Annotated in this window: 52 protein-coding genes and 1 pseudogene (2 of these 53 cut by a window edge); 30 read left to right on the top strand and 23 right to left on the bottom strand. The window is 69.7% G+C overall.

The window, feature by feature from the left end; genetic code table 11:
* Nucleotides 1-648 carry the 5' portion of a TetR/AcrR family transcriptional regulator gene (locus L3Q67_RS20035; RefSeq protein ID WP_499190927.1) on the bottom strand. The gene continues 48 nt to the left of window position 1, outside the view, so the window shows 648 of its 696 coding nt (coding positions 1-648); its start codon is at nucleotides 646-648; the stop codon falls past the left edge of the window.
* A 74-nt stretch (nucleotides 649-722) separates the two neighbouring features.
* Here L3Q67_RS20035 and L3Q67_RS20040 point away from each other — a divergent pair, with 74 nt between their 5' ends.
* On the top strand, nucleotides 723-1,376 hold the full coding sequence (locus L3Q67_RS20040; protein ID WP_499190928.1) for an NAD(P)-dependent oxidoreductase: 654 nt from the start codon (nucleotides 723-725) through the stop codon (nucleotides 1,374-1,376).
* On the opposite strand, the gene L3Q67_RS20045 is transcribed toward L3Q67_RS20040, so the two are convergent.
* Nucleotides 1,354-2,577: a multidrug effflux MFS transporter gene (locus L3Q67_RS20045; RefSeq protein ID WP_499190929.1), complete on the bottom strand. Its 1,224-nt coding sequence runs from the start codon at nucleotides 2,575-2,577 to the stop codon at nucleotides 1,354-1,356. The two genes, L3Q67_RS20040 and L3Q67_RS20045, sit on opposite strands and share 23 nt — an antisense overlap.
* Nucleotides 2,578-2,707: 130 nt before the next feature.
* Between L3Q67_RS20045 and L3Q67_RS20050 the strand changes: the two genes are divergently transcribed.
* The 3 genes from L3Q67_RS20050 to L3Q67_RS20060 all read left to right on the top strand — a co-directional run bounded on the left by L3Q67_RS20050 (nucleotide 2,708) and on the right by L3Q67_RS20060 (nucleotide 5,462).
* Nucleotides 2,708-3,040 carry a hypothetical protein gene (locus L3Q67_RS20050; RefSeq protein WP_499190930.1) on the top strand — a complete coding sequence of 111 codons (333 nt, stop codon included), beginning with the start codon at nucleotides 2,708-2,710 and terminating at the stop codon, nucleotides 3,038-3,040.
* Nucleotides 3,041-3,123: 83 nt separating this feature from the next.
* On the top strand, nucleotides 3,124-4,305 hold the full coding sequence (locus L3Q67_RS20055; RefSeq protein WP_499190931.1) for a cation:proton antiporter: 1,182 nt from the start codon (nucleotides 3,124-3,126) through the stop codon (nucleotides 4,303-4,305).
* The gene (locus L3Q67_RS20060; RefSeq protein ID WP_499190932.1) at nucleotides 4,302-5,462 is read left to right on the top strand and encodes a lactate 2-monooxygenase; all 1,161 of its coding nucleotides are present in this window, start codon (nucleotides 4,302-4,304) and stop codon (nucleotides 5,460-5,462) included. Before L3Q67_RS20055 ends, L3Q67_RS20060 begins: the two co-directional genes overlap by 4 nt.
* Here L3Q67_RS20060 and L3Q67_RS20065 read toward each other — a convergent pair.
* A complete protein-coding gene (locus L3Q67_RS20065) occupies nucleotides 5,409-6,065 on the bottom strand; it encodes a hypothetical protein (RefSeq protein ID WP_499190933.1) in 657 nt (218 codons plus the stop codon). The genes L3Q67_RS20060 and L3Q67_RS20065 overlap by 54 nt on opposite strands.
* Nucleotides 6,066-6,210: 145 nt before the next feature.
* On the opposite strand from L3Q67_RS20065, the gene hrpA reads away from it, so the two are divergent.
* Nucleotides 6,211-10,059: an ATP-dependent RNA helicase gene (gene hrpA / locus L3Q67_RS20070; RefSeq protein ID WP_499191592.1), complete on the top strand. Its 3,849-nt coding sequence runs from the start codon at nucleotides 6,211-6,213 to the stop codon at nucleotides 10,057-10,059.
* Nucleotides 10,060-10,370: 311 nt separating this feature from the next.
* Here hrpA and L3Q67_RS20075 read toward each other — a convergent pair whose 3' ends face one another.
* The gene (locus tag L3Q67_RS20075) at nucleotides 10,371-12,062 is read right to left on the bottom strand and encodes a bifunctional 3'-5' exonuclease/DNA polymerase (RefSeq protein ID WP_499190934.1); all 1,692 of its coding nucleotides are present in this window, start codon (nucleotides 12,060-12,062) and stop codon (nucleotides 10,371-10,373) included.
* Nucleotides 12,063-12,194: 132 nt separating this feature from the next.
* Between L3Q67_RS20075 and L3Q67_RS20080 the strand changes: the two genes are divergently transcribed.
* Nucleotides 12,195-13,817, top strand: coding sequence for an acyl-CoA synthetase (locus L3Q67_RS20080; RefSeq protein WP_499190935.1), 1,623 nt, complete (start codon nucleotides 12,195-12,197; stop codon nucleotides 13,815-13,817).
* A 25-nt stretch (nucleotides 13,818-13,842) separates the two neighbouring features.
* Here the strand turns inward: L3Q67_RS20080 and L3Q67_RS20085 are convergent, their stop codons facing one another.
* A complete protein-coding gene (locus L3Q67_RS20085; RefSeq protein ID WP_499190936.1) occupies nucleotides 13,843-14,733 on the bottom strand; it encodes a hypothetical protein in 891 nt (296 codons plus the stop codon).
* Nucleotides 14,734-14,963: 230 nt separating this feature from the next.
* Here L3Q67_RS20085 and L3Q67_RS20090 point away from each other — a divergent pair, with 230 nt between their 5' ends.
* The 4 genes from L3Q67_RS20090 to L3Q67_RS20105 all read left to right on the top strand — a co-directional run bounded on the left by L3Q67_RS20090 (nucleotide 14,964) and on the right by L3Q67_RS20105 (nucleotide 18,593).
* Nucleotides 14,964-16,175, top strand: coding sequence for a S8 family peptidase (locus tag L3Q67_RS20090; protein WP_499190937.1), 1,212 nt, complete (start codon nucleotides 14,964-14,966; stop codon nucleotides 16,173-16,175).
* 76 nt (nucleotides 16,176-16,251) lie between these two features.
* Nucleotides 16,252-17,004 carry an SDR family oxidoreductase gene (locus L3Q67_RS20095; protein ID WP_499190938.1) on the top strand — a complete coding sequence of 251 codons (753 nt, stop codon included), beginning with the start codon at nucleotides 16,252-16,254 and terminating at the stop codon, nucleotides 17,002-17,004.
* Complete coding sequence (locus tag L3Q67_RS20100; protein WP_499190939.1) at nucleotides 17,004-17,666, top strand: histidine phosphatase family protein; 663 nt, start codon at nucleotides 17,004-17,006, stop codon at nucleotides 17,664-17,666. The genes L3Q67_RS20095 and L3Q67_RS20100 overlap by 1 nt, the downstream gene beginning before the upstream one ends.
* A gap of 9 nt (nucleotides 17,667-17,675) precedes the next feature.
* A complete protein-coding gene (locus L3Q67_RS20105; RefSeq protein WP_499190940.1) occupies nucleotides 17,676-18,593 on the top strand; it encodes an SMP-30/gluconolactonase/LRE family protein in 918 nt (305 codons plus the stop codon).
* Nucleotides 18,594-18,676: 83 nt separating this feature from the next.
* Here L3Q67_RS20105 and L3Q67_RS20110 read toward each other — a convergent pair whose 3' ends face one another.
* From L3Q67_RS20110 to L3Q67_RS20125, 4 genes are all read right to left on the bottom strand, one after another.
* The gene (locus L3Q67_RS20110; protein WP_499190941.1) at nucleotides 18,677-19,486 is read right to left on the bottom strand and encodes a sugar phosphate isomerase/epimerase family protein; all 810 of its coding nucleotides are present in this window, start codon (nucleotides 19,484-19,486) and stop codon (nucleotides 18,677-18,679) included.
* Entirely contained in the window at nucleotides 19,486-20,643 is a 1,158-nt protein-coding gene (locus L3Q67_RS20115; RefSeq protein WP_499190942.1) for a dihydrodipicolinate synthase family protein, read from the bottom strand. Before L3Q67_RS20115 ends, L3Q67_RS20110 begins: the two co-directional genes overlap by 1 nt.
* A 72-nt stretch (nucleotides 20,644-20,715) precedes the next feature.
* Nucleotides 20,716-21,855 carry a mandelate racemase/muconate lactonizing enzyme family protein gene (locus tag L3Q67_RS20120; protein ID WP_499190943.1) on the bottom strand — a complete coding sequence of 380 codons (1,140 nt, stop codon included), beginning with the start codon at nucleotides 21,853-21,855 and terminating at the stop codon, nucleotides 20,716-20,718.
* Between the two features lie 8 nt (nucleotides 21,856-21,863).
* Nucleotides 21,864-22,937 (bottom strand): LacI family DNA-binding transcriptional regulator, encoded by a 1,074-nt coding sequence (locus tag L3Q67_RS20125; protein WP_499190944.1) that lies wholly within the window; start codon nucleotides 22,935-22,937, stop codon nucleotides 21,864-21,866.
* Nucleotides 22,938-23,064: 127 nt separating this feature from the next.
* Here L3Q67_RS20125 and L3Q67_RS20130 point away from each other — a divergent pair, with 127 nt between their 5' ends.
* The 7 genes from L3Q67_RS20130 (at nucleotide 23,065) to L3Q67_RS20160 (ending at nucleotide 32,606) form a co-directional block, all read left to right on the top strand.
* Complete coding sequence (locus tag L3Q67_RS20130; protein ID WP_395904964.1) at nucleotides 23,065-23,943, top strand: ABC transporter permease; 879 nt, start codon at nucleotides 23,065-23,067, stop codon at nucleotides 23,941-23,943.
* Nucleotides 23,944-23,960: 17 nt separating this feature from the next.
* Complete coding sequence (locus L3Q67_RS20135; protein ID WP_499190945.1) at nucleotides 23,961-24,980, top strand: ABC transporter substrate-binding protein; 1,020 nt, start codon at nucleotides 23,961-23,963, stop codon at nucleotides 24,978-24,980.
* An 8-nt stretch (nucleotides 24,981-24,988) separates the two neighbouring features.
* On the top strand, nucleotides 24,989-25,801 hold the full coding sequence (locus L3Q67_RS20140) for an ABC transporter ATP-binding protein (protein ID WP_395904967.1): 813 nt from the start codon (nucleotides 24,989-24,991) through the stop codon (nucleotides 25,799-25,801).
* 31 nt (nucleotides 25,802-25,832) lie between these two features.
* Entirely contained in the window at nucleotides 25,833-26,993 is a 1,161-nt protein-coding gene (locus L3Q67_RS20145; protein ID WP_282770652.1) for a Gfo/Idh/MocA family protein, read from the top strand.
* Nucleotides 26,994-27,143: 150 nt separating this feature from the next.
* A complete protein-coding gene (locus L3Q67_RS20150; RefSeq protein WP_499190946.1) occupies nucleotides 27,144-28,142 on the top strand; it encodes a hypothetical protein in 999 nt (332 codons plus the stop codon).
* A 118-nt stretch (nucleotides 28,143-28,260) separates the two neighbouring features.
* Complete coding sequence (locus L3Q67_RS20155; RefSeq protein ID WP_499190947.1) at nucleotides 28,261-31,722, top strand: ThuA domain-containing protein; 3,462 nt, start codon at nucleotides 28,261-28,263, stop codon at nucleotides 31,720-31,722.
* Nucleotides 31,723-31,751: 29 nt separating this feature from the next.
* Nucleotides 31,752-32,606: a sugar phosphate isomerase/epimerase family protein gene (locus tag L3Q67_RS20160; RefSeq protein WP_499190948.1), complete on the top strand. Its 855-nt coding sequence runs from the start codon at nucleotides 31,752-31,754 to the stop codon at nucleotides 32,604-32,606.
* Here the strand turns inward: L3Q67_RS20160 and L3Q67_RS20165 are convergent.
* Nucleotides 32,562-33,803: an MFS transporter gene (locus L3Q67_RS20165; protein WP_499190949.1), complete on the bottom strand. Its 1,242-nt coding sequence runs from the start codon at nucleotides 33,801-33,803 to the stop codon at nucleotides 32,562-32,564. The two genes, L3Q67_RS20160 and L3Q67_RS20165, sit on opposite strands and share 45 nt — an antisense overlap.
* Nucleotides 33,804-33,951: 148 nt before the next feature.
* Here L3Q67_RS20165 and L3Q67_RS20170 point away from each other — a divergent pair, with 148 nt between their 5' ends.
* The 7 genes from L3Q67_RS20170 to L3Q67_RS20200 all read left to right on the top strand — a co-directional run bounded on the left by L3Q67_RS20170 (nucleotide 33,952) and on the right by L3Q67_RS20200 (nucleotide 41,002).
* Nucleotides 33,952-34,359: a nitroreductase family deazaflavin-dependent oxidoreductase gene (locus tag L3Q67_RS20170; RefSeq protein ID WP_499190950.1), complete on the top strand. Its 408-nt coding sequence runs from the start codon at nucleotides 33,952-33,954 to the stop codon at nucleotides 34,357-34,359.
* 26 nt (nucleotides 34,360-34,385) lie between these two features.
* Nucleotides 34,386-34,559, top strand: a complete 174-nt coding sequence (locus tag L3Q67_RS20175) for a hypothetical protein (protein ID WP_499190951.1) — start codon at nucleotides 34,386-34,388, stop codon at nucleotides 34,557-34,559.
* An 85-nt stretch (nucleotides 34,560-34,644) separates the two neighbouring features.
* Entirely contained in the window at nucleotides 34,645-35,343 is a 699-nt protein-coding gene (locus L3Q67_RS20180; protein ID WP_499190952.1) for a lysophospholipid acyltransferase family protein, read from the top strand.
* Between the two features lie 18 nt (nucleotides 35,344-35,361).
* Complete coding sequence (lpdA, locus tag L3Q67_RS20185; RefSeq protein WP_499190953.1) at nucleotides 35,362-36,762, top strand: NAD(P)/FAD-dependent oxidoreductase; 1,401 nt, start codon at nucleotides 35,362-35,364, stop codon at nucleotides 36,760-36,762.
* 720 nt (nucleotides 36,763-37,482) lie between these two features.
* Nucleotides 37,483-38,652, top strand: a complete 1,170-nt coding sequence (locus tag L3Q67_RS20190) for a DUF222 domain-containing protein (RefSeq protein WP_499190954.1) — start codon at nucleotides 37,483-37,485, stop codon at nucleotides 38,650-38,652.
* Nucleotides 38,653-38,656: 4 nt separating this feature from the next.
* Nucleotides 38,657-40,081, top strand: coding sequence for an amidohydrolase (locus tag L3Q67_RS20195; protein WP_499190955.1), 1,425 nt, complete (start codon nucleotides 38,657-38,659; stop codon nucleotides 40,079-40,081).
* 111 nt (nucleotides 40,082-40,192) lie between these two features.
* Nucleotides 40,193-41,002 (top strand): nuclease, encoded by an 810-nt coding sequence (locus tag L3Q67_RS20200; RefSeq protein ID WP_499190956.1) that lies wholly within the window; start codon nucleotides 40,193-40,195, stop codon nucleotides 41,000-41,002.
* Nucleotides 41,003-41,020: 18 nt separating this feature from the next.
* Here the strand turns inward: L3Q67_RS20200 and L3Q67_RS20205 are convergent, their stop codons facing one another.
* A complete protein-coding gene (locus L3Q67_RS20205; RefSeq protein ID WP_499190957.1) occupies nucleotides 41,021-42,013 on the bottom strand; it encodes a winged helix-turn-helix domain-containing protein in 993 nt (330 codons plus the stop codon).
* A gap of 138 nt (nucleotides 42,014-42,151) precedes the next feature.
* Here L3Q67_RS20205 and L3Q67_RS20210 point away from each other — a divergent pair, with 138 nt between their 5' ends.
* The 6 genes from L3Q67_RS20210 (at nucleotide 42,152) to L3Q67_RS20235 (ending at nucleotide 48,110) form a co-directional block, all read left to right on the top strand.
* Nucleotides 42,152-43,192, top strand: a complete 1,041-nt coding sequence (locus L3Q67_RS20210; RefSeq protein ID WP_499190958.1) for a sensor histidine kinase — start codon at nucleotides 42,152-42,154, stop codon at nucleotides 43,190-43,192.
* Nucleotides 43,192-43,971 (top strand): LytR/AlgR family response regulator transcription factor, encoded by a 780-nt coding sequence (locus L3Q67_RS20215; RefSeq protein WP_499190959.1) that lies wholly within the window; start codon nucleotides 43,192-43,194, stop codon nucleotides 43,969-43,971. The genes L3Q67_RS20210 and L3Q67_RS20215 overlap by 1 nt, the downstream gene beginning before the upstream one ends.
* 3 nt (nucleotides 43,972-43,974) lie before the next feature.
* The gene (locus L3Q67_RS20220) at nucleotides 43,975-44,322 is read left to right on the top strand and encodes a hypothetical protein (RefSeq protein ID WP_499190960.1); all 348 of its coding nucleotides are present in this window, start codon (nucleotides 43,975-43,977) and stop codon (nucleotides 44,320-44,322) included.
* Nucleotides 44,319-46,091, top strand: a complete 1,773-nt coding sequence (locus L3Q67_RS20225; RefSeq protein WP_499190961.1) for a sodium/solute symporter — start codon at nucleotides 44,319-44,321, stop codon at nucleotides 46,089-46,091. Before L3Q67_RS20220 ends, L3Q67_RS20225 begins: the two co-directional genes overlap by 4 nt.
* Nucleotides 46,092-46,158: 67 nt before the next feature.
* Entirely contained in the window at nucleotides 46,159-46,506 is a 348-nt protein-coding gene (locus tag L3Q67_RS20230; protein ID WP_499191593.1) for a DUF485 domain-containing protein, read from the top strand.
* Nucleotides 46,503-48,110 carry a solute symporter family protein gene (locus L3Q67_RS20235; protein WP_499190962.1) on the top strand — a complete coding sequence of 536 codons (1,608 nt, stop codon included), beginning with the start codon at nucleotides 46,503-46,505 and terminating at the stop codon, nucleotides 48,108-48,110. The genes L3Q67_RS20230 and L3Q67_RS20235 overlap by 4 nt, the downstream gene beginning before the upstream one ends.
* Nucleotides 48,111-48,145: 35 nt before the next feature.
* On the opposite strand, the gene idi is transcribed toward L3Q67_RS20235, so the two are convergent.
* The 12 genes and pseudogenes from idi to L3Q67_RS20295 form a co-directional block, all read right to left on the bottom strand.
* Nucleotides 48,146-48,736, bottom strand: coding sequence for an isopentenyl-diphosphate delta-isomerase (gene idi, locus L3Q67_RS20240; protein WP_499190963.1), 591 nt, complete (start codon nucleotides 48,734-48,736; stop codon nucleotides 48,146-48,148).
* A gap of 99 nt (nucleotides 48,737-48,835) precedes the next feature.
* On the bottom strand, nucleotides 48,836-49,123 hold the full coding sequence (locus L3Q67_RS20245) for a transposase (protein ID WP_499191594.1): 288 nt from the start codon (nucleotides 49,121-49,123) through the stop codon (nucleotides 48,836-48,838).
* Nucleotides 49,124-49,193: 70 nt separating this feature from the next.
* Nucleotides 49,194-49,457 (bottom strand): annotated as a pseudogene (locus tag L3Q67_RS20250) (hypothetical protein); the annotation flags it as partial.
* Between the two features lie 50 nt (nucleotides 49,458-49,507).
* Nucleotides 49,508-49,984: a helix-turn-helix domain-containing protein gene (locus L3Q67_RS20255; protein WP_499186234.1), complete on the bottom strand. Its 477-nt coding sequence runs from the start codon at nucleotides 49,982-49,984 to the stop codon at nucleotides 49,508-49,510.
* Between the two features lie 120 nt (nucleotides 49,985-50,104).
* Nucleotides 50,105-50,857, bottom strand: coding sequence for an IclR family transcriptional regulator (locus L3Q67_RS20260; protein ID WP_499190964.1), 753 nt, complete (start codon nucleotides 50,855-50,857; stop codon nucleotides 50,105-50,107).
* A 54-nt stretch (nucleotides 50,858-50,911) separates the two neighbouring features.
* Entirely contained in the window at nucleotides 50,912-51,499 is a 588-nt protein-coding gene (locus tag L3Q67_RS20265; RefSeq protein WP_499190965.1) for a hypothetical protein, read from the bottom strand.
* Nucleotides 51,500-51,512: 13 nt separating this feature from the next.
* Nucleotides 51,513-52,016: an Rv1363c family protein gene (locus tag L3Q67_RS20270; RefSeq protein ID WP_282770641.1), complete on the bottom strand. Its 504-nt coding sequence runs from the start codon at nucleotides 52,014-52,016 to the stop codon at nucleotides 51,513-51,515.
* Entirely contained in the window at nucleotides 52,001-53,212 is a 1,212-nt protein-coding gene (locus L3Q67_RS20275; RefSeq protein WP_499190966.1) for an Mce/MlaD family protein, read from the bottom strand. Before L3Q67_RS20275 ends, L3Q67_RS20270 begins: the two co-directional genes overlap by 16 nt.
* Entirely contained in the window at nucleotides 53,212-54,270 is a 1,059-nt protein-coding gene (locus L3Q67_RS20280; RefSeq protein WP_499190967.1) for an Mce/MlaD family protein, read from the bottom strand. Before L3Q67_RS20280 ends, L3Q67_RS20275 begins: the two co-directional genes overlap by 1 nt.
* Nucleotides 54,267-55,367: an Mce/MlaD family protein gene (locus L3Q67_RS20285; protein WP_499190968.1), complete on the bottom strand. Its 1,101-nt coding sequence runs from the start codon at nucleotides 55,365-55,367 to the stop codon at nucleotides 54,267-54,269. Before L3Q67_RS20285 ends, L3Q67_RS20280 begins: the two co-directional genes overlap by 4 nt.
* Nucleotides 55,364-56,356, bottom strand: a complete 993-nt coding sequence (locus tag L3Q67_RS20290; RefSeq protein WP_499190969.1) for an Mce/MlaD family protein — start codon at nucleotides 56,354-56,356, stop codon at nucleotides 55,364-55,366. The genes L3Q67_RS20285 and L3Q67_RS20290 overlap by 4 nt, the downstream gene beginning before the upstream one ends.
* Nucleotides 56,353-56,425: the final stretch of an Mce/MlaD family protein gene (locus L3Q67_RS20295; protein ID WP_499190970.1), read on the bottom strand. The gene runs 932 nt beyond the window's last position; the window shows 73 of its 1,005 coding nt (coding positions 933-1,005); the start codon falls outside the window, past its right edge — the gene reads right to left on this strand; the stop codon is at nucleotides 56,353-56,355. Before L3Q67_RS20295 ends, L3Q67_RS20290 begins: the two co-directional genes overlap by 4 nt.

Below are 56,425 nucleotides of genomic sequence, written 5' to 3' on the forward strand. Positions count from 1 at the left end.
CTTCGCCGGGTCCGAGGTTTGCGAGCGCAGGTGCCCGTACGTCTCCAAGGCCACCAGCCCGTGCATACGACCCCACATCCGCAGCGCGAGCGCGAGCGCGGCCGGTGGCAGATCCGGGTAGCCGGACCGGAAGACGGCGACCAGGCCTTCGTCGAAATCACTCCAGGCGTGGCCGGTCTTCGCCGGCTTCGCCGAGGCCGTCGGCCACGCGTCGCCGGCGAGGGAGCTCAGGCCGGCACACGCGCGGTGCGCGGCTTCGGCGGCCGGGCCGCCCGGCGGTGGCTGGTACCCCGGCACCGGATCGCCGTAGATCAGGCGGAAGCCCTGCGGGTTCGCCAGCGCCCATTCGCGGAAGGTCTCGGCCCACGCCAGGATCCGTCCGGCCGGGCCCTCCGCCTGGTCGCGGGCGGCGTACACGGCATCGACCAGTTCGGTGTACAGCTCCTGGATCAGCGTGGTGATCAGGTCGTCCCTGGTCCGGTAGTAGCCGTAGATCGCCCCGGCGGTCATGCCCATTTCCCGCGCGATCGCCCGCAGCGAGATCGCGTCCGGCCCGCCGTCGGCCATCAGCCGCAGCGCGATGGTCTTGATCTCGCGGGCGGTCTCCGCCCGGAGGCGTTCCCGCCTGCTGGGGGTCGCGGTGTCCACCCTTGACACTCTACAGCGTTCCATTACTGTCGCTCGTGTAGAAACTACACGGCGTTCAGAAAGTGAACAGCGATATGAGAATCGGCATCTTCGGCGCCACCGGCGTCATCGGGCAGCGGATCCTCGCCGAGGCGGACCGACGCGGCCACCAGGTCACGGCCTTCAGCCGGAATCCCGCGGCGGACCCGCGCCACCGGCGAGCGGACGTCCTCGACCCCGGCGACGCCATCGACGGCTTGGACGTGGTGGTCAACGCGATCAATTCGGGCAGCGACCCCGAGGCGGCCATCGCGAACGCCCGGCTCTTCCCGGCCGCGGCGACCGCGCTGCTGAAAGCACTCGAGCGGCGGCCCGCCACGCGGCTGGTGGTCGTCGGCGGAGCCGGCAGCCTGGAGGTCAGCCCCGGCCTGCAACTGGTCGACGCCGACGGCTTCGCCGAGAGTCTGCCCGCGCAACTCGGCATGCCCGCCGAATACGTGGAAGTGGTGCTCGCCCACCGGGAGGCGCTCAACCGCTACCGGCTCTCGAACCGCCAGTGGACCTACCTCAGCCCGTCATCGGGACTGATCCGGCCGGGGGAGCGCACCGGGCGCTACCGGCTCGGCGGTGACCAACTGCTCGACGTCACCGCCGACATCTCCGCGGAGGACCTGGCGGTGGCGGTGCTCGACGAGATCGAGCTGCCGCGTCACCTCCAGCGCCGGTTCACCGTCGGTTCGGCAGCGTGAGGAAGGCGACCAGTGCGGCGACCGTGAAGCCGGTCATCACCACCGCCATCGGCACGGCGGAGCCCTGACCGCCGAGGCCGACCAGCGGGGTGGCGAGCCCGCCGACCATGAACTGCAGCACGCCGAGCAGCGCCGACGCCGAACCGGCGGTGCGCGGGTGCTCGGCCATCGCCAGCGAGGTCGCGTTCGGCATGATCAGGCCGATGCTGGACACCAGCAGGAACAGCGGCGGCAGCAGGAACGCCAGCGGCAGGTGCAGCGAGGTCGCCAGCAGCACGCCCAGCGCGCCGAGGGTGGCCAGGACGAGGCCGGTGCGCAGCAATGCGCGCTCGCTGAACCGGCCGACGATCCGGCCGTTGACCTGGCCCAGCGCCACGATGCCGATGCCGTTCAGGCCGAACACCAGGCTGTACTGCTGCGGGCTCAGCGCGTAGACGTCCTGCAGCGCGAACGAGGAACCGGCGATGTAGGCGAACACCGCGCCGAACAGCAGGCCGGACGCGAGGGCGTAGCCGACGAAGTTCCGGTCGCGCAGCAGGCTGCCGTAGGTCCGCATGACCGGCTTGAACTTCGCCGGGCGCCGGTGCTCCACCGCCAGCGGTTCGGGCAGCGCGATCGCGGCGACGATCAGCAGGAGCGCGCCGAACACGGTCAGCACCACGAAGACGCCGCGCCACGAGGTGAAGTTGAGGACCTGGCCGCCGACGATCGGCGCCAGGATCGGTGCGAGGCCGTTGACCAGCATCAGCATCGAGAAGAACCGCGTCATCGCGATACCGGAGAACAGGTCGCGCACGGTCGCCCTGGCGATCACGATGCCCGCCGCCGCGCCGATCGCCTGGAGCGTGCGCGAGGCGATCAGCAGCTCCGCGGTCGGGCTGAGCGCGCAGAGCACCGACGCCATCACGTAGATCGCCAGCCCGGCGATGAGCGGTTTGCGGCGGCCGACCGCGTCGGACAGCGGGCCGATCACGATCTGCCCGATCGCCAGCCCGACGATGAACGAGCTGAGCGTCAGCTGCAGCATCGCGTCCGAGGTGCGCAGCTCGCTGGTCATCACCGGCAGCGCGGGCAGGTACATGTCGATCGACAGCGGGCCGAACGCGGACAGCCCGCCGAGGATGAGCACGTACCGCGTGAGGCTCCGCTGTTTGCTCGGGCGCACGCCCTCGACCGCCTGGACCTGTTCGGTAGTACTCATCACGCTCCCCGCTCGTCGAACACACCTTCCCCCGTGAACTTGCATAGCGCCACTAAATATTCCGGGCTGTGAGGCACCGCACTGAGCCGGGAGACCGGTACGCTTGTAGTGCATCCGACCGAAGGGAAGCATGGGCCGAAGCGACGCGTTCCGCACGCGCCACCGGTCCATCCTCGTCCTGTCGCTGCTGGTCCTGCAGTTGTGGATCGCCGCGGCGCCCACCGGGACACCGGTCGTGCACGAGCCCCACCACGTCGGCTCGCTCGCCGCGGAACCCCTGCCGGAACCACTCACCACCCGGACCGCGCCCGCGCCGACAATCACCCAGATAGCCGTGCTGCCACCGGAAGCCACGGCCGCGCCGGCCCTGGTCGAGCACCGCACCGAGCACGTCGCGCCGCCGCACGCCGATCCCGGCCACCCCGGTGATCCGGCGGGCGCCCGCGCCCCACCTGTGCGCTAGCAGGTTCCCCTCTCGAAACCGCACCCGTCGCCGGAAACCCCGGCGACGTGGTGCTCCCTGCTGCGCACCAAAGGAGTTCCCTCATGGCCACCGGTCATGCCCTGCTCGCCGTCGGCGGTGCCTTCCTCGCCGCCGGTGTGCTCGCCCGCCTCGGCGCCCGGATCGGGCTGCCCACCATCCCGCTGTTCATGCTGGCCGGTTTCCTCTTCGGCCCCAACACCCCCGGTCTGTCCCTTGTGGACGATCCAGGCGAGCTCAGTGTGCTCGCCGGGCTCGGGCTGGTGTTCCTGCTGTTCTACCTCGGCCTGGAGTTCTCGCTCGACGACCTGCTGGCCGGCGGCCGGAAACTGGTCGGCGCCGGGATCGGCTACCTGGTGCTCAACATCGGCGGCGGGCTCGCCTTCGGCTTCGCGCTCGGCTGGGGCACCAGGGAAGCGCTGGTGATCGCCGGGGCGATCGGCATCTCGTCCTCGGCCATCGTCACCAAACTGCTGCTGGAAACCCGCCGGATGAACAACCCGGAATCCCGGCTGACCATGGGCATCATCGTGATCGAGGACATCTTCCTCGCGCTCTACCTCGCCCTTTTGCAGCCGGTTCTCAGCGGCGCCGACGACTTCCTCGCCGCGCTCGCCGACTTCGGCAAGGCCTTCGCCTTCCTGCTCGTGCTCGCCGCCCTCGCGCGCTGGGGCGGGCGCGTGATCTCGAAGCTCTTCGGCTCCGCGGACGACGAACTGCTCACCGTCTGCTTCGTCGGCGTCGCCGTGCTGGGTGCCGCGCTGGCCGAGGAGGTCGGCGTGTCCGACGCGATCGGCGCGTTCATGGTCGGCATGATGCTCGGGGGGTCGAAGGTGGCCCCGCGCATCCACAAGCTGGTCCTGCCGCTGCGGGACGCGTTCGGCGCGTTGTTCTTCTTCATCTTCGGCCTCAGCATCGACCCCGGCGCGGTCGGCACGGTGGTGGTCCCGGTGCTCATCGCGGTCGCGCTGACCGTGGTGCTGAACCTGGCCGCCGGTGCCTTCGCCGCGAAGCTGCACTCCTTCGACCGGCAGCAGGGCGTCAACGTCGGCTTGACCGTGCTCACCCGCGGCGAGTTCTCCCTGGTGCTGGCCACCATGGCCACCGCGGCCGGGCTGGACGCCAGGGTCGCCCCGTTCATCGCCGGGTACGTGCTGCTGCTGGCGATCATCGGGCCGCTCGCGGTGATCCGCTCCGAATGGCTCACCCGTAGGCTGCTGCCAGCGAGGACGAGGAGGCAGCGATGACCCGGTTCGGCGGCTACCAGAACGAGATCTACCTGCAGGGGCTCGGTGGCGCGAAGCCGCTGTTCTCCACCGACCCGACCAAGCTGGAGGAGTCGGCGGCGAACCTGCTCGACCCCGGGCCCTACGCCTACGTCGCCGGGGGCGCGGGGTCCGCGGCGACCGTGCGCGCCAACCGCGAGGCGTTCGACCGCTGGCGCATCGTGCCGCGCATGCTGACCGGCGCCACCGACCGGAAGCTGTCGGTTTCGGTGCTGGGCACCGAACTGCCGGCGCCGGTGGCGCTGGCCCCGGTCGGCGTGCAGTCGATCGTGCACCCCGACGCGGAACTGGCCACCGCGCGGGCCGCCGCTTCGCTGGGCCTGCCGATGATCCTGTCCACCGCATCGTCCACTTCGATCGAGGAGGTGGCCGCGGCGAACGGGGCCGGGCCACGCTGGTTCCAGCTCTACTGGCCCGGTGATCCCGACGTCTGCGCCAGCATCCTGGCCAGGGCGAAGAAGGCCGGCTACTCGGTACTCGTGGTCACGCTGGACACCTGGACGCTGGCCTGGCGCCCGGCCGACCTCGACCAGGCCTACCTGCCCTTCCTCAACGGCGAGGGCATGGCGGTGCCGTTCTCCGACCCGGCCTTCCGCGCGCTGCTGGAGAAGACGCCGGAGGAGGACCCGCCCTCGGCCATCCTGCGCTGGATCTCCCTGGTCACCGGCAGCGACCGCACCTGGGAGCAGTTGACCTTCCTGCGTGAGCACTGGGACGGCCCGATCGTGCTCAAGGGCATCCAGCACGCCGACGACGCGCGCAAGGCGGTGGACGCGGGCATGGACGGCGTCGTGGTGTCCAACCACGGCGGCCGCCAGGTCGACGGCGCGATCGCTTCGCTGGACGCGCTGCCGGGCATCGCCGCCGCGGTCGGCGACCGGATCGACGTGCTGTTCGATTCGGGCGTGCGCACCGGCTCCGACGTGGTCAAGGCGCTGGCGCTGGGCGCGAAGGCGGTGCTGCTCGGCCGTCCGTACGTCTACGGCCTGGCGCACGCCGGCGAGGACGGCGTCCGGCACGTGCTGCGCGGGCTGCTCGCCGACTTCGACATGACCATGGGTTTGTCAGGCAACGCCGACGTCGCCGCGCTCAGCGCCGACGTGCTGGCGAGGGTCTAGCGGGCGCCGGGCACCCAGCCAGCCCGCCACGCACAGCACCACCCCCGCCGATATCGCCACCACACAGGCGATATCGGTGTGGTAGGTGGTGGCTGGCCACACCCCGGTCGGCAGGGCGACCAGGTACCAGTAGAGCGAGGAGACGGCCATGTCGCCGAGCACCACGCTGGTCACCACGCCCGCCGCACCGACCGCCGCCACCCCGCGGTAGAGCGCGCGGCTGCCCGCGCCGAACACCCGGAAGGCGCCGATCCCGGCCGCGGTGAAGCCGAGCATGGTGAGCAGGGAGTCGAGGATGAACCCGGGCCCCGAGTCGAGTTCCGGCGCGGGCTGGCGCTCGATCGCGCTCTGGTAGACCGAGGCCAGCGACGCCGCGTCCGCGTTCGCCGCGCTGGGCCCGGCCACTTCGGTGACCTCGGGCAATCCCTTGAGCCCCCAGCTCAGCTCGATCGCGCCCTCGATCTTCGAAGTGACCCCCGGGGCGTTCTGCCTGCTCAGCTCCGCGGTCACCCACGGGCCCGCAGAAGCGGTCGCGGCCAGCACCAATCCGGCCACCACGGCGATCAGGCCGGGCAGCCGGCGGGGAAGCGTTTCACCGGTCACGACGGACAAGAGTATTGCGTCCGGGGTGCCGTCGGTCACGCGACGCGGTAATTGAGCGGCCCCGGCGATCACGCAGCGGTATTCTCGACGCTGTATGTCTGCGAAATCCTCCCTCGATGGCCTCCGGTCCCGCCTGCCGGAATTGATGCCGCGCGACCGGTCCCGGCTGCGACGGCGGCTGGAGGGCGCCCGGAAGTCGCGGGACGCCGAGGCGGTCGCCGCCCGGATCGAGGCGGACATCGAGGCCGCCGAACGGCGCGTGGCGAACCGGCGGGCCGCCGTGCCCGCGGTCAAGTACCCGCCCGAGCTGCCGGTCAGCCAGCGCAAGGACGACATCGCCGCCGCCATCCGCGACCACCAGGTGGTGATCGTGGCGGGGGAGACCGGCTCGGGCAAGACCACGCAGCTGCCGAAGATCTGCCTGGAACTCGGCCGCGGCGTGCTCGGCCAGATCGGGCACACCCAGCCGCGGCGCCTCGCCGCGCGCACGGTGGCCGAGCGCATCGCCGACGAGCTGTCCTCCCAGGTCGGCGAAGCGGTCGGCTACAAGGTGCGGTTCACCGACCAGGGCGACGAGAACACACTGGTCAAGCTGATGACCGACGGCATCCTGCTGGCCGAGATCCAGGGCGACCGGATGCTCCGGCAGTACGACACGCTGATCATCGACGAGGCGCACGAGCGCAGCCTCAACATCGACTTCATCCTCGGCTACCTCAAGCAGCTGCTGCCGCGCCGTCCCGACCTCAAGGTGATCATCACCTCCGCGACCATCGACCCGGAGCGCTTCTCGCGGCACTTCGACGACGCGCCGATCGTCGAAGTCTCCGGCCGCACCTATCCCGTCGAGGTGCGGTACCGCCCGGTCCTCGACCCGGAGGATCCCGACGCCGACGCTGACCGCGACCAGATCTCCGCGATCTCCGACGCGGTCGCCGAACTGTCCGCCGAAGGACCCGGCGACATCCTGGTGTTCCTCTCCGGCGAGCGGGAGATCCGCGACACCGCCGACGCGCTGTCCAAACAGGATCTGCGCGGTTTGGAGATCCTGCCGCTCTACGCGCGGTTGTCCTCCGCCGAGCAGCACCGGGTGTTCCAGCGGCACACCGGGCGCCGGGTGGTCCTGGCCACCAACGTCGCCGAGACCTCGCTGACCGTGCCCGGCATCAAGTACGTGGTGGACCCGGGCACCGCGCGCATCTCCCGCTACAGCCACCGCACCAAGGTGCAGCGGCTGCCCATCGAGGCGGTCTCGCAGGCTTCGGCGAACCAGCGCAAGGGCCGCTGCGGCCGTACCTCGGACGGCATCTGCATCCGGCTGTACTCCGAGGACGACTTCCTCGCCCGGCCGGAGTTCACCGATCCGGAGATCCTGCGCACCAACCTCGCGTCGGTCATCCTGCAGATGACCTCGCTCGGCCTCGGTGACATCGCCGCCTTCCCGTTCGTCGAACCGCCGGACCGCCGCCAGGTCGCCGACGGGGTGAACCTGCTGCAGGAACTCGGCGCCTTCGACGCCTCGGCCAAGGAGATCAAGGACCGGCTCACCGACGTCGGCCGCAAGCTCGCCCAGCTGCCGGTGGACCCGCGACTGGGCCGCATGGTGCTGGAGGCGGAGAAGGCGGGCTGCGTGCGCGAGGTGCTGGTGATCGCCTCCGCGCTGTCCATCCAGGACCCGCGCGAGCGACCGGCGGACAAGCAGCAGGCGGCGGGGGAGAAGCACGCCCGGTTCACCGACAAGACCTCGGACTTCCTGGCGTACCTGAACCTGTGGCAGTACCTGCACGAGCAGCAGCGGGAGCTGTCCGGCAACCAGTTCCGCAAGCTGTGCAAGGCGGAGTTCCTGAACTACCTGCGCGTGCGGGAGTGGCAGGACGTGCACAGCCAGCTGCGGCGGCTGACCAAGCAGCTCGGCGTCATCCCGAACACCACCGACGCCGACCCGCAGCAGGTGCACACCGCGCTGATCTCCGGGCTGCTGTCGCACATCGGCCTCAAGGACCCGGCCAAGGGCGACTACCTGGGTGCCCGCGGCGCGCGGTTCTCGATCTTCCCGGGCTCGGCGTTGTTCAAGAAGCAGCCGCGCCTGGTGATGTCCGCCGAGCTGGTGGAGACCTCGCGCCTGTGGGGCCGGGTCAACGCGCGGATCGAGCCGGACTGGGTGGAGCCGCTGGCCGCGCACGTGGTCAAGCGCAGCTACTCCGAACCGCACTGGGAGCGCAAGCAGGGCGCGGTGATGGCGCTGGAGAAGGTCACGCTCTTCGGCGTGCCGCTGGTGGCCGACCGCCGGGTGAACTACGGGCGCATCGATCCCGAACTCTCCCGCGACCTGTTCATCCGCAACGCGCTGGTCGAGGGCGACTGGCAGACCAGCCACAAGTTCTTCCACGAGAACCGCGCGCTGCTGGCCGAGGTCGAGGACCTGGAGCACCGCGCTCGCCGCCGCGACATCCTGGTCGACGACCAGACCCTGTTCGAGTTCTACGACCAGCGGCTCGGCGCCGAAGTGGTCTCCGCCCGGCACTTCGACACCTGGTGGAAGAAGACCCGGCGCGAGCAGCCCGACCTGCTCAGCTTCGAGAAGTCGATGCTGATCAACGCCAAGGCCGGGGACGTCAGCGCGGCCGACTACCCGGACACCTGGACCACACCCGAAGGCATCTCGCTCAAGCTGACCTACCAGTTCGAGCCCGGTGCCGACGCCGACGGCGTGACCGCGCACATCCCGTTGCCGGTGCTGAACCAGGTCACCTCGGACGGGTTCGACTGGCAGGTGCCGGGGCTGCGCGAGGAACTGGTCACCGCGTTGATCAAGTCGCTGCCGAAGCCGATCCGCCGCAACTTCGTCCCCGCGCCGGACCACGCGAAGCTGGCGCTTTCCCGGGTGTCGCCCGCCGACGGCCCGCTGCTCGACGTGCTGGCCGACGAACTGGAGTCGTTGCGCGGGGTCTCGATCCCGCCGGAGTCGTGGCAGCTCGGCACCGTGCCCGAGCACCTGAAGGTCACCTTCCGCGTGGTCGACGGCAAGAAGAAGCTGGCCGAGGGCAAGGACCTCGAAGCCCTGCGGCAGCGGCTGACCGGTGAGCTGCGGGCGTCGATCTCGAAGGCCGCGGACAACGTGGAACGCGCCGGGCTCAGCTCACCCGCGTTCGGCGAGGTGCCGAAGGTGTTCGAGCGCAAGCAGCGCGGGCTCGAGGTCAAGGCGTACCCGGCGCTGGTGGACGAGGGCGAGACGGTCGCGGTCCGCATGCTCGAGACACCCGCCGAGCAGGCGCACTCGATGTGGCTGGGCACGCGGAAGCTGTTGCGGCTCAACGTGCCGTCGCCGATGAAGTTCATCAACCGGAACCTGGGCAACCAGGCGAAGCTGGTGCTCAACCGGAACCCGCACGGCAGCGTCGCGGCGTTGCTGGAGGACTGCGTCAACTGCGCGCTCGACGAGCTGATGGCCGCCGGCGGCGGGCCGACCTGGGACGAGGCCGGGTTCGCCGTGCTGCTGCAACGGGTGCGGACCGGGCTGAACGCGACGGTGGTGCGCGTGCTCGCCGACGTGGAGCAGGTGCTGCGGGCGGCGATCGACGTGGAGACGCGGCTGGCCGAGGTGCGCGGACCGGCGCTGGCGGAGTCGCTGGCCGACATCCGCTCGCAGCTCGACGGGCTGGTGTTCTCCGGGTTCGTCACGGCCACCGGCTCGGCGCGGCTGCCGGACCTGGTGCGTTACCTGCGGGCGATCGAGCGGCGGCTGGACAAGCTGCCCGGCGACCCGGCGCGTGACGTGGAGCGGCTGCGCGAGGTCCACTGGCTGCGGGACGAGTACCAGTCCCTGGTGAACGCGCAACCACGCGGTACGTCCTCGGCCGCGTTGCGGGACGTGCGCTGGATGATCGAGGAACTCCGGGTCAGCTTCTTCGCCCAGACGCTGCGCACCGCGTACCCGGTATCGGTGAAGCGGGTGCTGCGCGCGATGGACGACGCCGCCGTCCCCGCCAACTAGACAACCGCCCCTCCGCCAACGTCCCCACCCCCCAAGCCCCACGTTCAAACACCCGAACTCCACACTCAGGCAGCCGAACCCCACGTTCAGGCAGCCGAACCCCACGTTCAGACAGCCGAACCCCACGTTCGGGCAACCGAGGTCCGCGTTCGGGCTGTCGAGTTCGACATTCGCGGTAGCGCCCCAGTGTGGAACCCGGGTGCTCCAACGTGGAACTCGGCTGCGTGAGTGTGGGGTTCGGGTGCGCGAACGTGGGACTCGGGTGCCTGAACGTCGGGTTCGGGTGCGTGGGTGTGGGGTTCGGGGTGGGGTTATTTGGCGTCGGCGTAGGAGTCGACGGTGGCGATGTGGAGGGGGAAGCGGACGGGACAGGAGGGGCCGAATACGAGGGCGGAGGTTTCTTCGACGGCCGCGGTGATGCGGGCTTCTACTTCGGCGGCCAATCCGGCCGGGGCGTGCACGATGACCTCGTCGTGCTGGAAGAAGACCAGGTGCGCGGGGGCGGGCAGGCTCAGGCGCAGGGTCGCGATGAGCACCGCCGTCCAGTCCGCCGCGCTCGCTTGGACGACGAAGTTCCGCGTGAACCGGCCCCAGTCGCGGGCGGCGCGCAGGGCGCGGTCGTCCGCCGAACCGGAGGCATCGCCGGTGAGCGCGCGCCAGGCGGCGGACGGGGCAGGCGAGGTGCGCCCCAGCCGCGAGACCACGCGTTCCCCGCGTTCACCCGCCACGGCCGCATGCTCCACATAGGACACAGCAGCCGGGAAACGCTGGCGCAGCAGGGCCAGCAGCGGACCCGCCTCGCCCGAGGTGCCGCCGTACATGGCCGAGAGCATGGCGATCTTCGCGCGGCCCCGGTCGTCCAGGTCCTTGCTGCGCGGGCCCGGCACGGTCCGCCCACCGGCGAACATGGCTTCGGCCAGGCTGGTGTACAGGTCCGTCGCGCCGGAGACCTCGGCGAGCTGCCTGTCCCCGGACAACGCGGTGAGCACCCGCGGTTCGAGCTGCGCGGCATCGGCGACCACCAGTTTCCAGCCCGGATCCGCCCGCACGCACACCCGCAGCGTCTTCGGGATCTGCAGCGCCGCCCCGCCGCCGCTGGCCCACCGTCCGGACACCACGCCGCCGACCACCCAGATCGGCCGGAACCGGTGCCCGCGCACCCAGGTGTCCAGCCACGCCCACCCGGTGGCCGAATGCAACCGCGCCAGCTCCTTGTACTCCAGCAGCGGCGCCACCGCCGGGTGCTCGATCCGCCGCAGCACGTGCGCCCGCGCCGAAGGCACCTCGATGCCCGCGTGCGCGAACGCCTTCACCACGCCCGGCGGGTGGTCCGGGTTGACCGGCCGCCCGCCGAAGGCCGCGCTGATCTCCTCCGCCAGCTCGACCAGCCGCCGCGGCCGCTGCCCGGCCGGGACCCGCGGGCCGAGCAATTCGGTGAGCAGCTCGTCGTGCACGTCGGCACGCCACGGCAGCCCGTCGTAGGCCATCTCGGCGGCGGCCAGCCCGCTCGCGGACTCGGCCGCGGTGAGCAGCCGGAACCGCTCCGGGTGCGGGGTCGCGGCGATCCGGCGCTCCTGGGCGTCCAGCACCGCCTCCGCCGCATCGGTCGCCCGTGTGCCCGCGGGCAACCCGGACCCGCGCGGGTCGAACAGCGCCGCCTGCGCCGACTCGTGCGGCGGCGGGGGATCGGGCGGCGGCTCCAGCCCCCGCAGCCGCGCCCACGCCCCGGCCAGCGCCTTCGGCTCGCCCGACCGGCCCTCAGCCGCCAGCAGCAACCCCTCGACCAGCGACAGGTCGTGCCCCCGCGCGATCCGCACCCCGGCCCGCAGCAGCACCGGGTACACCTGGTCCGCCGCCGGGAACACCCAGCGCGGCCCCCGCTGCTCCTCCAGCTCGGCCACGCGCTTGGCCAGCTCGGCCGCGTCCACCTCGACCCCGTGCGCCGATCCGCGTTCACGCAGGGAGTACCGCTCCTCTCCTTCATCCGCCACGAACATGTGCACGCCCCAGATTGTGCGCCTCACCACCGACAGAAACCGGTCCTCTCGACAAGGACGCGGCGAGCCGAATACTGTCGAACTGCGCATACCGTCGGTATGGCAAATCTCGGCCGCTGCAGCAACGGAGGTGCCCGGATGAGATACCCGACCACTGTTTCCGAGCTGGTCACCAAGGTGACGGACACGGCGCGCAGCGTCGGGGTGCTCTGGCAGGCCGGGCTCGTCCCCTTCCCCAGACTCGACGAGGGCCTGCGGTCACTGGTCGCCGTGCGCAAGTTCGGCCCGTTCGCCGGGGCCAACCACATCTCGGCCCGCCGCGACCCTCAGGCCGTCGGCCTGGTCGACGAACTCGGGCCGCTCACCTTCAAGCAGCTCGACGACCGGTCGAACGCGCTCGCCAGGGCCTGGGCCGACCGCGGCATCGGCGTCGGCACCATGGTCGCCGCGCTGTGCCGCGACCACCGCGGCCTGGTACTCGCCACGCTCGCCACCGGCAAGCTCGGCGCCCGCCTGCTCCTGATGAACACCGGCTTCGCCAAACCGCAGCTGACCGACGTCGCCAAGCGCGAGCAGGTCAAGGCCCTGGTCTACGACGAGGAGTTCACCGAGCTGCTCGACGGCATCGAAGGTGATCGCTACCTGGCCTGGACCGAGCAGGGCAGCCGCCGCCAGGACGTGCCGGTGCTCGACGAGCTGATCGCCGGCACCGACGACCGCCCGCTGCCCACTCCGGCCAAGCCCGGCGGTTTCGTGCTGCTGACCAGCGGCACCACCGGCACGCCGAAGGGCGCGCCCCGGCCGAGCGTCTCCGGGCTCGACTCGGCGCAGCTGCTCGACCGCATCCCGCTGCGGGTGGGGGAGAGCACGTTCCTGGCCGCGCCGATGTTCCACGCCACCGGCCTCTCGCAGTCCATCCTCTCCTTCGCACTGGGCTCCAAGGTGGTGCTCCGCCGCAAGTTCGACCCGGAGGCCACGCTGCGCGGTGTCGCCGAGCACCGCTGCACCGCGCTGGTGGTGGTGCCGACCATGCTCCAGCGGATCGTCGACCTCGGCCCCGAGGTGATCGGCAAGTACGACACCTCGGCGCTGCGGATCATCTTCGTCGCCGGTTCGGCGCTCTCGCCGGACCTCGGCAACCGGGCGACCAAGCTGTTCGGGGACGTGGTGCACAACCTCTACGGCTCCACCGAGGTCGCCGTGGCCACCGTGGCCACCCCGGAGGACTGGCGGAAGGCGCCGGGCACGGTCGGCAGGGCGCCGGTCGGCTGCAAGGTGGTGCTCTACGACGAGCACGGCAAGCGGATCACCGAGCCGGGCGTGACCGGCCGCGTGTTCGTCGGCAGCGGGCTCAGTTTCACCGGGTACACCGACGGCAGGCACAAAGAACTCATCGACGGCCTGCTGTCCAGCGGTGATGTCGGGCATTTCGACGAAAACGGCCTGCTCTTCATCGACGGCCGCGATGACGAGATGATCGTCTCAGGTGGTGAGAACGTCTTCCCGATCGAAGTGGAAAACCTGCTCGTCGAACGCGAGGACGTGATTGAAGTCGCCGTCATCGGGGTAGCCGATGAGGAGTTCGGCCAGCGCCTGAAAGCGTTCGTGGTCCCCGCCGAGGGCGCCGACCTGGGCGAAGAGGAGATCCGGGCGTACGTGAAGGCGAATCTGGCGCGGTACAAGGTGCCGCGCGAGGTGGAGTTCCTGCCGGAGCTGCCGCGCAACGCGACCGGCAAAGTCCTTCGTTCAGAGCTGAAATAGGACCAAGATCACCTACTAAAGTAGGTCAGCTCCACTCGATCCCGAAGACGCCGGGACCGAAGTCGAGCGCGACCGCGTGCACCGCGTTCGCGTCGTCGATTTTCAGTTCCCGGCGGACTTCGGGTTCGTGGTTGCCGGGGCGGGTGTACTGCCAGCATTTCTCCGGCGTTTCCCCGTTCTCGAAACTCACTTCGAGCAGGTATTCGCGGACCGTCCGGTGGAATGCGCGGAACTGCGAATGCCGCCATTGGGGGTTCGGCGGTCCTTCGTTGACCATCGAGTACTCGATCAGCTGCGTCTCACCCCGGTCGATGGGCCGGTCGAACAGCAGTTCCGCGACGGTCAGCCCGTGCTCGGCGTCGACCTCCACCTGGCCGAGCCGGCAGTTGCGCAGGGCGGTCAGTTCGGGGGCCTCCGGCCGGCCATGGTCGTACACCAGCAGCCACCGGTCCTGCCCGTCCGCGATGGCCTGGAAGACCGCCCGCGCGGTGACCACCCGCGGACCGCCCTCTTCTGTCACCGCACAGTGATCGTGCAGTCCGACGAGCTTGAGCGACTGCTGCTTTTCCAGCGCGTGGGGCGCCCCGATACGCGCCAGCATGGGCTTGAGCACGGTCTGTGCCGGACTGGGCGCGGAGCGCTCCCGGCGCGACGACGCACCCCGCGGCCGGGGCGGCGGGAGCAGGCCCAGCAGGGCCCCGCTGGTCAGTTCCAGCACTTCCTCCAGCACCCGCACCGCGGAAATGGAACTGGCCCGTTCCGGCTGCCGTTTCCCGGACTGCCAGTAACTGAGCGCGGTGACGCTGACCGAAACCCCGCGGGACTGCAATCGGGCCTGAATGCGGTCGAGGCTCAGCCCGCTGGTGGAAATGGCCCCGCGCAGCGCGGTGGCGAACCCGCTCGGCTCCCCGTTCATCCGATTCCCGCCCCCCAGACTCCGGCTACTCGTGGGTAACGATAGGGACAACATTAGCAGTGATCTGTAACGACTTCGGTTGGTAGCTATGTGCTAAACTCTACGCCAAACGGAGTAAGCACGTTGGGGTGAACGGCCCAGTACTGGTAACTGTGAATCATTGCCGGGGTCTCTGCCGCCGGGATTGCATGGCTGCCACGCAACCAGGTCGGGAACGAGAAAGGCAGCTCATGGCGAACTCTCGGAAGCTTTGGCGCGGTACCACGGCGGGTGTCGCGGCCGCGGGCATCACGGCGGCGGTCGCCGCCTTCACCGCGGGCCCCGTGCAGGCGGCTGAAGGCCAGATCCTCGGCGCGAACGACGCCAACGCCGTCGCGGACAGCTACATCGTCGTGCTCAAGGACGTCGTCGCCGCGCAGGGCGAGGTCAAGGCGGCGGTCAGCACCCAGGCGCAGACCCTGGCCTCCCAGTACGGCGCCGAAGTCAGCCGCACCTACAGCTCCGCGCTGGAGGGCTTCTCGGTCAAGGCCACCGAGGCCGAGGCCAAGCAGCTCGCGGCCGACCCGAAGGTCGCCTTCGTGTCGCAGAACAAGACGGTGCACGCCAGCGAGACCCAGCAGAACCCGCCGTCGTGGGGCCTGGACCGGGTCGACCAGAAGGACCTGCCGCTGGACCAGGCCTACAACTACGACACCACCGCGGACAACGTCACCGCGTACGTGGTCGACACCGGCGTGCTCGCCGACCACCCGACCTTCGAGGGCCGCGTGTCCGGCGGGGCCGACCTGATCGACAACGACGACGACCCGGCCGACGGCAACGGGCACGGCACGCACGTGGCCGGCACCATCGGCGGCAAGGAGTACGGCCTGGCCAAGGGCGTCAAGATCGTCCCGGTCCGGGTGCTCGACGACAACGGCAGCGGCACCACCGAGCAGGTCGTCGGCGGTATCGACTGGGTGGCCGAGAACGCCAGCGGCCCGTCGGTGGCGAACATGAGCCTCGGCGGCGGCCCGGACGAGGCGCTCGACGCCGCGGTCCAGGGCGCCATCGGCAAGGGCGTGACCTTCGCGGTGGCGGCGGGCAACGACTCGTCCGACGCCAGTGGCTACTCGCCCGCCCGCGTCGAGGAAGCCATCACCGTGGCCTCCAGCGACGACCAGGACGCGCAGTCGAGCTTCTCCAACTTCGGTTCGGTCGTCGACATCTACGCCCCGGGCACCGGCATCACCTCGGCCTGGAACGACGGCGCCGAGAACACCATCAGCGGCACCTCGATGGCCACCCCGCACGTGGTGGGCGCGGCGGCGCTGTACCTGGCGGCGAACACCTCGGCCACCCCGGCCCAGGTCGCCGAGGCGCTGACCGGCGCGGCCACCCCGGACAAGATCACCAACCCGGGTTCGGGCACCCCGAACAAGCTGCTCTACACCGGCAAGTGAGCTCGACCTGCGGCAACTGACCGGGGCCCGGCGTTCGCGCCGGGCCCCGCTTGTTACTTGCTAGTACGGTAGGCGGATGACCGTGCGGAAGAAGATCGTGATCACCGGCGCCAGCTCCGGCCTCGGCGAGGGCATGGCCAGGCAGTTCGCCGCTCGCGGACGCGACCTCGCGCTGTGCGCGCGCCGGACCGACCGGCTGGACGCGCTGGCCGCCGAGCTGCGGTCCGCCCACGGGGTGACCGTGCTCACCAGCGCGCTCGACGTCAACGACCACGACCGGGTGTTCGCGGTGTTCAAGGAGTTCCGTGAGGAGTTCGGCACCGTCGACCGGATCATCGTCAACGCCGGGCTCGGCAAGGGCCAGCCCATCGGCACCGGCCGGTTCGACGCCAACAAGCAGACGCTGGAGACGAACTTCGTCGCCGCGCTCGCGCAGGCCGAAGCGGCCATGGAGATCTTCCGCGACCAGCGCGCCGGGCACCTGGTCTTCGTGTCCTCGTTCAGTGCCCTGCGCGGCCTGCCGAAGAACCTGACCGCCTACGCTTCGTCCAAGGCCGGGCTGTCCGCGCTGGCCGACGGCATCCGGGCGGAGGTGGCAGGCAAGCCGATCAAGGTGACCACGCTGCTGCCCGGCTACATCGAGTCGGAGATGAGCGCGCGCTCGGAACGGCGCAACCCGCTGGAGACCGGGGCCGAAGCGGGCGCGCGGGCCATGGTCAAGGCCATCGAACGCGAACCGGCGAAAGCCTTCGTACCGACGTTCCCGTGGCTGCCGCTGAGCGTGATCATGCGGTTCGCGCCGCTGTCGGTGCTGCGGAAGTTCGCCTGATGGGCGCCATCTACCTGATCCGGCACGGCCAGGCGTCCTTCGGCGCGGAGGACTACGACCGGCTGTCCGAGCGCGGCATCCGGCAGTCCGAAGTGGTCGGCGAGGAACTCGCGCGACGTGGCGTGACGTTCGCGCAGGCACGCTGCGGTTCGCTCTCGCGGCAGCGGGCGACGGCGGCGAGCGCGCTCCAGGTGCTCGGCGGGCCGCCGGAGATCGGCGAGGACCCGCGGTGGAACGAGTACGACCACGTCGACATCGCCAAGCACCACGGTGGCGGCATCTCGCAGGACAGCGCCGACCCGCGCGCGTTCCAGGCGGCACTGGACCAGGCGCTGGTCGACTGGGTGCTGGCCGGGCACGACAGCCCGTGCGCCGAGACCTGGCCCGCGTTCTTCGACCGGGTCTCCGGTGCGCTGGCCGAACTGGCCGGTGCGCTGGGCAAGGGGCAGGATGGCGTGGTGTTCACCTCGGGCGGGGTGATCGCGGTGCTGTGCGGTGCGCTGACCGGGACTCCCGAAGCGGGGCTCGTCAAGTTCAACCGGGTGACGGTCAACGGCGGCATCACCAAGCTCGTCTCCGGACGTGGTGGGGTGAGCCTGCTTTCGTTCAACGAGCACGCCCATTTCTCGGGGGAAGCCGAAGTTCTGCTCACCTACCGCTGAGGAGTTCGCATGAAACCGTTCGGCCAGGTGCGCTTGGTCCCGGTGAACGGGAACGGGCCCGAGGACGTGGTGGTGGACGCCACCGGGGCGGTCTACACCGGGTTCGACGACGGCCGGATCATCCGGGTGTCCGACGACGGGCGGCGGATCGAGCTGATCGCCGACACCGGCGGGCGCCCGCTCGGGCTCGAACTGTACGGCGACGACCTGCTGGTGTGCGACGCCTCGCGTGGGCTGCTGGTGGTTTCGCCGACGTCCGGCGCGGTGAAGACGCTGGCCACCTCCGCGCTGGGCAAGCCGATCATGATCTGCAACAACGCCGCCGTCGCGGCCGACGGCACGATCTACTTCTCGGACTCGTCGGACCGCTTCCCGCTGTCGGCGTGGCGGGAGGACCTGATCGAGCAGCACGCCGGCGGGCGGCTGCTCCGCTGCTCGCCCGACGGGCAGATCTCGCTGGTCGGGGATGGGTTGCAGTTCGCCAACGGGGTCGCGCTGGCACCGGACGAGTCCTTCGTGGCGGTCGCCGAGACGGGCGCTTTCGCCGTGCGGCGGTACTGGCTGGACGGCTCGGGTCGCCAGGACCTGCTGGCCTCGGACCTGGCGGGCTACCCGGACAACATCTCCACCGGCTCCGACGGCTTGATCTGGGTGACCCAGGCCAGCCCGCGGGTCCCGGCCCTCGACCTGGTGCGACGGCTGCCGGGCCCCCTGCGCCTGGGCGTCCGGCGGCTGCCGGTCGGCCTGCAACCGTCGCCTTCCCGCACCACGGGCGCGCTGGGCCTGTCGGTGGACGGTGCCGTGGTGCACGACTTCCGCGGGGAGATCCCCGGCTTCCACATGGCGACCGGCATCCGGGAACGGGACGGACTCCTGTACCTGGGCAGCCTGGAAGAACGCGCGATCGCCATCACCTCGTTGACCTAGGTACGAGGTAGACCGATGTCACGAATGTGGCTTTGGGGGCCGAATCCGCCCCCAAAGCCACATTTGTGTCGCGGGGGAGGCGGCTAGGCCACGTGGTTCCGGTAGGCCTCGATGGTGTCGGCGAGGACGTCGGCGCCTGGGCGGGCCCACAGCTCGGTGTTGAAGACCTCCACCTCGATCGGGCCGTCGTACCCCGCGGCTTCGACGCAGGCACGGAGGCGGCGGTGGTCGATCGGGCCGTCGCCGGGCAGGGCCCGGCCCATCAGGGTGTCGGTCAGCGGCACCAGCTGGTCGCACACGTGGAACCCGGCGATCCGCCCCGCCGCCTTCGCGATCAGGTCCTCGACGCGCGGGTCCCACCACACGTGGAACTCGTCCACCACCACGCCCACCGCCTCGGCCGGGTACGGCTCGGCGATCGCCAGCGCCTGGTCCAAAGTGGACAACACCGACCGCTCGGCGCACTGCATCGGGTGCAGCGGCTCCAGGCCCAGCCGCACCCCGCGGTCCAGCGCCAGCGGCACCAGTTCCTCCACGGCGTCCGCGACCAGCTGCCGCGAGCGGATCAGGTCACCACCGGCGATCCCGCCGACCACCAGCACCAGCACCTCGGCTCCGAGCCGCGCGGCTTCGTCGATGGCCACGCGCGTGTCCGCGACACCATCCACAGAGGACCCATCCGGTCGAACGCCGGTGAAGAAGCCCCCGCGGCACAACGAAGACACACGCAGCCCGTGTTCCTTCACCAGTCGCGCCGCTTCGTCGACGCCGACCTCGGCCACCTTGTCCCGCCAGAAGGCGATCCAGCCCACCCCGGACTCGGCGCAGCCACGCACGGCCTCCGGCAGCGACCACGAGTTCGTGGTGATCTGGTTCAGGCTCAGCTTGTCCATCAGGCCACTCCCGCCACGCTCAGCAGCGAGCGCATCCGCGCCACCGCGAGATCCGGGTCCTCCAGTACCCCCGCGGCGTCGGCCAGCCGCAGCACGTCGGACAGGTGCACGATCGACCGCGCCGACTCCAGGCCGCCGATCATCCGGAAGTGGTCCTGGTGCCCCATCAGGTGCGCCAGGAACACCACGCCCACCTTGTAGTGCGGGGTCGGCGCGCGGAAGATCTCCCGCGACAGCGCCACGGTCGGGTCGAGCAGCTCGCGGAAACCGGGAACGTCACCGGAATCCAGCCGGTTCAGCGCCGCCCCGGCGACCCGGGCGATCGGGTCGAAGATGCCGAGGAGCGCCTCGCTGTGCCCCTGCTCGTCACCCGCGATCAGCTCCGGGTAGTTGAAGTCGTCGCCGGTGTAGCAGGAAACCCCGGCGGGCAGCGAACGCCGGAAGCCGACCTCGACCTCCGCGTCCAGCACGGAAACCTTCACCCCGGTGATGACGGACGCGTGCTCGGCGCACAGCTTCGCCAGTTCGGCGGCTGCGTCGCGGACGTCGGCGTGCCCCCAGTAACCGGCCAGCGCCGGGTCGAACTGCTCGCCGAGCCAGTGCAGCAGCACCGGGCCACCGGCGTCGGCGAGCACCCGCCCGTACGCCTCGTGGTAGTCCTCCGGCCCCTTCGCCACCGCCGCCAGCGCGCGGCTCGCCATCACCACCGGCACCGCGCCCGCCTCGTTGACCAGCGCGAGCTGCTCCCGCCACGCCTCGACGACGTCGTCCAGCGAGGCCGGTCCCGGTGGCAGCTGGTCGGTGCCGACCCCGGCGCACCAGCGCCCGCCCGTCGCCCGCGCCTCGGCGCCGGTGCGCCGGATCAGCTCCTGCGTGGCGGTCCAGTCCAGGCCCATGCCGCGCTGCGCGGTGTCCATCGCCTCGGCCACGCCCAGCCCGCAGCGCCACAGGTGGTGCCGGAAACGCAGCGTGGTGTCCCAGTCGACGGTCACCTCGAACGCCGGGTCACCGGCGGCCAGCGGATCGGCGACCACGTGCGCGGCCGCGTAGGTCACGCGCGAGGTGACCGGCGCGGGCGAGGCAGGCGGGGTGGTGCGGCCGGTGGGGGAGAAGGGCTCGAGCGTCCGCTCGCGGGTGGGCAACAGCAGTGGGCTCATCGGCGGACTCCCGGTAATTGAAAGCGCTTTCTGAACAAGGTAGGCAAAACTCCGCGGCACGACAAGAGGCCGTCAGGGCACTCCCGCGGTCAGCACGTCGACGGACAATTCCCGCACCACCGGTTCGTCGACATCGACCCCGAGTCCCGGGCCGGTGGGCACCCGCGCGATGCCGCCGTGCACCCGCACGGTTTCCCCGGTGGCGTAAGCGGATTCGACGAACTGGCGGCCGTTCAGGTCGACCGGGGTGTCGATGCCGAAGGCGGCGAACAAGTGCAGCGAAGCGGCGAGCCCGAGGTCCGAGTCGGTCAGCCCGGAACCCATCAACCGCACCCCGCTGTCTTCGGCGAGCGAGCACAGTCGCCGCGAAAGCGTCAATCCGCCACTGCGTTGCACCTTCGCGATCGCCACGTCCACCGCACCCAGTTTCACGAAGGTGGCCAGATCACTCGGGTGCCGCAGGCTCTCGTCCAGTGCGATCGGCACAGCGGATTCAGCTCGCAACCGCCCGAGGCCGACCACGTCGTTGGCGGGCAACGGCTGTTCGAAGGCGTGTACGTCCAATTCGGACAGCACGCGGGAGATCCGCACGGCCTCGTCGACCGCGTACGCCTGGTTCGCGTCCACCCACAGCGGAGCATCGGCCCCGGCCGCATCCCGGACCGCCCGCACCACGGCGAGGTCCTCGGCGTGCAGCCCGATCTTCACCTTGAACGCGCGATAACCGGCTTCGTGCCCTTCGGCGACCCGCTCGGCCACCTCGCCGGGTGACTGCCCCGAGACCATCCAGCCCAGCTCGATCTCCTCGGTCCGGCGCTGCCCCCACAGCACCCCGGCCGGCACGCCGAGCGCCCGCCCGAGCAGGTCGTGCAGCGCCATGTCCACAGCGGACTTCGCCAGCGGCGCCCCGATGGAGAAACCCCGGTTGATGACGCGGTCGAACACGCTGGTCACGCCGTCGAGGTCCCAGCACGGACGGTCGAGGATCGCGGGCGCCAGGTAGCGGTCGATGGTGGAGACGATCGACTCCGCGGTCTCGTAGGTCCACGCCGGGATGGGCGTGGCCTCACCCCAGCCGCTCACGCCGTCCGCGCTGACCTTCACCAGCACCCGCACGCTCGGCCGCCCGGCCACCGCGACCGCACCGCCCGCGACGCCGAACGAGCGCAACGTCGGCAGCGCCACCGCGAAGGTCTCGACCCGCTCGACCACCAGGCCCTTCACCGCCGTGCCGCCGTGCTCGAGCGCAGGACCACCTCACCGGAGAGCCGGATGATCCGGCTGCGCGTGCTCTGTGTTCTCTGCCCGGGGGACGACCCCCGGATCCCCGAACTGCCCGAGCCCTTGATCGCCAGCTCCATCGCCTTTTCGCCGAGTTCCTCCAGCGGCAGCGCGACCGTGGTCAGCGGGGGATCGAGGTCGCGCACCACCGGGATGTCGTCGAAACCGGCGAGCGACACCTGGCCCGGCACCGGGATGCCCGCCTCGCGCAGCGCGGTGAGCGCGCCGATGGCCATCACGTCGGTCACCGCGAACACGCAGTCGGTGTCCAGCCCGCGGGCGATCAGCTCGTTCATCGCGTCGTAGCCGCCGTCGCGGGTGAAGGGCGCCTCCACGATGTCGCGTTCGGCGAGTTCGATCCCGGCTTCGGCCAGCCCGTCGCGGAAACCGCCGAGCCGATCGACCACTGTGGTCAGTGCGCGCGGGCCGGTCAGCACGGCGAACCGGCGGTGTCCCTGCGCCAGCAAGGCTTTCGCCAGCGCCGCGGCACCCTCGCGGTTCTCCGGTTGCACGGTGTCCACCCGCAGGCTGCGGTGCCTGCTGACCACCGCGACCTGGCCGCCACCGCGGCGGTACGGATCGATCTCCGCCGCCAGCGCCTTCTCCCACGCCTTGTCCTCGAACCCGGAACCGATCAGCAGGATCGCCGAGGCCCGCTGCGCGCGCAGCATGGACACGTACGCGATCTCCTTCTGCGGATCGCGGAACGTGCTGGCCAGCATCACCAGCAGCCCGTTGTCGCCGGCCACCCGCATGACACCGCGGGCGATCCCGGCGAAGTACGGGTCGCTCACGTCGTGGCAGATGACGCCGACCGTGCGGTGCGAAGCCCCGGCCAGTGCCTGCGCGTGCGCGTTCGGCGTGTAGGCCAGCTCCTCCGCAGCGGCGACCACCCGGTCACGGAGGTCGGCGCGCACCTTCGTGGTGCCGTTCAGCGCCCTGGACGCCGTCGCCAGGGAAACCTCGGCGGCGCGGGCCACGTCTTCGAGCGTGACGTGCGGACGACCGTTCATCACGGCTCCCCTCAACGAATCCTTGACCGGTCTGTCTGGTGTGCATACTCTACCTGAAAGCGCATTCAGAAAGCGCATTCAGGGCCGGGAAGCGCACCATCGGGTGCCGGTCGCAGGACGGAGGGTCATGGTCACGCGAACCCCGACCGAGGGACTCGGGCAGCCGGTGGGAGATTCACCGGGCGGCGTCACCGAACGGGCGCGGCCGGGAGCCGGCGATCGCTTCGTCCGCTTCCTCGAACGCTCGTGGCGCCCGTTCGTGTTGCTGGCACTGCTGTTCGCCGGCTGGTGGGCGATCACCGCGGCGGAACTGGTGGAGCCCTACGAGGTCGCTTCGCCGGGTGTCACGCTGGAAACGATCCTCGCCAAGCCGGACTACTTCCTCGACCACGCCTGGACCACCACCTACGAAACGCTGCTGGGCTTCGTCATCGCCACGGTGATCGGCGTGTTCGCGGCGGTCATCATGGTCTACTCCTCGACGATCGAGAAGAGCCTCTACCCGCTGCTGTTGTTCGCGCAGGTGATCCCGAAGATCGCGGTCGCCCCGCTCTTCGTGGTGTGGCTGGGTTTCGGCCTCGGCCCGAAGGTGATCGTCGCGGTGCTGATGGCGTTCTTCCCGGTGGTCATCTCGATGGTCACCGGCCTGAAGTCGATCGACCCGGAAATGCTGGAACTGTCCGCGACCATGGGCGCCAAGCCGTGGCAGACGTTCTGGAAGATCCGGTTCCCGGCTTCGCTGCCGCACCTGTTCTCCGGGCTCAAGGTGGCCGCCACGATGGCGGTGACCGGTGCCGTGGTGGGTGAGTTCGTCGGCTCCGAAGAAGGACTCGGTTTTATCATCCAGCAGGCCAACGGCAACTTCGACACCCCGACGCTGTTCGCCGGCCTGGTGATCATCTCGCTGATGGGTGTGCTGCTCTTCCTGATCGTGGAATGGCTGGAGGCGCTCGTGCTGCCGTGGCACGCGAGCCGCCGTTCCGACAACGTCACTACAACGCTGTAGAGAAGAGGCGTGAACAAATGAAACTCCGCGCTCTCGCCGCAGGAGCCGCCGCGGTGCTGCTGCTGGCCACCGGTTGCGGTGGCTCGGAAACGCCGCAGTCCACCAGTGCCGACGGCAAGACCCTGGACAAGGTCACGCTGACGCTGAACTGGTACCCGTACGGCGAACACGCCCCGTTCTACTTCGGCAAGAACCAGAAGATCTTCGAAAAGCACGGAATCGACCTGGAAATCCGCGCCGGGCAGGGTTCGCAGAAAACCGTGCAGGCGACCGCGTCCGACCAGACCGATTTCGGCTGGGCCGACACACCGGCGGTATTGGCCGGTGTCGGGCAGGGCATGAAGGTCAAGAGCATCGGCGTTTTCCTGCAGACGACACCTTCGTCGGTGCAGTTCTTCTCCGAAAAGGGAATCGCCACGCCCGCCGATCTCAAAGGCAAGAAGATCGCCAGCACCGCCGGTGACGCGCTGAGCAAGACCTTCCCCGCCTTCCTCAAGGCGAACGGGCTCGCCGAGGGCGACGTGACCCTGCAGAACACCGACGCGGCGGGCAAGATGGCCGCGGTCATGTCGGGGCAGACCGACGCGCTGCTCGGCTACGCCACCGACCAGGGCCCGACCATGCAGGAAAAGGCGGGCAAGCAGGTCTCCTACCTCCGCTTCGCCGAGCACGGGCTGAGCTTCTTCTCCAACGGCCTGCTCACCTCGCAGAAGACGCTCACCGAGCGCAAGGACCTGGTGCAGCGCATGGTCACCGCCTCCAGCGAAGCGTGGACCGCGGCCAAGGGCGACCAGGCCGCCGCGGTGGACGCGATGCAGGGCTCCTCGGAGCAGCTGCCGTCGAAGGCGGTGCTGTCCGAGCAGTTCGCCAAGACGCTCGAACTGCTGAACACCCAGGCGACGCAGGGCAAGGCGCCCGGGGTCAACGACGAGGCGGACTGGCGCAGGACCATCGAAATCTTCGCCAGCTCCGGTGTGATCCAGAAGGCCGAAGAGCCCAGTGTGTACTGGGACGGCGGGCTCGCCCCGAAGGGATGACGGACGACATGAGCACGGCTGAAGCCACGCCGATCACCCCGACGGGCACTTCGCACGCGGTCGAGCTGAGCGACGTCGCGGTCCGCTTCCGCACCAAGAAGCGGGACGTCACCGCGCTGCACGAGGTGTCGCTTCAGGTGGAGCCGGGGGAGTTCGTCGCCATCGTCGGACCGTCCGGCTGCGGCAAGTCGACGCTGCTGAAGCTGGCGTCCGGCCTGCTCAAGCCGTCGGCCGGCGGGGTGCGCGTGCTCGGCGCCGAGGTCACCGGGCCACGCCGCGACATCGGGTACGTGTTCCAGCGGGCCGCGCTGCTGGAGTGGCGCTCGGCCCGCAAGAACATCCTGCTGCAGGCGGAGATGCGCAAGATGGCGCCGGAGGCGGCGCGGCGCCGGGCGGACGAGCTGATCGAGATGACCGGCCTGACCGGGTTCGAGGACGCCTACCCGCACGAGCTCTCCGGGGGCATGCAGCAGCGGGTGGCGTTGTGCCGCGCGCTGCTGCACCGGCCGCCGGTGCTGCTGATGGACGAGCCCTTCGGCGCGCTGGACGCGCTGACCAGGGAGCAGATGAACGTCGAACTGCGGCGCATCTGGCAGGAGACCGGCACCACGATCCTGCTGGTCACCCACTCCATCGCGGAGGCGGTCTACCTGGCCGACCGCGTGGTGATGATGACCGCGCGCCCCGGCACCATCGCCGGGGTCGTCGACGTGGCGCTGCCGGTCGAGCGCGACTACGCCAGGACCATGGCGGAACCGGAGTTCGCGCGGGCGACCCGGGTGATCCGCGACCACCTCGGCTCGGCCTCCGCGGCCGACTGAGCACATCCGAACAGACTTGGGAAGGGCTGGCATGGCGGGGATCGAGCAGCGGTCGATCGGGATCGTGATGAACGGCGTGACCGGCCGGATGGGCTACCGGCAGCACCTGCTGCGGTCCATCCTGGCGCTCCGCGAGCAGGGCGGGCTCCGGCTCGCCGACGGCGCCGTGCTGCTCCCCGAGCCGATCCTGGTCGGGCGCAGCGAGGCGAAGCTGGCCTCGATCGCCAAGGACCACGGGATCGACCGGTGGACCACCGACCTCGACGAGGCGCTGGCCCTGCCCGACACCGAGATCTACTTCGACGCCCAGGTGACCAGCGCGCGGGCGGACGCGATCAAGAAGGCGATCGCGGCGGGCAAGCACATCTACACCGAGAAGCCCACCGCCGAGCACACCGAGGGCGCGCTGGAGCTGGCCCGGCTGGCGCGTGATGCCGGGGTCAAGGCGGGCGTGGTCCAGGACAAGCTGTTCCTGCCCGGTTTGCGCAAACTCAAGCGGCTCGTCGACGGCGGTTTCTTCGGGCAAATCCTGTCGGTGCGTGGCGAGTTCGGTTACTGGGTGTTCGAAGGCGACTGGCAGGAGGCGCAGCGGCCTTCCTGGAACTACCGCGCCGAAGACGGCGGCGGAATCATTGTGGACATGTTTTGTCATTGGCGGTACGTGCTGGAGGAGATCTTCGCCGGCGTGCGGACCGTCCAGTGCCAGGGCGCCACGCACATCCCGCAGCGGGTCGACGAGGCGGGCCGGGCCTACGCCGCCACGGCCGACGACGCGGCCTACGGCATCTTCGAGCTCGAGGGCGGCGTCATCGCCCAGGTCAACTCGTCCTGGACGACCCGGGTCTTCCGCGACGAGCTGGTCGAGTTCCAGGTGGACGGTACCGAGGGCAGCGCGGTGGCCGGGCTCCGGCGCTGCCGCGTGCAGCACCGCTCGATGACGCCGAAGCCGGTCTGGAACCCGGATCTGCCCGCCGGCGAGGACTTCCGCGCCCAGTGGCAGGAGGTTCCGGACAATGAACAGTTCGACAACGGATTCAAGGTTCAGTGGGAGCTTTTCCTGAAGCACGTGGTTTCGGGTGAAGAATTCCCGTGGGATTTCCTCGCCGGCGCGCGGGGGGTCCAGCTCGCTGAACTGGGGTTACAGGCCTGGCGCGAGGGCAGGCGTCTTGACGTTCCGGATTTGAAGCTGTAGGTATTGCGTGAAGTCTGTTGCCCCGAATGCTCGATTGACTTCAAGGCATCCGAATCTAATGTTCACAGGGGTAACTGATAGCGCTTTCTTACGTATTCTTGAATAAATCTGTACCGGAACTAAAACGACGCTGAAACGGAAGAGGTCCCCATGTTCGGTCTCAGTCGCGCTCGCAGCCGATCCCTGGCCGCACTCACCCTGGCCGCCGCCAGCTCCAGCCTGGGCCTGGTCGCGCTGGCCACCCCGGCCAGCGCCGGTTTCGTCACCTTCTGCGAGGGCAGCGGTGGCGCGGTGACCGTGCCGGGCGAGCTGCGCGTGGCGACGGGCAAGTCGTGCGTGCTGGACGGCACCAGAGTCACCGGCTCGGTCACCGTGGAGCCGGGTGCCAACCTGGTCGTCACCGGCGGCACCTTCGACGGTGGCGTGGCCGTGCAGGACGACGGCTTCTTCGACGCGCAGGCCACCAAGATCGCCGGTGACCTGGTGCTCACCGACGCCTACGGCACCTTCGTCTCCGGCGGTCCGGTCGGCGGCAACGTCAAGGTCTCCGCCGCGGCCCACCCGGAGCGCTCGACCTACGCCTTCCTCAGCGGCGCCGAGGTGGCCGGTGACCTCACCTCCACCGTCGGTGAGGTCTACGCGGAGAACTCCGAGTTCGCCAAGTCGGTCACCGGCACCGGGGTGTCCTACCTGGACCTGACCAACTCGGTCATCGGCGCCAACCTGAGCGTGACCGGCGCCACGCTGGGCTCGGTGTTCTGCGGTGGCGAGGTCTACGGCAACGCCACCTACACCGGCAACTCGCACACCCTGCAGATCGGCGCCGACGGCCCGGTCATCGCCTGCTCGCAGGCGAGCTACTGGGGCGGCAACGTCACGATCTCCGACAACACCGCCGATGTGCGTGTGAGCAACAACATCATCCGGGGCAACCTCGCCGGCACGGGCAACGCCCCGGCTCCGACCGGAGCGGACAACCGCGTTCGCGGCACCGTCTCCGGGCAGTTCGAAAACCTGTCCGCCTCCGCTTCCGGGTTCGCCGCCCGGTCGGCGGCGGTCAGCCCCGAGGCCGAGGCCCAGGCCAAGGTCGACCAGCGCCGTTCCGCGGCCGAGAACGCCGCGGCTGTCGCTGGGCCCGCGCAGCTCTGAACCGGGTAACACCACTGCGCTGAACGGGCTGGGGAAGTAGCTCCAAAACCGTGGTGCGGCACCCGCCAGGTGCCGCACCACGGCTTCGCAGCGAATGCCAACAGAGAGGTTGGACCCCGTGAAGCGGTTGAAGTCCCGTGCGCTGTCCAGGCGGTTGTCCGCCGTGGCCGGGCTGTTGCTGGCCACCGCCATGGCGGCGGCACTGACCGCGGCACCCGCCGCGGCACACGCCAGATTCTCGGTGCTGGTGTTCTCCAAGGTCACGAACTTCTACCACGACTCGATCCCGGCGGGGATCGCGGCGATCGAGAAGCTCGGCGCCGAGCAGCACTTCGACGTCGAAGCCACCGACGACGCCACCGCGTTCACCGACGAGAACCTCGCCCGGTTCGACGCGATCGTGTTCAACAACACCAACTCCACGCCGGAGAAGGGCGACCTGCTCGACGCCGGGCAGCGCGCCGCCTTCCAGCGGTTCATCCAGGCCGGTGGCGGGTACACCGGCATCCACGCGGCCTCGGCCAGCGAACGCGACTGGGCCTGGTACGAGGGCCTGGTCGGCGCCATCTTCACCCACCACCCCGCACCCCAGGCCGGGCGCGTCAAGGTGCTGGACCGGGTGCATCCGTCCACAAAGGACTTGCCGGAGGTCTGGGAGCAGACCGAGGAGTGGTACAACTGGAAGGTCAACCCGACCGGCAAGGTGCACACGCTGGCCCAGATCAAGACCGGCGACGGCATCCCCGGTCTGGACCAGGGCCTGGAGCACCCGTGGTCGTGGTGCCAGAACTACGACGGCGGCCGCTCCTGGTTCACCGCGGGCGGGCACGCCAAGGAGAAGTTCAGCGATCCGCGGTTCCTGAGCCACCTGCTGGGCGGGATCGAGTGGGCGTCGGGCGCCAAGCCGGGTGACTGCTCGGCCACCCAGGACAAGAACTTCCAGCGCGTCCCGCTGCAGACCCAGGGCCTGGCCGACCCGTTCGAGCTGGCCGTGGCCCCGGACCGCCGGGTGTTCTACATCCAGCGCACCGGCGCGCTGAAGATCATCGACCAGCAGACGCTGAAGCTCAGCACCGCGCTGGACTTCCAGTACAGCTCCGACATGACCAGCCAGTCGGACGGGCTGCTCGGGCTGACGCTGGATCCGAACTTCGCCGAGAACAACCACCTGTACCTGCTCTACTCGGACAAGGTGGAGAAGCGGCTCAACGTCTCGCGGTTCACCGTCACCGGCGACGTGGTCGATCCGGCCAGTGAGAAGCGCCTGCTGGAGGTGCCCACCTACCGCGGTGAGGGGCGCGCCAACTCGCACATGGCCGGTTCGCTGGCGATGGGCAAGGACGGCAACCTCTACATCGCCACCGGCGACAACACCGACCCGTTCGCCTCCGACGGTTTCGCGCCGATCGACGAGCGCGCGGGCCGCCGCGCCTGGGACGCCCAGGGCACTTCGGGCAACACCAACGACCTGCGCGGCAAAGTGTTGCGGATCACCCCGCAACCGGACGGCACCTACACCGTGCCCGAAGGCAACCTGTTCCCGCCGGGCACCGAGAAGACGCGGCCCGAGATCTACGTGATGGGCATGCGCAACCCGTTCCGGATCACCGTGGACCCGCAGACCGGCGCGCTGCTGGTCGGCGACTACGGCCCCGACTCGAGGACCGCCAACCCCGACCGCGGCCCGGAGGGCACGGTCGAATTCGACCGCATCACCAAGGCGGGCAACCAGGGCTGGCCGTACTGCACGGGCAACAACACGCCGTTCAACGACTGGGACTTCGCCACCGGCAAGTCGAAGGGCAAGTTCGACTGCGGCAACCTGGTCAACGACTCGCCGAACAACACCGGGCTCACCGAGTTGCCGCCCGCCACGCCCGCGTGGATGTGGTACGCCTACTCGGCCTCAGCGGAGTTCCCCGAACTGGGCACCGGTGGCGGCGGCCCGATGGGTGGCCCGGTCTACGACTACGACCCGGACAACCCGCTGGTCACCAAGTTCCCGGAGTACTTCGACGGCAAGTGGCTCAACTACGAGCTGACCCGCAAGTGGTTCAAGGCGATGTCGGTCCAGCAGCAGGACCAGACCTTCACCGACCCGAAGTTCCCGCCGGTCAAGGCCGGTGACCTCAACTCGATCAACAGCATGCTCGGCGGCATGAGCTGGATCCAGCCCTTCGAGGCGGAGTTCGGCCCGGACGGCTCGCTGTACGTGATCGACTTCGGCGAGGGCAGCGGCACCGGCCGCGGTGGCAGCAACGAAGGCGCCGGCATCTACCGCATCGACTACGTGGCCAACGGCCGGGCGCCGTCGGCCAAGGTGACGCCCTCGGCCGACAACGGGCGCGTGCCGCTGACCGTCGACTTCTCCAGCGAAGGCACCGGCGGCGGTGACGGCGAGCCGATCACCTACGCCTGGGACTTCGACGGCGACGGCACGATCGATTCCACCGAGCCGAACCCGACGCACGTCTACACCGAACCCGGCCGGTTCACCGCCCGGCTCACCGTGACCAGCACGAAGAACGACCTCACCGGGGTCGCCGTCGCCGAGATCACGCCGGGCAACACGCGCCCGGAGGTCAAGGTGAGCACGCCGGTGCACGGCGGCATGTTCGACTTCGGCGACCGGATCCCGTTCACCGTCGAGGTCACCGACCGGGAGGACGGCCGGATCGACTGCTCGAAGGTCGTGGTGCAGTCGCAGCTCGGGCACGACACGCACCTGCACCCGATGGACAACGTGACCGGGTGCACGGGCACCGTGCAGACCGACGCGGGCGGCAGCCACGGCCCCGGCCAGAACCTGTACGCCGCGCTCAGCGCCACCTACACCGACAACGGCGGCCGCGGTGCGCCGAGCCTGGTCGGGTCGGCGCACCTGACGCTGGAGCCGAAGCGCAAGGAGGCCGAGCACCACGAGGGCACCGGCGGCACCAACGGCGGTGTGCAGGTGATCAGCAACAGCGGGGCGTCCGCGGGCAAGCGGCTCGGCGAGATCGAGCACGGTGACTGGGTCGCCTACGACCCGATCAACCTCAAGGGCATCGGCTCGGTGACCGTCGGCGCCGGTTCCGGCGGACTCGGCGGCACCATCGAGTTCCGCGCGGACTCACCGACCGGGCAGTTGCTGGGTTCCGCGGTCATCCCGAACACCGGCGGCTGGGGCAACCTCGTCTCACCGACCGTGCCGCTGACCGATCCGGGACGCCCGGTGAAGCTGCACGCGGTCTTCGTGAACCCGGACTGGACCCCGGCCAAGGCCGACCTGCTGTCCCTGGACTGGGTGCAGTTCAACGGCCAGGGCGTGACCCTGCCGGGCATCAACGCCGAGGTCGCCGTCACGGCCGCACCGGCTTCGGGCGCGGCACCGCTGACGGTCGCGTTGAGCGCCAAGGTCACCCCGCCCGCCGGTCGCACGATCGCCGAGTACCACTGGGACTTCGGGGACAACGCCAAGGCCGACGGTGCCACCGCGAGCCACGCGTACCCGCGCAAGGGCAGCTACACCGCCCGGCTGACCGTGGTGGACGACACCGCGGTCACCAGCAACGGCCACGTCGTGGTCACGGTCAACTGAGTCACGGTCAACTGAAAGGAGTCACGGACATGGAATCCCGTCGAAACTTCCTGAAGCTGGCCGTCGGCACGACCGTGGCCATGGGACTGACCAGCGGTATCGCGGCAGCCGAGCCGGCGCTTCCGATGCCACTGCACGCCGTGCCGCTGGATCACATCGGTATCCAGCTCTACACCGTGCGTTCGCTGATGACCACGGACGCCCAGGGCACGCTCGACGCGCTCAGCGCGATCGGCTACGCCACGGTCGGGGTCAGCGGGCTCTACGGGCACAGCCCGCAGGCGTTCCGCGCCATGCTGGACAAGGCGAACCTGCGGGCTGTGCTCACGCACACCAGCTGGGACGCCATGCGCGCCAACGCGGTGCGTGAGATCGAGACCGCGCGGGTGCTGGGTGTGCGCTACATCGTGGTGCCGTCGCTGCCGGGTTCGCTGCAAACGGTCGCCGGGTACAGCCTGGCGGCGTCGGAGTTCGGCAAGTGGGGTGTGCTCGCCCGCAGCGCCGGCCTGAAGTTCCTGTTCCACAACCACGGCGTCGACTTCAAGACCGTCGACGGCCGGGTGCTCTACGACATCCTGGTCGAAGAGACCGATCCGCGGTTCGTGAACTTCGAGCTGGACATCTACTGGATCTACAACGGCGGGTACGACCCGCTGGACTACTTCGCGCGGTACCCGGGCCGGTTCCCGGTCTACCACGTGAAGGACATGGCGCCGGACGGGTCGTTCGAGGACGTCGGACACGGCACCCTCGACTGGCCCGCGATCTTCCGCCAGTACGAGCAGTCCGGGATCCGGGAGTACGTGGTCGAGCACGACCAGCCCAAGGTGCCGCTGACCTCAGCGGCGCGGAGTCACGAGTACCTCCGGAACGTCCGCTTCTAGCGACCGTTTCGCGGTAGCCCACCTCACCGCCGGGCCCATGGCGAGCCCGGCGGTGAGGAAGGCACCACCGAGCACCAGCCAGCCGAGCGTGCCGCCGGAAAGCACCAGCGTGGTCAGCACCAGCGGGCCGATCATCCGCGCGACGGCGAAGCCCGAGCCGAAGAAGCCCTGGTACTGGCCGTGCTTGCCATCCGGTGCCAGCGCGAAGCTGATCTCCCAGGCGCCCGAGGCCTGCATCATCTCGCCCAGCGCCTGCAGTGCGGCGGCGCCGAGCAGGATGAGCGCCGCTGTCCACGGTCCGGTTCCGGCGGCGGACAGGGCGAAGACACCGCAGGACGCGAGCAGCAGCACGCCCGCGTACCTGACCGTGCGACTCGCCGTGGTCAAGCTCGTGACGCGGCGGGCCACGCGGACCTGGAACAGCACCACGCTCACCGTGTTGAGCACCAGCAACGCCGAAACCGTCCAGCTGGGCGCCTGCGTGCGCTGGACGATCCACAGCGGGATCGCCAGCCCGATCATCGGGATGTGCAACTGCATCACCAGGTTGAGCAGGGACACCAGCGCGTACGGCTTGTCCCGCAGAACGGCCAGCCGCGGTTCGCCGGTGGCCCTGGCCGGGGCGGGCGGGGTCGGCGGCAACCGGAGCAACAGCAGCGCGGCGACGACGAACCCGGCGACGTCCACGACGAACACCGTGAGATAGGCCGCGCGGGTGTCGGCGTAGAGCGCCAGGCCGCCGAGCGCGGCGCCCACCGCGAGCCCGGCGTTCGTGCTGGATTGCAGGTACGCGCGCGTCGCCGTCCGGCCGGCCTTGTCGACCAGCGCGGCGAGCAGCGCCTGCCGCGCGGCGGACAGTCCACATTGCATCGAGGCGTAGACGCAGGCGGCCAGGACGAAAGCGACGAACGAGCCGATGAACACGAAGGCGCCCACGGCGACCGCGGTGGCCAGCGCGAGCGCGGCCGCCGTTCCCTTCGGACCGCGGCGGTCGGCGAGCGCGCCGAGCGGCACGCTCGCCAGGAAACCCGCCGCCCAGCCGACCGTCAGCCCGAAGCCGACCTCGGTCGCCGACAGCCCGATCACCCGCGTGAAGTACAGCGCCGACGTGACGTAGAAGGCGCCGTCACCGAAGGAGTTGATCAGCTGGGCGAGCGCGAGCACGCGAGGTGGGCCAGGCTGGGGGAGAACGCTCATGGCAGCAACGGTAGGAGTCGCATTGGCCGGCCAGAAGGTCCAATATCGGCCAGGGTCGGCTGGGCCAATCCACGGCCGCCGGAATAGCCGGGCGCGTTCGGGCGTCTGTTGCTGACGAGACAACCAAGTTACGGAGAGGAGCTTTTCCATGCTGTTCGGTGACGAACACGTCCGCCGGTACGAGGAAACCGACGGGGAGGTGGGGCACGACTGGCAGAAGGGGGCGCCGGTGCTCATCCTCACCACGAAGGGCCGCAAGACCGGGCAGGACCGCAAGTTCGCGCTGATCTACCAGGAGCACGAGGGCGCCTACGCGGTCGTGGCCTCCAACGGCGGGGCCGACCAGCACCCCGGCTGGTTCCGGAACCTGCAGGAGAACCCCGAGGTCCAGGTCCAGGTCAAGGCCGACAAGTTCACCGCGCGGGCCCGTACCGCGGACGAGCAGGAGAAGGCCGTGCTGTGGCCGAAGATGGCCGCCGTGTGGCCTGACTACGATGACTACCAGAAGAAGACGGACCGGCCGATCCCCGTGGTCGTGCTGGAACGCCAAAGCTGATCCACCGGCAGGAAGCGCAGGGCACCATGTCGAAGGACTCGACCGTCGAGGTAGCCGGATTGCTGGCCAAGCTCGCCGACGCCGAACGGCAGGCCGAGCGGGGGGAGCTCGACCCCGCCGAGGTGCCGGGCCTGGCCCGCGCGCAGCGCATCGTGCGCGAGCTCGCGGCCTGGCCGGTGGAATCCGACTCCGACCGCTGAGGTCCGCGTGCTGCGCAGGAGAAGTCTTCGGTGGACCCCGCTCGAAACCGGGCGGGGTCCCTTCACGCTCCGTCAACTGTGGGCGGTGACCAGGCGGTTCCCCCGTCGTGGGCGCGGGTTCTTCTACGGCCTGGCGATCGACGTGATCTGGCCGATGCTGGTGTTCGGCACGCGGCCGAGTTTCCGCGGCACCGAGCACCTGCCCGCCACGGGTGGGTTCGTGGTGGCGTCGAACCACCTGTCCTACGCCGACCCGACCACGCTGACCGCGTTCTGCCTGTCGACCGGCCGGGTGCCGAGGTACCTGGCCAAGGCCGACCTGTGGCGGTTGCCGCTGGTCGGCTCGATCATGTCCGGTGGCGGGCACATCCCGGTCCACCGCGGCAAGCCGACCGCTTCGGGCGCCTACCGGGACGCGGTCGGCGCGGTCCAGCGCGGCGAGTGCGTGGCGATCTTCCCGGAGGGCGGGTTCTCCGAGGACCCGGACCACTGGCCGGTGCGGGGCAAGACCGGCATCGCCCGGATCGCGCTGGAGACCGGGGTGCCGGTGGTGCCGGTGGCCAACTGGGGCACGCACGAACTGCTGCCGCAGGGCAGCCCGCTGCCGCGGTTCTTCCGCAGGCCGCGGGTGCAGCTGGTGGCCGGGCCGCCGGTCGAGCTGTCCGACCTGGTCGGTGCCGAGCCGACGGCGGCGGTGCTGCGGGAGGCCACCGACCGGATCATGACGGCGGTCACCACTCTCCTCGGTGAAGTCCGCGGGCAGACCCCGCGCGTCACCCGTTAGGGGCATAGGCTGGCGAGCATGAGTGCTCATTTCGATGTGGTGGTGCTGGGAGCGGGGCCCGGCGGGTACGTCGCGGCCGTGCGGGCTGCCCAGCTCGGGCTGAAGACGGCGATCGTCGAGGAGAAGTACTGGGGCGGGGTCTGCCTGAACGTGGGCTGCATCCCGTCGAAGGCGCTGCTGCGCAACGCCGAACTGGCCCACCTGTTCCACAATGAGGCCAAGACGTTCGGCATCCAGGTCGACGGGACGGTCAGCTTCGACTTCGGCGTGGCCCACGACCGCAGCCGCCAGGTCGCGGAGGGGCGCGTCAAGGGCGTGCACTTCCTGATGAAGAAGAACAAGATCACCGAGTTCACCGGCCGGGGCGCCTTCACCGACGCGAACACCCTCGAGGTGGCGCTCGGCGACGGTGGTTCCGAGACGATCACCTTCGACAACGCCATCATCGCCGCGGGCGCGACGACCAGGCTGCTGCCCGGGACGTCGGTCAGCGACCGCGTGGTCACCTACGAGGAGCAGATCCTCACCCGTGAGCTGCCGGAAAGCATCATCATCGCCGGCGCCGGGGCGATCGGGGTCGAGTTCGCCTACGTGATGCACAACTACGGCGTGCAGGTGACCATCGTCGAGTTCCTGGACCGGATGGTGCCGCTGGAGGACGCCGAGGTGTCCAAGGAGCTGGCGAAGCGGTACCGCAAGCTGGGCATCGAGGTGCTCACCTCGACCAGGGTCGAGTCGATCGACGAGTCGGGTGCGAAGGTCCGGGTGACCGTCTCCAAGGACGGCAAGGAGCAGACGCTCGAAGCGGACAAGGTGCTGCAGGCCATCGGTTTCCAGCCGCGGGTGGAGGGCTACGGCCTGGAGAAGACCGGCGTCGAGCTGACCGAGCGGGGCGCCATCGCCATCGACGGCTTCTGCCGGACGAACGTGCCGCACATCTTCGCGATCGGGGACGTGACCGCGAAACTGATGCTGGCGCACGCCGCGGAGTCCATGGGCATCATCGCCGCCGAGACCATCGGTGGTGCGGAGACCATGGAACTGGACTACCAGATGATCCCGCGGGCGACGTTCTGCCAGCCGCAGGTCGCCTCGTTCGGGTGGACCGAGGAGCAGGCGCGGGAGAAGGGCTTCGACGTCAACGTCGCCAAGTTCCCGTTCACCGCGAACGGCAAGGCGCACGGCCTGGCCGACCCGGTCGGTTTCGTCAAGATCATCAGCGACAACACGCACGGGGAACTGCTCGGCGCGCACATGATCGGCCCGGACGTCACGGAGCTGCTGCCGGAACTGACCCTGGCGCAGCAGTGGGACCTGACCGTCCACGAGGTGGCGCGCAACGTCCACGCCCACCCGACCCTGAGCGAAGCCGTCAAGGAAGCCATCCACGGCCTGGCCGGCCACATGATCAACATGTGATTCCCTCCGGGTGCCGGTTGTGACTACGGCGGGGATTTCGTCGTCAAGGCGGGAAGCGCGCCCTGACAACAAAATCCCCGCCGTCTTCTTGGCCATGGACCGGGATGAGGGGACGGGTGCCCACTCGCCTCGCCCCCATCCCACTGCCCGAACTCCACATTCAGACAGCCGAACCCCACATACCCGCATCCGAGTTCCACATTCAGGCAGCTGAGTTCCACATTGGCGCGACTGATCTCCACACTCCTGTATCCGAGTTCCGCATTCAGGCGGCCGAATCCCACGTTCCCGCAGTCGAACCCTGCGTTGCCGTAGCTGAGTTCCGCGCTCTCGCAACTGAGTCACGATCCCTGCAGCCAAGTCCCGCATGCGGCAGCCAAGTCTTGCTTTCGTCCAGTCGAATCCATGTTGTCGTAACCGAGACCCGCGTTGCCGCAGCCCAATCCCTCCGTCCTGTAGGCGAGTCCGATACCCCCGCAGCCGAGCCCGCCCTCCTGTGGCCGAGTTCCACGTTCAGGAAGCCGAACTCCACGTTCCCGCATCCGAGTTTCACATTCAGGCAGTTGAGTTCTACATTGGCGCGGGCTCATCTCCACCTTTCCCCAGTCCAGCTCCCCAATTCACGTCGCCGAGTGCCGCATTCGTGCGGTCCTCCATTCACCCGTTTGTGTCACCAAGCATCCGTTCCATTCGAACGCGTGTTCGCCTAGGGTCGATGGCATGGGGGAATCCTTGGAGGAGATGCTCCTCAACATGAAATCCACGGCTGCGGAGATGGCCCGGCTCGACGCTCGGCTGGCTCGGCAGGTGGTCTCGTTCGCTCGCGCTTCGAAGACGAGGCGCGGGGTGGCCGAGGAGTTGGCGATGGCGCTGTGCATGACGAAGTTCAAAGCACAAGCGCTGCTCGGTCATGCCGAGGGCCTGGTCGATCGCTTTCCGCGGGTGCTGAACCTGGTGGAGCACGGTCTGGTCCCCATGGCGTCAGCGGTGGCGGTGAACGGCGCCGCCTCCTGGCTGGAGTACGACAAGGCGGCGGTGGTGGACAGGGTGATGTCCGATCGGCTGCTCGGCAAGAACCCGACGTCGGCCCGGCGCTCGGCGAGTTCGGCGGCGGCAGGTGCTGATCCGCTCGGTTTCGAGGCGCAGGCCATGAAGCGCCGCGAGAACCGTGGGCTGTTCCTGAAGCACGGTGAGGCCGGCGTGGCCGGTCTGTCCCTGGAAAGCGCGCCCGTGGAGAAGGTCACCGCTGCGTACGTCAGCGTCGATCGTCAGGCTCGCCAACTCAAGACCCGTGGTGAGCCCGGCACGCTGGACCAACTCCGTGCGGACGTGGCGCTGGACATGCTGGTGGGCAAGCAATTCGGCGGTGAGGCCAAGGCACACGTGTATCTGTACATGGACGTCCTGACCTATGCGGGGCTTCGTGATCACCCGGCGGAGTTGGCTGGGCACGGACCGATCCCGGCCGCGCTGGCCCGTCATCTCGCGTCCGGCCGCAAGACCGTCTTCCAGCGCATCATCACCGACCCCGTCGACGGCCAGATCCTCGAGTTGGGACGCCGGCGGTATCGGCCCAAGGCCGGGCTCGACGAACTGGTCCGTGTCCGTGATCGCGAGTGCCGCCGACCGGGGTGCACGCGGCCCGCGCAGTTCGGCGACCTCGATCACTGCGACAGCACCGGTAGGGGCTGGGCGAAGGGCTGCCCGACCAACGCGCGGACGCTGGTGGGGTTGTGTCGGGCGGATCACAAGCTTCGCGACGTCCCTGGCTGGCGACACACCGTCGATCCGGATGGCACGCTGACCATCACCACCCCGGCCAACCAGAGCTACACCAGCAAACCGCCGGGCCTGGGCGGGGTGGACGACGTCTACGGGGCTGGAGCGTGATCGGGTGAGTGAGCTGTTCCTGCGCGACGTGCGGCTGGGACTGGACGGACCGCTGGTCAACGTGCGGATCGCCGACGGCATGGTGACCGGAATCGGTGACGACGGTCCGGGACGTGCCGAGGTGGTCGACGGAGATGGAGGCACGCTGCTTCCTGGGCTGGTGGACTCACACGTCCACACCGAACAGTGGGCCAGTTCCCGCCGGCGCATCCCGCTCGAGCAGGCGAAGTCGGCGGCCGAGGTGGTCGACATCCTCGTGCGCCACGGGCATCGGCCACACGAGTTGCTGCTCGGGGGCGGATTCCGTGACGGACTCTGGCCGGACACCCCGCACAAGGACCTCTTCGAACGGGCGCTGCCTGGGCAGGCGATCGCGTTGTTCAGCGCGGACCTCCACACGTTGTGGCTGAGTCCCGCCGCGCTCGCGCTGATCGGTCGAGAGCACCCGACCGGCGTGCTCATTGAGAACGACTGCATGAGCGCGACCGCCGAACTGCCAGCAGCGCCTCCGGAGGTGGTGGATCGCTGGGTACTCGATGCGGCGGAGGCCGCGGCGGCGCTCGGGGTCACGAAGATCGCCGACTACGAGTACACCGACACGATCGCTGCCTGGGAACGTCGGCGTGAAGCGGGACCGTTGCCGGTTCGCGTGTCCTGTGTGATCGCCCGCCACCTCCTGGACACGACCATCGCTCTCGGCAGGCGCACGGGGGACACCGACGGCCTGCTCAACGTCGGCCCCTACAAGCTCTTCGTCGACGGATCCCTCAACACACGCACGGCCTACTGCCACCACGCCTACGACAGCGGCGACCACGGCCTCCTGGAACTGCCGTACGACGAACTCGTCACCCTCATGCGACGCGCCGCCAAGCACGGCATCGTCCCCGCGGTGCATGCGATCGGTGATCACGCGAACACGCTCGCGTTGGACGCCTTCGAGGAAATCGGGGTCGGCGGACGGATCGAGCACGCCCAGCTGGTGCGGGCCGAGGACCTACCGCGGTTCGCGAAGCTCGGCGTGGTGGCCAGCGTCCAGCCCGCACACCAGCCCGACGATCGCGACGTCGCCGATCACCACTGGCCTTCCAGGACAGCCGACGCGTTCCCTTACCGCGCCTTGCATTCCGCCGGGGCGACGCTGGAGTTCGGCTCCGACGCACCGGTCGCACCGCTGGATCCGTGGGATGCGATTGCGTCAGCGGTCGAGCGGACCGACGACGAACGACCCGCCTGGCATCCCGAGCAGGCGTTGCCGTTGGACGCCGCCTTGAAGGCTGCCGCCGGGGGCCGCGGCACCGTCGAGGTCGGCGACGTGGCCGACCTTGTCGTGGTGGCGGCGGACTTGCGCACTGCCGATCTCCGCTCGGTACCGGTGATCACCACCATCCTGGACGGTCGCCGCACATTCTTCCATTCGTTGGGCTGAATGGCTGATGACGGCGTAATTGCGACCTTCGCTACTTAGCATGGCCCCATGACACTGACGTTGATCAAAGGAACCTTTCAGATCGTCGGAGCGTCGCCCGACGGTGATTCGGTGCGGTTTTACCCAACCGATGTGGACGCCTTCCTCAAAGCGGGACTGCGTGTGCGCCTGAACTCCCGCGGCGGCGCGCAACTCCGCCTGGAGGGCATCGACGCGCTGGAAACCCATTACCAGAGCCAGGCGCCGGGAGGAGGAATGTGGCACCAGCACCCGCGGCTGGCCAGAGAAGCAGCCGACGCGCTGCTCAAACAGCTCGGATTCAAAACAGTGGAAAGGGAGGAGGACGGTACCGTCACCTCGGCGAAACCGGAAAGCGTGCCAGGGCACATCCTGACGCGGTTCGCGGACAAGTACGGTCGCCCGGTCGCATTCGCATTCCGCGGTTCACGTGGCCGCGCGAAGGACGGCAGTCAGGTCCACCTCGATGCGAAGGGCATCGCCGATTCGGCCAATTTCGGAGTGCTCGAAGCCGGTCATGCGTTCCCGACGTTCTACTCCCTGCTCTACCTCGATCTGCGGCAGGCGCTCGCCGACGCCGCCACGGCCGCGCGCGAGGAGAACCTCGGCATCTGGGAGCACGACGCGACCACCGCGGGCTTCCGGCTCAGCTCACGCAAACAACTGCAGGAAGAGGTAGTGCTGCTGCCCAAGTTGTTCCGGCGCCTGGTCGACTACCTGGCCCTCGACGAGAGCGGCGGGGTTTCGCTGGCCAACTTCACGCGCTACCTCGACACGCGCAACGACCGGCTGTTCACCACACCCGAGGGCCAGGCCACCGAACTGGCCACCCTGGTCGAGGTGAAGCGCCGGCAACTGCGCCTCACCGTCGACCCCGAGCGGATCGTCTTCCTGGAGGGCTGACGACCGAATGACCGAGCGCTAGCGACAGGCCGCCAAGTCGGATACAGCCAGTGACGACTCCAGCAGTGCGCTGCCCAGCGTGGTCACCGAGTGCCGGGCCGTTCCGCCCTCCCGGCGCGTCTCGACCAGCGCCGCCTGCCGTAGCACCGTGGCGTGCTGGCTGGCGCCCGCCGCCGAGATCGTCAGCTTCTTCGCCAGTTCGGTGGTGCTCACCCCGGGCGCGGTGCAGATCGCCGCGAGCACGGTGGCGCGGGTGCGGCCGAGCAGGTTGTCCAGCGACCGCGTGCTCGGCGGTGAGTCCCAGCCCAGTTGCCGGGCCACCGGGTACACCAGCGTCGGCGGCAGGTCCGGGTTCTTCAGCGTGACCGGCAGCCGCCAGCAGAAGAACGAAGGCGCCAGCACCAGGCCCCGGCCGTGCAGGTGCAGCTCCTGGTCGACCGGGTAGTCCACCTCGAGCACCGGCGCCCGCCAGCGGGTGGCCGGGTGCAGGGTGGACAGCAGCCGCTCGACCCCACCGTGCAGCAGCGTCCGGCTGCGCTCGGCGGTGTCGCTGCGCACGCTGGACCGGATCGACGACCAGTGCGGCTCCAGCGTCTCGGCGAAGTACTCCCGGACGGCGTCGCCCAGTTGCCGGAGCGCGGCGGGCCTGCCCTCGGCCAGGTCGGTGTTCCACGACGGCAGCGGCCGGCTCTCGGCGAGCAGCGTGGTGTCCTCGGCGAGCGTCTTCTTCGGGGTGCGCATCAGCACGTCGATGCTCGCTTCGACGTCGCCGAAGCCGGCCCCCGGGGTGAGGAAGTCGGCGGTGTAGCCGACCGGGGGTGCGAGCGTGGCCAGGTACCGGTGCGACCGGCCGATCCGCTCGCGCGCGCGACGGCGCCAGCCGGTGAACAGCAGGTCCGGGTTGCGGTCCTGGAGCTGGTGCAGGCTGAGCACGGTCTCCCACAGCGGGTCCGGGCTGTCGAGCAGCTGGACCCTGGTCAGGTCGTCCGGACTGAAATGGATCTTCAACATCGGGTGCCCCCACCCCTGTGCGTGAATTTCGAACGTTCCGGATGAGTTGTACGGGCCGCCTCTGGCACCGCGCTGTCACGCGCTCACTGCTTGACAGCGGCTACCATCTGAGCCACTTCGAGGAGGAGGGGAGCACGTATGCCGATGGTGCGCGCGCTGCCCAGGGCGGACCCCACCGAGGTGTTGCACGTCGCCAGGCAGATCGCCGGTGAACTCAAGGGCGGGCTGGGCGGGCGCGGGGTGCGCAACGCCGCCCGCGGCATCCGCCGGCTGCTCGAAGCCGACGCCATTGGCCTGGCCGATCTCTCCGGCGTCGTGGTCTGGGCCGGTCACCCGCCCGCCGGGGTGGACACCGGCGCGCTGGTCCACAACGTGCTGCACACCGAGACCCCCAGCGGCCGCCCGCCCGCGCAGGCGCTGCCGCTCTACGCCCGCGACGACCTGGCCGGGGTGCTGGTGATCTGCGGCAGGCCGGACCGCGCCGCGGTGCGCGAGGTGGCCGGTTGGGTGGCCGACGCGCTGGACCGCGGCAGGCTGGAGGCCTCCGCCGAGAACGCCGCCCGCGCCGAGTTGCGTGCGCTGCGGGCCGAGATCTCCCCGCACTTCGTCTACAACGCACTCACCGTGATCGCCTCGCTCGTCCGGTCCGACCCGGACCGCTCGCGTGAGCTGATGCTGGACTTCGCCGACTACATCCGGTACAGCCTGGCCAGACACGGCGAATACACCACGCTCGCCGACGAGTTCCACGCCATCGAGACCTACCTGGCGTTGCAGCGGGCGGTGCTGGGGGAGCGGCTGACCGTGCAGGTACGGGTTTCGCCGGAGGTGCTCGCGGTGGCGGTGCCGTACCTGGTGCTGCAGCCGGTGGTGGAGAACGCGGTGCGGCACGGGATCGAGCCGTCGCCGGGCAAGGGCGTGGTGCACGTTTCCGGCGTCGCCGAGGGGACGGACTGTGTGATCAGCGTGGAGGACGACGGGGTCGGCATGGACCCGGAGAAGGCCGAGGCCATCCTCGCCGGGCAGGGCGAGCCGGACAGCCTCGGCCTGGCCAATGTGGACAAACGGCTGCGCAGTGTGTACGGACCGTGGTATGGCCTGGTGGTGGAAACCGCGAAGGACGCCGGGACACGCGTGGTGCTGCGAGTGCCGCGATTCCAGCCAGGGGTGATGCCGTGATGACCCAGGGCCTGCGGGTTCTCGCGGTCGACGACGTGCCGCCCGCGCTGGCCGAGTTGTGCCGGCTGCTGGACGAGGCCCCGGAGGTGGCCGCGGTCAGCGGCGCCCCGGACGCGGTGACCGCGCTGCGGATGATCCAGAGCGAGCCGTTCGACGCGGTGTTCCTGGACATCTCCATGCCCGGGCTGGACGGCCTCGAGATGGCCGGTTTGCTGGCCAAGCTGAGCGAACCGCCGGTGATCGTGTTCGTCACCGCGCACGAGGGCCATGCGGTCGCCGCGTACGGCATCGGCGCGATCGACTACCTGCTCAAGCCCGTGCGCGCCGAACGGCTTTCGGCCACCCTCGCCCGCGTGGTGAAGATGGCGGGCGGTGGTGGCGGGGCCGAGCCGGTCGCCCGCCAGACCGACGCGATGGCCGCGCTGCCGGTCGAGGTCGGCGGACGCACCCGGTACGTGCGCCGCAGTGAGGTGCAGTTCGTCGAGGCACACGGTGACTACGTCCGGCTGCACACGCCGTCCGGAGTCCACCTGGTGCGCATCCCCATTTCCCGCATGGAGGAGTACTGGGGCGGCGCGGGATTCGTCCGCGCGCACCGGAGCTTCCTGGTGGCGCTGTCCGCGGTCCGCGAACTGCGCAGCGACTCGGCGGGCGGACTGCTCGCGCACACCGATCTCGGCGACGTGCCGGTAAGCCGCAGGCACGCGCGCGAACTGCGCGAGCAGCTGCTCAGCGCCGCCCACCGCGGTGAACTGGACCGGCCGGAGCGGGGAGCTTAGCCGGTGCGCACCAAGCGGGTGGCGGTCACCAGCCCGCAGACACGACTGGCACATTCACGCCGTCGCGCTCGCACCCGGTCGCCGGTGGCGAAGCTGGAGGCGGGCGACGCCGGGCGCGCGGTGCGGATCTACCACGCGCAGCGGCGGATGGCGGTGACCGCGCTGGCACTGCTGTTCGCCTTCCTGCTCGGCCTGCCGCTGGCGCTTTCGCTGTTGCCGTCGCTCGGTGAGGTGCGGTTGTTCAGCATCCCGGTGTCCTGGCTCGCGGTCGCCGTGTTGCCGTACCCGGTGCTGGTGCTGCTCGCGCGCTGGCAGTTGCGGCGGGCGGAACACGCGGAGGACCGCGAATGATCGCGGTGCTCGCCGTGGCGCCGGTCGTACTGGTGACCTTGCTGGTCGGCCTGCGCGCGGTGGCGGCGATGCGGACCACTTCGGACTTCCTGGTCGCCTCCCGCCGCGTGTCACCACTGCTCAATTCCGCTGCGGTGTCCGGGGAGTACCTGTCGGCGGCGTCGTTCCTCGGTGTGGCCGGGCTGGTGGTCAAGGACGGCATCGGCTCGCTCTGGTACCCGGTCGGGTTCGCCGCCGGGTACGTGGCGATGCTCGTGCTGGTCGCCGCGCCGATGCGCCGCTCGGGCGCGCTGACCGTGCCCGACTTCGCCGAGGCACGGCTGGCTTCCCCGGTGCTGCGCCGGATCGCGGCGGTGGTGGTGCTGGTGATCGGCGGGCTGTACCTGGTGCCGCAGTTCCGGACCGCGGGCCTGGTGCTCGGCGCGGTCGGCGGCACGCCGTACTGGGTCGGCGTGGTGATCGCCGGGGTCGCCGCGGCGACCACGCTGTCACTGGGCGGGATGCGCGCGGCGACCTACGTGCAGGCGTTCCAGTTCTTCCTGAAGCTGGTGCTGTTCCTGGTGCCCGCGGCCTGGCTGGTGTTCCAGGTCGGCCCGGAGGTGCGGGCTCAGGCGGTGGACCCGCGGGAGTTCACGCACTTCACCCACGACACCACCATCGAATTCCGCGTCGGCGCCACGCTCGACTTCCAGGTGCCCACCGAGGTGCGCGCGCCCGACGGCACCACCGAGCTGATCCCGGTCGGCAGCAAGGAAATCGACGCGGGTCGCACGATCATCTTCCCGGCGGGCACGCCGGCGCCGTCGGTGGGCAACGAAGCACCGGGCGGAACGGGCTGGGATTTGCCCACATTGGACCTTCAGCACGCCGGTTACCCGGTGCTGAGCACCTGGGCCGTGCTGATCGCCACCATGCTCGGCACCATGGGCCTGCCCCACGTGCTGATGCGCTTCCACACCAGCATCGACGGCCGGGCGGCCAGGAAGACCGCCGCGCTGACCGTGTTGCTGCTCAGCGCCTTCTACCTGTTCCCGGGGATATACGGGGCTTTGGGCACGGTGCTGGTGCCGCACCTGTACCTGTCCGACGCCACCGACACCGCGGTGGTCGCGTTGCCCGCGGTGGTCGACCCCGGTCCGGCCGGTGCCTTGTTCACCGTTCTGCTGACCGCCGGTGCCTTCGCCGCTTTCCTTGCCACGTCACTGGGTTTGCTGCTCGCGGTGGCCGGGGCGATCTCGCACGACCTGCTCGCAGGCGGCCTGCGGCAGATGCGGTTCACCGTGCTCGCCGCGGCCGCCGCGGTGGTGCTGCTGGCCCTGCCCGCGGTCCGCCTGGACGCCGGAATCCTGGTCACCTGGGGCTTCACCGTGGCCGCGTCCACCTTCTGTCCCTTGCTGGTACTGGGAATCTGGTGGCCGCGGCTGACCACTCCCGGCGCGATCAGCGGGGTGGTGGTCGGCCTGACCGCCTCGGCGGGCGCCATCGCCACTACGCTGTTCGGCCCAGCTTTGTCGGGCTGGCAAGCTATTCTGGTGGCGCAACCGGCTCCGTGGTCGGTGCCGCTCGCCTTCGCCACGATGGTGCTGGTCTCCCTGCGCGGCCGCCCGCCCGCGTGGTCGCGCGACGCGATGTTGCGGCTGCACCTCGGTGAAGGACGCAGTCCGTATGTGAACCATCGGCTGTTGCAAGGCCGTGATGTAGGCCACTCATCGCAGCCCAGTGGTCGTTCGTCAACCGTTCGTCGCATGGCCCGTCGATTCGTCCGCTGATCCTTACGCCTGGATCCGGCGCCTCCCTAGTGTGTCGCGGCACACACCCCTCGACGTGGAGGTCGACGTGAGTATCTCTGAACCCGCCGTTGGGCCACCAGGCGAAGAAGCGGACTGGAAAGCGATCCAGGCCGGCCCCGAGTTCCAGCAGTTGCGCAGGCGGCTGCGGAGGTTCGTGTTCCCGATGACGGGCCTGTTCCTGACCTGGTACCTGCTGTACGTGGTGCTCGCCGACTACGCCCACGGCTTCATGTCCACCAAGCTCGTCGGCAACATCAACGTCGGCCTGGTCCTCGGCCTGCTGCAGTTCGTCTCGACCTTCGTGATCACGGGGTTGTATGTGCGCCACGCGAATCGGCATCTGGACCCCGTTTCCGACAAGATCCGCGAAGACATCGAGGGAGCGGGCAAATGAACCTCGCGCAGGGCGTGCAGGGGTCGAACCCCGTGCTGAACATGAGCATTTTCGGGGCGTTCGTGGTCGTGACGCTGGTGATCGTGTTCCGGGCCTCGCGGAACACGAAGACGGCGTCGGACTACTACGCCGCGGGCCGCGCCTTTTCCGGGCCGCAGAACGGCGTGGCGATCGCGGGTGACTACCTGTCGGCCGCCTCGTTCCTCGGGATCGCGGGTGCGATCGCGGTCTACGGCTACGACGGTTTCCTCTACTCGATCGGCTTCCTCGTCGCGTGGCTGGTGGCGCTGCTGCTGGTCGCGGAACTGCTGCGCAACACCGGCAAGTTCACCATGGGCGACGTGCTCGCCTTCCGGATGAAGCAGCGGCCGGTGCGTGCGGCGGCCGCGACGTCCACGATGGCGGTCAGCTTCTTCTACCTGCTGGCGCAGATGGCGGGCGCGGGCATCCTGGTCTCGCTGCTGCTGGGCATCTCGTCCGGCGTCGGCCAGGCCGTGGTCATCTCCGTCGTGGGTGTCGTGATGATCATCTACGTGCTGGTCGGCGGGATGAAGGGCACCACCTGGGTGCAGATCATCAAGGCCGCGCTGCTGATCACCGGCGCGTTCGCGATGACCATCTGGGTGCTGGCCCGCTACGGCTTCAACCTCTCCGCGCTGTTGGGTGCGGCGGTTGATCGTGCCGGTTCCGCCGGTGACGCCGTGCTGAACCCCGGTGCGCGCTACGGCGTTTCGGAGACGTCGAAGATCGACTTCCTGTCGCTGGGTATCGCGCTGGTGCTGGGTACCGCGGGTTTGCCGCATGTGCTGATGCGTTTCTACACCGTGCCCACGGCGAAGGACGCGCGGAAGTCGGTGGTCTGGGCGATCGGGCTGATCGGGTTGTTCTACCTGTTCACCCTGGTCCTGGGTTATGGCGCGGGGGCGATCGTCGGCAAGGACGCGATCAACAAGGCACCGGGTAAGGAGAACTCGGCCGCGCCACTGCTCGCGCAGGCGCTGGGTGGGCCGATCCTGCTCGGGTTCATCGCGGCGGTGGCGTTCGCGACGATCCTGGCCGTGGTCGCCGGGTTGACGATCACCGCGTCGGCGTCGTTCGCGCACGACGTGTACGCCAATGTGATCAAGAAGGGCAAGGTTTCCGACAGCAACGCCGAGGTCCGTGTCGCCCGGATCACCGCGGTGGTGATCGGCGCGGTCGCGATCGTCGGCGGCATCCTGGCGAAGGATCAGAACGTCGCGTTCCTGGTCGCGCTGGCCTTCGCGGTCGCGGCGTCGGCGAACCTGCCGACCATCCTGTATTCGCTGTTCTGGAAGCGGTTCAACACCTCGGGTGCGTTGTGGTCGATCTACGGCGGTCTCGGCGTCACCGTCGTGCTGATCATCTTCTCGCCCGCGGTCTCCGGACTGCCGAACTCGATGATCAAGGGCGTGGACTTCCACTGGTTCCCGCTGCAGAACCCGGGCCTGGTCTCGATCCCGCTGTCGTTCTTCCTCGGCTGGCTGGGCACGGTCCTGTCCAAGGACCACAACGAGGAGAAGTACGCCGAGATGGAGGTCCGCTCGCTCACCGGGTTGGGAGCGGAGAAGGCCGTCTCGCACTGACCCCCACCCCCGGGGCGTGAGTGCGCAGGGTCGTTCTAACGACCTTGCGCACTCACGAGTGCGGCCGGGGGCAGCCGGGTGTGCTCGGCGGACGGCCAGTCGAGCGGATTCGGGCCCAGCGTCCGCAGCTCGGCGAGCTGCTCCCGGCACCACGGCGAGATCGCCTGGCTGCCGTCTTCGATCTCCCGGACCAGCTGGTTCCACTCGACCCACCGGTAGGCGTCGACCTCGGTGGGGTCCGGCTCCGGCTCGCCGATCACCTCGACCCGCCACACCGGGCACTTCTCGTTCTCCACCACGCCGTCCATCTCCGCGCGGTACTGGAACTCCGGCAGCACCAGGTCGATGCCGATGCTGGTCAGGCCGAGTTCCTGGGACAGCCGCCGCACGATGCCGTCGCTCATGTCCTCACCCGGCGCGGGGTGCCCGCAGCAGCTGTTCGTCCACACCCCGGGGAAGGTGCGCTTGCCGAACGCCCGCCGGGTCAGCAGGAACTGGCCGCGCTCGTTGAACGCGTAGGCGGAGAAGGCCAGGTGCAGCGGGGTCTGCCGGTGGTGCACTCCGGCTTTGTCGGCGACGCCGATCGCGTGCCCTTGCTCGTCGAGGAGAACCACCTGCTCAGTCATGCTCCCGACCCTAATCCGGAAGCGGCATGGCGCACCAAACGCGGGAACCGGATTTCACCCGGCCTCGCAGATCGGTCACTCACTAGTAGAGTGTCGCGGCTAACTCGTGGGGTAGAGGTGGCGGAGTTTGACGCGTGCGTTGTCGGTGGTGAACTGCCAGCGGATTTGGCGTTGCTCGGCGTTGATGGCGTGTTGCCAGGCGGCGAGTTCGGTGTTGAGGGTGTCGATGTCGCTGATGCGGCGGTCGAGGCACTGGCGACTGAGTGCGGAGAGTTCGATCTCGGCGATGTTGAGCCAGGATCCGTGTTTGGGGGTGTGGTGGATCTGCAGGCGCTGGGCCAGGGCGAAGGCCTCGTCGGGTTCGAAGGCCTCGTAGAGCGAGGCGATGCTGTGGGTGCCCGAGGTTGTCCATGACCAGCACCACGGTCTCGGCGTCGGGGTAGTCCACGGTCAGGAGTTGTTTGACTTGCCTGGCCCAGTCGATTTTGGTTCGCTGGGCCAGGGCGCAGACACGGCGCCACCCTTGCAGGGGCTCGGTCCACACGAAGATCGAACAGGTGCCGCACCGGACATATTCGCTGTCCTCACGGGCATCGCGGCCCGGCCGGGCCGGTGACGGGTCGCGGACCTGGCCGAGTAGCTGGAAGGGCTTCTCGTCCATGCACACGACCGGGCGGGCGGGGTTGTGCGGCCGGGCATAGACGGCCAGCACGTCTTCCATGCGGGCCGCGAACTCCGCGTTTGCCCGTGGCGGGATGTTCCAGCACTTTCTCAGATGAGGGCGCAGTTCCGTTTTTTTAGGACCCGGCCGATGGTCGAGTGGTCCAGGTTCGGGATGTCCTCGGTGAGTTCGACGTGTTTTTCCAGCAGCCGCAACGACCACCGGGCATGCCCGGCCGGCGGCTGCGAGCACGCCAGCGCGATCAGCCGGGCCTCGACCTCACCGGTCACCGGAGACGGCACCGGCGGAAGGTCCCGTTTCCTGCGCGAGATCGTGGCGTGGACATCACCGCCGGTCTCAGCGAACCGCTTCGCGACCAGCCGCAGCATCTCGCCCGAGACCTCGAGCCGGGCCGCGATCACCTCCTTCGGATCAGGCTCGCCCACCGAAGTGTCCAACGCGAGCAGCACCCGAGCCCGCCTGATCGCCGACGCCGGATGCACACCCGTGACGGTCAGTCGACGCAGCTCTTCACGATCCCGCGCGGTCAATGTGACCGGCCGCTTCATCTCCGACACCACAGCCATCCTCGTCCGGCGGGATGCAGGACCCGCCGGACAACAGCCTCCCAGCCACACCCACCAACACTAAGCAGCGACACGCTACTAGTCCCAATGGAGGGGCACAGGGGTTCTCACGCTGGGGTATCAGCGGGCCGGATCGAGGCCGAGCCGTGAGATCCACTGCGCCGAAGTGACCACCGCGGTGACGAACTCGGCGACCCGCTCGTCGGTGAACCGCGTGGTCGGCCCGCCGACCGCCAGCGCGGCGATGATGCGGCCCTCACGGTCGGTCACCGGCGCGGCGATCCCGGAGGCGCCCAGCTCGCGTTCCCCGTGGCTCACCGCATGCCCGTCGACCGCCGCCGTACCCGCGCGCCTGCGCAGCTCGTCGGCGAACTCCTTGCCGTACGGGGAGAGCGCGGCCACCTGATCGACCACACTGGACTGGGCGCCGATCAGCAGCACCTGGCCGGCCGCACCGGCCCACAGCGGTAGCTCGTCGCCGACGCGGACCACGTGGCGGACGTGCTGCGGGCCTTCGTGCTGCGCCACGCAGACGCGGGCGGCGCTGCTGCGGACGTAGATGTTGACCGTTTCGCCGCACTTCGAGGCCAGCTCCCGCATCACCTGGCGGACCGGCTCGGACAGCTGCCAGGCGGCGTGCCCCAGTTTGGCCCACCGCAGCAGGCCGGGGCCGATGGTCACCTGGCCGTCCGCGCGGGTCCACAGCAGACCGCGTTGTTCACAGGTGGTGACCAGCCGGATCACCGTGGTCTTGGCCAGCCCGCTGGCCTCGGTCAGCTCGCGGATGCTCCACGTGCGGCGGTTCTCGGTGAACAGGCCGAGCAGGTCGATCGCCCGCAGCACGCTGCGCACGCCGCCTTCGTCACCGTCCATGACCGTCCCCGCCCCGCTCGACCATCAGGCGGCGTGACCGTACCACCTGGTGGGTCAGCGGGGGTGCAGTTCGACGATCACCCAGGAGCCGTCCTGCCGTTCGGCGGTGATCGACAGCTGGGACGCGGCGGCGCTGCTGGAGCTGTTGTCCGCGCGCGTGGCGGACTGGTCGAGGAACACCAGCAGCTGCGCGCGGTCGCCGGAAAGCGACTGCACCGCCGAGCTGACCACCCGCGTGGTGAGCACCAGTTTCTGCTGCGGCGCCAGCGCGCGGACCTGGCCGAAGAGCTGGTTGTAGGTCTCCAGCGCCCGCCCGCGCAAGGCCGTGGCCGCCGCCTTCTCGGTCACCTCGGTCTTGTCGTAGGAGTAGGAGAAGATCTTGTTGAGCGAGGTGGTGATCGCCGAGTTCACTTCGGCCGTGGCACCGGTGTCCACCAGCGCGGAGTTCGACGCCGAGTCGGCGGTCCGCAGCGAGATCCCCTGCCAGGTGAAGAACCCGCCCAGCAGCGCCAGCACGATGGCAGCGGCGATCAGGTACATCGGCAGCCGCGACGGTTCCTTTTCGACGTCCGCTGACGCTTCGGCGCCAGTCTCGTCCGGTTCTTCGACGTCCGCTGACGGCTCGGCTTCGGTGGTGGTCATCTCGCGTTCCTCCTCAGCCGGCACCGATGGGCACCTGGTCCATGGCGCTGACCTTCCAGCCCGCTTCGGTCCTGGTCAGCTGTGCCGAGAACCGGTTGCGCTTGGTCGAGGTCGCCGCGCCTTCCTTGGCCACGGTGATCTCCACCGAAGCCAGCAGACGCGCCGTGCCGGTGTGGTCGTCGAGCGAGTTCACCGCCGCGTCCAGCACCTTCCCGGTGGCGACGGTCCCGCCTTCGCGCAGCGACTTCCTCGTGGCCTCGTCGGTGCGCGCCAGTTCGTCGTGCAGCTTGCCGGTGGACACCTCCAGCCAGCGGCCGATGCCCTCGTCCACCCGGTGGTGGTCCAGGCTGTTCAGCTCGGCGATCTGCTGCCGCCCGGCGGCGAGCGCGTCGTCGCGGGACTGGGCGTAGGACAGGTCGTCGTCCACCGCGGCGCTCACCCACAGCCAGCCGGAGGCACCGGCGAAGACCACCGCGGCCACCAGCAGGCCGATCGCGAGCTTCAGTTTGGCAGCCACAACATCTCCTCCATGCTGGCGGACACCTGCGGCAGCGCGGGTGAGCTGAGCGGCCCGGCCAGCTTCGAGCCCGGCACCGCGATCGGCGGCACCCCGCCCTTCGGCGCGTTCTGCGAACCCCGCACCGAACTCTCCGACCCCTTCGGCAGCGTGCACGCGGCCTCGGTGTTGAACTGCCCCGCCGTGAGGTCCAGCGGCGACCGCCGCGGCGTGCCCTCGTAACCCTGCTTGCACACCGGAGGATCCACGAACTGGGTCACGATCGACAGGTCCCCGCTCTCCATGTCGATCGAAGTGGAGGTGGCCGCCACCGCCTTGGGGATGGTGACGAAGAGCTCCTCCATCCCGGCCGTCCTGGTGGCGAACACGTCCGTCGTGGTCAGCAGGTTCGCCAGCAGGATCGACAGCGACGGGTCGGTGTCCTCCAGCAGCCCGCTGATCTGCGTGGCCGCCTGCGGCGCGGTCCCGATCAGCGCGCGCAGGTCCCCGTCGGCGCTGGCCAGCTCACTGGCGAAGAGCTTCGCGTTGCCGGAGAACGACTTCCACGCGTCGGACGAGTCCAGCTGCGTCTGCAGCACCGTCGTGCCGTCGGTGATCAGCGCCTGTGTCTGCGGCAGGTGCTCCGCGGCGGTCTGCGTGAACGCCGTGGTCGAATCCAGCAGCACCTGCAGGTCCGGGCCGGTGCCGTGGAAGGCGTCGTAGAACTCGTCGACCACCGTGCGCAGCGCGTCCGTGGGCACCGAGGCGTTGAGCGAACTGAGGTTGCTGAGCAGGTCCTGCACCGGCAACGGCACCCGAGTCGACTCCATCGGGATGGCCGAGCCTTCTTCGAGGAACGGGCCGTCCGCGGTGCGCGGCTGCAGGTCGACGTACTGCTCACCGACCGCCGACCGGTTGCTCACCACGGCCGCGGCGTTCGACGGGATCGGCGGCGCGGACCCGTCGATCAGCAGGTCGACCTCCATGCCGTCATCGGTCAGCCGCAGCTCCCCGACCCGCCCGACGGCCACCCCGCGGTAGGTCACCTCGCCGTTGGTGAACACGCCGCCGCCGTCGGCCAGCCGCAGCGACACCACGTACCCGCTGCCGCCGAACAACTGGCCGAGACCGGCGTACTTGCCGCCGGCGAACGCGACCGCGGACAGCGCCACCACCACGAACGCCAGCACCTGCACGCGGACTTTCCTGGTCAGCATCAGTTGCCTCCCGGGGTCAGCGACTCGACGCCGCCGGAGGCCGGCAGCGGCAGCACCGGCCCGCCGGGTGGCAGCTCCACGCCCGCGCCGGGCTCGATGGTGAGGAACATGTTCAGGTAGTCGCCCTTCACCGCGTCGAGCACCGGGTCGGTGAACGGGAAGGTCGGCAGGATCTCCAGCGCGCTCGGCAGGTCCTGGCCCGCGTCGGCGAGCTGGTCCAGGATCGGCGCGAGCGCGTGCAGGTCGGCGACCATGTCGTCCTTGCTGCGGTTGATCGTGTCGATGGCCACGGTGGACAGCTCGTCGAGCGAGTTCAGCATGGTGACCAGCGACTTCCGCTGCTCGGCCAGCGTGGCCAGCCCGGGCGTCAGGTTCGACAGCGCGCCGTCGATCTGCTCGTCGCGGTCGGCGAGCGTGGCCGAGAGCTGGTTCAGCCCGTCGAGCGCGGCGGTGATGTCCCCGGAGTGCGCGTCGAGGTTGGTCACCAGCTCGTCCACGGTGGCCAGGAAGTTGCGGATCTCCGGTTCGTTGCCGTCGAGCACCTTGGTCAGTTCCTGGTTGATCGTCTGCAGCTGGCTGATCCCGCCGCCGTTGAGCAGCAGCGACAGCGCGCCGAAGACCTCCTCGAACTCGGGGTTCCGGTTGGTCCGGTCCACCCCGATCACCGCGCCCTCGCCCAGCTCGCCCACCGTCTGCTCCGGTGCCGCCAGCTCGACGAACTTCTCGCCGAGCAGGCTCGACTGGCGCAGCCGGGCCAGGCTGTTGGCGGGCAGCACCACGTCGCCGTTGACCGCGACCACCGCCTCGGCGGTCCAGCCGTCCTCGCCGAGGCGGATCGACTCCACCCGCCCGACCGGCACGTCGTTGACCTTCACCGCGGCCTGCGGCACCAGGTCCAGCACGTCGGCGAACTGCACGGTGACCCGGTACGGGTGGTCGCCGATGTCCGCGCCGCCGGGCAGCGGCAGGTCGTAGACGCCCTTGAACCCGTCACCCGAGCACGCCGTGGTCAGCAGCAGGCAACTCGCCAGGCTCGCGGCCAGCCAGCGTCGCCTCATCCGGCACCTCCAGGCACGTAGACCGGACCGGACACCGGCAGCGGCAGGTCCGGCGCGGATTCCGGCATCGGCGCGCCGTCGGGCAGCGGCTCCATGCCCGGCGGCACGCTCACCTTCCGCGGGTTCAGGAACTCGTCGAGGTAGGTCCGGCCCTGCAGGGTGCCGGAGTCGGGGTCGAAGGCGCCGAGCACGTTGCTCGCGGCCAGCGGCAGCGTGTCCAGCGTCTCGGCCAGCTGCGCCCGCTGGTCCACCAGCACCTGCGTGGTCTGGCTCAGCTTGTCCACGTTGGACTTGATGGCCGCGCGGTTGTCGCGGATGAAGGCCTGCACCTCACCGAGCGCCGAGCCGAGCGCGGTCAGCGCGCCGGAGAGCTCCTCGCGGTCGGCCGACAGCGTCTGCCACACCTGGGCGAGCTGCTGGTTCACCGTTTCCACGTCGTTGTCGTTCGCGGCCAGCATGTCGGTGAACTTGCCCAGCTCGTCCAGCGTGCCGAACAGGTCGTCCTTCGAGTCGGACAGCGTCCGCGCCAGGTCGGCGAAGTTGCGGATGTTCTCGTTGATCGCCTTGCCGTTGCCGTCCAGGTTCGCCGCGCCCGTCTCGAGCAGTTCCGACAGCGCGCCGTCGGAGTTCGCGCCCTTCGGCCCGAGCGAGGTGGCCAGGTCGTTCAGGCTGGCGTACAGCTCGTCCAGCTCCACCGGCGTGCCGGTGCGCTCCACCCCGATCACCGTGCCGTCGGTCAGCCGCGGGTCGCCCTTGCGCGCCACCGTGGAGAACTGCACGTACCGGTCGGACACCACGCTCGGCGCCACCACCAGCGCCTTGGTCGCCGCCGAAACCGGTGCCTGCCCGTCCACGTTCAGCGTCACCTCGACGTGCTCGCCGACCGGGGTCACCGTCTCCACCTGCCCGATCCGCACGCCCAGCAGGCGCACGTCGGACCCGCTGTAGACGCCGACCGCCCGCGGGAACAACGCGGTGATCCGCTTGCTGCCGTCCCCGGAGAAGATCCACCACAGCCCGCCGGCCACCACCAGCGCGGCCACGATGAGCACCGTGGCGAGCCGCGCGGCCCGCAGGCCGGTCCTCGTGCTGATCACTTCGGGCCCCCTTCCGGCAGCGGCGGCACGCACGGGTCCCGGTTGTCCGGGACCAGCCCGCAGACGTAGTTGTCCACCCAGCGGCCGTTGCCCATGGTGTTGTTCACCATCCGGAAGTAGGGACCGGCGATCTTCAGGCTGGCGTCGATGTTCTCGGTGTGCCGCTGGAGCACGCCGGTCACCTGGTCCAGCTTCGCCAGCACGCCGGAGAGCTGGCCGGTGTTGTCCTTGACCAGGCCGGAGAGCTGCTTGCCCAGCTCCTGCGCGTTCACCAGCAGCTGGTGGATCGACTCGCGGCGGTTGTTCAGCTCGCCGAGAAGCAGGTTCCCGTCGTCGATCAGCGCCTGGAACTCCTCACCGGACTCCGCCAGCGAGTTCGCCACCGACCGGGCGTTGCGGAGCAGCTCGGCCAGTTCCTCGTCACGCGAGGAGACCGTCTTCGACAGCGAGGTGAGCCCGTCGAGCGCGGTCCGGACGTGGGCCGGGGAGTCCTTGAAGGTGTCCGACAACGTGCGGAAACTGGTCGCCAGCTGGTTGGTGTCGATCGCGTCGACGGTGTTCGCCAGCCCGTTGAACGCGTCGGTCACGTCGTACGGGGTGACCGTGCGGTCGCGGCCGATCGGCGTGTCCGGGTCCTGCTCGCCGTCGCCGATCGGGTACAGCGACAGGAACTTCCGGCCCAGCAGGGTCTTGATCTTGATCCCGGCCGAGGTCTGGTTGCCGATCCAGGTCTCCTCGACCCGGAAGCTGACCAGCACGTGGTCCTCGGCCAGGCCCACGTCGGTGACCTCGCCGACCTTGATGCCCGCCACCCGCACCTCGTCGTTCTCCTGCAGCCCGGCGGCCTCGCCGAACTCGGCCTGGTAGGTGGTGCCGCCGCCGACGATCGGCAGCTCCTCGTAGTAGAAGGTGGCCGCGGTGACCGCCGCGATCGCCAGCGAACCGGCGATGCCGATGGTGAACGGGTTGCGCTCGCGGAATGAGGTCATGACTGGCACCTCGCTTCCGGCGACCGGACGCCGATGGGCGGGTCGGCGGTCAGCCTCGCCTCGCACAGG

Source organism: Saccharothrix sp. AJ9571 (assembly GCF_021725495.1).
Classification (GTDB): Bacteria; Actinomycetota; Actinomycetes; order Mycobacteriales; family Pseudonocardiaceae; genus Amycolatopsis; species Amycolatopsis magusensis.

Coding starts and splice junctions, on each gene's coding strand:
- L3Q67_RS20040 (WP_499190928.1), top strand. CDS start 723: ATGAGAATCGGCATCTTCGGCGCCACCGGCGTCATCGGGCAGCGGATC.
- L3Q67_RS20045 (WP_499190929.1), bottom strand. CDS start 2,577: ATGAGTACTACCGAACAGGTCCAGGCGGTCGAGGGCGTGCGCCCGAGC.
- L3Q67_RS20050 (WP_499190930.1), top strand. CDS start 2,708: ATGGGCCGAAGCGACGCGTTCCGCACGCGCCACCGGTCCATCCTCGTC.
- L3Q67_RS20055 (WP_499190931.1), top strand. CDS start 3,124: ATGGCCACCGGTCATGCCCTGCTCGCCGTCGGCGGTGCCTTCCTCGCC.
- L3Q67_RS20060 (WP_499190932.1), top strand. CDS start 4,302: ATGACCCGGTTCGGCGGCTACCAGAACGAGATCTACCTGCAGGGGCTC.
- hrpA (WP_499191592.1), top strand. CDS start 6,211: ATGCCGCGCGACCGGTCCCGGCTGCGACGGCGGCTGGAGGGCGCCCGG.
- L3Q67_RS20080 (WP_499190935.1), top strand. CDS start 12,195: ATGAGATACCCGACCACTGTTTCCGAGCTGGTCACCAAGGTGACGGAC.
- L3Q67_RS20085 (WP_499190936.1), bottom strand. CDS start 14,733: ATGAACGGGGAGCCGAGCGGGTTCGCCACCGCGCTGCGCGGGGCCATT.
- L3Q67_RS20090 (WP_499190937.1), top strand. CDS start 14,964: ATGGCGAACTCTCGGAAGCTTTGGCGCGGTACCACGGCGGGTGTCGCG.
- L3Q67_RS20095 (WP_499190938.1), top strand. CDS start 16,252: ATGACCGTGCGGAAGAAGATCGTGATCACCGGCGCCAGCTCCGGCCTC.
- L3Q67_RS20100 (WP_499190939.1), top strand. CDS start 17,004: ATGGGCGCCATCTACCTGATCCGGCACGGCCAGGCGTCCTTCGGCGCG.
- L3Q67_RS20105 (WP_499190940.1), top strand. CDS start 17,676: ATGAAACCGTTCGGCCAGGTGCGCTTGGTCCCGGTGAACGGGAACGGG.
- L3Q67_RS20110 (WP_499190941.1), bottom strand. CDS start 19,486: ATGGACAAGCTGAGCCTGAACCAGATCACCACGAACTCGTGGTCGCTG.
- L3Q67_RS20115 (WP_499190942.1), bottom strand. CDS start 20,643: ATGAGCCCACTGCTGTTGCCCACCCGCGAGCGGACGCTCGAGCCCTTC.
- L3Q67_RS20125 (WP_499190944.1), bottom strand. CDS start 22,937: ATGAACGGTCGTCCGCACGTCACGCTCGAAGACGTGGCCCGCGCCGCC.
- L3Q67_RS20130 (WP_395904964.1), top strand. CDS start 23,065: ATGGTCACGCGAACCCCGACCGAGGGACTCGGGCAGCCGGTGGGAGAT.
- L3Q67_RS20135 (WP_499190945.1), top strand. CDS start 23,961: ATGAAACTCCGCGCTCTCGCCGCAGGAGCCGCCGCGGTGCTGCTGCTG.
- L3Q67_RS20140 (WP_395904967.1), top strand. CDS start 24,989: ATGAGCACGGCTGAAGCCACGCCGATCACCCCGACGGGCACTTCGCAC.
- L3Q67_RS20145 (WP_282770652.1), top strand. CDS start 25,833: ATGGCGGGGATCGAGCAGCGGTCGATCGGGATCGTGATGAACGGCGTG.
- L3Q67_RS20150 (WP_499190946.1), top strand. CDS start 27,144: ATGTTCGGTCTCAGTCGCGCTCGCAGCCGATCCCTGGCCGCACTCACC.
- L3Q67_RS20160 (WP_499190948.1), top strand. CDS start 31,752: ATGGAATCCCGTCGAAACTTCCTGAAGCTGGCCGTCGGCACGACCGTG.
- L3Q67_RS20165 (WP_499190949.1), bottom strand. CDS start 33,803: ATGAGCGTTCTCCCCCAGCCTGGCCCACCTCGCGTGCTCGCGCTCGCC.
- L3Q67_RS20170 (WP_499190950.1), top strand. CDS start 33,952: ATGCTGTTCGGTGACGAACACGTCCGCCGGTACGAGGAAACCGACGGG.
- L3Q67_RS20175 (WP_499190951.1), top strand. CDS start 34,386: ATGTCGAAGGACTCGACCGTCGAGGTAGCCGGATTGCTGGCCAAGCTC.
- lpdA (WP_499190953.1), top strand. CDS start 35,362: ATGAGTGCTCATTTCGATGTGGTGGTGCTGGGAGCGGGGCCCGGCGGG.
- L3Q67_RS20190 (WP_499190954.1), top strand. CDS start 37,483: ATGGGGGAATCCTTGGAGGAGATGCTCCTCAACATGAAATCCACGGCT.
- L3Q67_RS20205 (WP_499190957.1), bottom strand. CDS start 42,013: ATGTTGAAGATCCATTTCAGTCCGGACGACCTGACCAGGGTCCAGCTG.
- L3Q67_RS20210 (WP_499190958.1), top strand. CDS start 42,152: ATGCCGATGGTGCGCGCGCTGCCCAGGGCGGACCCCACCGAGGTGTTG.
- L3Q67_RS20215 (WP_499190959.1), top strand. CDS start 43,192: ATGACCCAGGGCCTGCGGGTTCTCGCGGTCGACGACGTGCCGCCCGCG.
- L3Q67_RS20225 (WP_499190961.1), top strand. CDS start 44,319: ATGATCGCGGTGCTCGCCGTGGCGCCGGTCGTACTGGTGACCTTGCTG.
- L3Q67_RS20235 (WP_499190962.1), top strand. CDS start 46,503: ATGAACCTCGCGCAGGGCGTGCAGGGGTCGAACCCCGTGCTGAACATG.
- idi (WP_499190963.1), bottom strand. CDS start 48,736: ATGACTGAGCAGGTGGTTCTCCTCGACGAGCAAGGGCACGCGATCGGC.
- L3Q67_RS20255 (WP_499186234.1), bottom strand. CDS start 49,984: ATGGCTGTGGTGTCGGAGATGAAGCGGCCGGTCACATTGACCGCGCGG.
- L3Q67_RS20260 (WP_499190964.1), bottom strand. CDS start 50,857: ATGGACGGTGACGAAGGCGGCGTGCGCAGCGTGCTGCGGGCGATCGAC.
- L3Q67_RS20265 (WP_499190965.1), bottom strand. CDS start 51,499: ATGACCACCACCGAAGCCGAGCCGTCAGCGGACGTCGAAGAACCGGAC.
- L3Q67_RS20275 (WP_499190966.1), bottom strand. CDS start 53,212: ATGCTGACCAGGAAAGTCCGCGTGCAGGTGCTGGCGTTCGTGGTGGTG.
- L3Q67_RS20280 (WP_499190967.1), bottom strand. CDS start 54,270: ATGAGGCGACGCTGGCTGGCCGCGAGCCTGGCGAGTTGCCTGCTGCTG.
- L3Q67_RS20290 (WP_499190969.1), bottom strand. CDS start 56,356: ATGACCTCATTCCGCGAGCGCAACCCGTTCACCATCGGCATCGCCGGT.